The sequence below is a fragment of the Roseibium aggregatum genome, assembly GCF_014692675.1.
GTDB lineage: Bacteria > Pseudomonadota > Alphaproteobacteria > Rhizobiales > Stappiaceae > Roseibium > Roseibium aggregatum_C.
The window spans coordinates 55,639-110,558 of the sequence record NZ_JABFCZ010000020.1; the positions used below are offsets into that span (position 1 = coordinate 55,639).

Annotated in this window: 64 protein-coding genes and 1 tRNA gene (1 of these 65 running past the window's edge); 45 read left to right on the forward strand and 20 right to left on the reverse strand. The window is 61.4% G+C overall.

Annotation, left to right across the window (positions count from 1 at the left end; all coding sequences use genetic code 11):
- Positions 1-2: 2 nt before the first annotated feature.
- Positions 3-230 (reverse strand): hypothetical protein, encoded by a 228-nt coding sequence (locus tag HK439_RS17850; RefSeq protein ID WP_190292875.1) that lies wholly within the window; start codon positions 228-230, stop codon positions 3-5.
- Positions 231-249: 19 nt separating this feature from the next.
- The gene (locus HK439_RS17855; protein WP_190292876.1) at positions 250-708 is read right to left on the reverse strand and encodes an iron-sulfur cluster assembly scaffold protein; all 459 of its coding nucleotides are present in this window, start codon (positions 706-708) and stop codon (positions 250-252) included.
- Positions 709-1,011: 303 nt separating this feature from the next.
- On the opposite strand from HK439_RS17855, the gene folE reads away from it, so the two are divergent.
- Both folE and hisI read left to right on the forward strand, forming a co-directional pair.
- Entirely contained in the window at positions 1,012-1,647 is a 636-nt protein-coding gene (gene folE / locus HK439_RS17860) for a GTP cyclohydrolase I FolE (protein ID WP_190292877.1), read from the forward strand.
- 35 nt (positions 1,648-1,682) lie between these two features.
- Positions 1,683-2,135 (forward strand): phosphoribosyl-AMP cyclohydrolase, encoded by a 453-nt coding sequence (hisI, locus tag HK439_RS17865; protein WP_190292878.1) that lies wholly within the window; start codon positions 1,683-1,685, stop codon positions 2,133-2,135.
- A gap of 86 nt (positions 2,136-2,221) precedes the next feature.
- Here the strand turns inward: hisI and HK439_RS17870 are convergent, their stop codons facing one another.
- Together HK439_RS17870 and HK439_RS17875 are read right to left on the reverse strand one after the other, a co-directional pair.
- Complete coding sequence (locus tag HK439_RS17870) at positions 2,222-2,653, reverse strand: CBS domain-containing protein (RefSeq protein WP_190292879.1); 432 nt, start codon at positions 2,651-2,653, stop codon at positions 2,222-2,224.
- A gap of 149 nt (positions 2,654-2,802) precedes the next feature.
- On the reverse strand, positions 2,803-3,570 hold the full coding sequence (locus tag HK439_RS17875) for a rhomboid family intramembrane serine protease (RefSeq protein ID WP_190292880.1): 768 nt from the start codon (positions 3,568-3,570) through the stop codon (positions 2,803-2,805).
- Between the two features lie 478 nt (positions 3,571-4,048).
- On the opposite strand from HK439_RS17875, the gene HK439_RS17880 reads away from it, so the two are divergent.
- The 3 genes from HK439_RS17880 (at position 4,049) to HK439_RS17890 (ending at position 6,555) form a co-directional block, all read left to right on the forward strand.
- Complete coding sequence (locus HK439_RS17880) at positions 4,049-4,693, forward strand: PAS domain-containing protein (protein WP_190292881.1); 645 nt, start codon at positions 4,049-4,051, stop codon at positions 4,691-4,693.
- Between the two features lie 127 nt (positions 4,694-4,820).
- Entirely contained in the window at positions 4,821-5,450 is a 630-nt protein-coding gene (locus HK439_RS17885) for a PilZ domain-containing protein (protein ID WP_190292882.1), read from the forward strand.
- Positions 5,451-5,997: 547 nt separating this feature from the next.
- Entirely contained in the window at positions 5,998-6,555 is a 558-nt protein-coding gene (locus HK439_RS17890; RefSeq protein WP_209011914.1) for a transglutaminase-like cysteine peptidase, read from the forward strand.
- Positions 6,556-6,762: 207 nt separating this feature from the next.
- On the opposite strand, the gene HK439_RS17895 is transcribed toward HK439_RS17890, so the two are convergent.
- Both HK439_RS17895 and HK439_RS17900 read right to left on the reverse strand, forming a co-directional pair.
- The gene (locus tag HK439_RS17895; RefSeq protein ID WP_190292883.1) at positions 6,763-7,290 is read right to left on the reverse strand and encodes a gamma carbonic anhydrase family protein; all 528 of its coding nucleotides are present in this window, start codon (positions 7,288-7,290) and stop codon (positions 6,763-6,765) included.
- Positions 7,291-7,323: 33 nt separating this feature from the next.
- Complete coding sequence (locus HK439_RS17900) at positions 7,324-7,650, reverse strand: DUF6949 family protein (RefSeq protein WP_190292884.1); 327 nt, start codon at positions 7,648-7,650, stop codon at positions 7,324-7,326.
- Between the two features lie 235 nt (positions 7,651-7,885).
- Here HK439_RS17900 and HK439_RS17905 point away from each other — a divergent pair, with 235 nt between their 5' ends.
- Positions 7,886-8,608, forward strand: coding sequence for a hypothetical protein (locus HK439_RS17905; RefSeq protein ID WP_190292885.1), 723 nt, complete (start codon positions 7,886-7,888; stop codon positions 8,606-8,608).
- A 35-nt stretch (positions 8,609-8,643) separates the two neighbouring features.
- Here HK439_RS17905 and HK439_RS17910 read toward each other — a convergent pair whose 3' ends face one another.
- Positions 8,644-8,859 carry a DUF3126 family protein gene (locus HK439_RS17910; protein WP_190292886.1) on the reverse strand — a complete coding sequence of 72 codons (216 nt, stop codon included), beginning with the start codon at positions 8,857-8,859 and terminating at the stop codon, positions 8,644-8,646.
- Between the two features lie 78 nt (positions 8,860-8,937).
- Positions 8,938-9,798, reverse strand: a complete 861-nt coding sequence (gene cysE, locus HK439_RS17915; RefSeq protein WP_190292887.1) for a serine O-acetyltransferase — start codon at positions 9,796-9,798, stop codon at positions 8,938-8,940.
- Between the two features lie 144 nt (positions 9,799-9,942).
- Here cysE and HK439_RS17920 point away from each other — a divergent pair, with 144 nt between their 5' ends.
- A complete protein-coding gene (locus HK439_RS17920) occupies positions 9,943-10,755 on the forward strand; it encodes an enoyl-CoA hydratase (RefSeq protein ID WP_209011922.1) in 813 nt (270 codons plus the stop codon).
- A gap of 270 nt (positions 10,756-11,025) precedes the next feature.
- Here the strand turns inward: HK439_RS17920 and HK439_RS17925 are convergent, their stop codons facing one another.
- Positions 11,026-11,910, reverse strand: coding sequence for an alpha/beta fold hydrolase (locus HK439_RS17925; protein WP_190292889.1), 885 nt, complete (start codon positions 11,908-11,910; stop codon positions 11,026-11,028).
- Positions 11,907-12,662: an alpha/beta fold hydrolase gene (locus tag HK439_RS17930; protein ID WP_190292890.1), complete on the reverse strand. Its 756-nt coding sequence runs from the start codon at positions 12,660-12,662 to the stop codon at positions 11,907-11,909. Before HK439_RS17930 ends, HK439_RS17925 begins: the two co-directional genes overlap by 4 nt.
- 234 nt (positions 12,663-12,896) lie before the next feature.
- Here HK439_RS17930 and HK439_RS17935 point away from each other — a divergent pair, with 234 nt between their 5' ends.
- From HK439_RS17935 to HK439_RS17960, 6 genes are all read left to right on the forward strand, one after another.
- Positions 12,897-13,142: a zinc-finger domain-containing protein gene (locus HK439_RS17935; protein ID WP_190292891.1), complete on the forward strand. Its 246-nt coding sequence runs from the start codon at positions 12,897-12,899 to the stop codon at positions 13,140-13,142.
- Positions 13,143-13,163: 21 nt separating this feature from the next.
- Entirely contained in the window at positions 13,164-14,348 is a 1,185-nt protein-coding gene (locus tag HK439_RS17940; RefSeq protein WP_190292892.1) for an FAD-dependent monooxygenase, read from the forward strand.
- Between the two features lie 163 nt (positions 14,349-14,511).
- On the forward strand, positions 14,512-15,258 hold the full coding sequence (locus HK439_RS17945; RefSeq protein WP_190292893.1) for a competence/damage-inducible protein A: 747 nt from the start codon (positions 14,512-14,514) through the stop codon (positions 15,256-15,258).
- A 14-nt stretch (positions 15,259-15,272) separates the two neighbouring features.
- Entirely contained in the window at positions 15,273-15,782 is a 510-nt protein-coding gene (gene gpt, locus HK439_RS17950) for a xanthine phosphoribosyltransferase (protein WP_190292894.1), read from the forward strand.
- Between the two features lie 65 nt (positions 15,783-15,847).
- On the forward strand, positions 15,848-16,231 hold the full coding sequence (locus HK439_RS17955) for a hypothetical protein (protein WP_190292895.1): 384 nt from the start codon (positions 15,848-15,850) through the stop codon (positions 16,229-16,231).
- 105 nt (positions 16,232-16,336) lie between these two features.
- Entirely contained in the window at positions 16,337-17,083 is a 747-nt protein-coding gene (locus HK439_RS17960) for a L,D-transpeptidase (RefSeq protein ID WP_209011916.1), read from the forward strand.
- 289 nt (positions 17,084-17,372) lie between these two features.
- Here HK439_RS17960 and sfsA read toward each other — a convergent pair whose 3' ends face one another.
- Together sfsA and HK439_RS17970 are read right to left on the reverse strand one after the other, a co-directional pair.
- On the reverse strand, positions 17,373-18,077 hold the full coding sequence (sfsA, locus tag HK439_RS17965; protein ID WP_190292896.1) for a DNA/RNA nuclease SfsA: 705 nt from the start codon (positions 18,075-18,077) through the stop codon (positions 17,373-17,375).
- Positions 18,078-18,123: 46 nt separating this feature from the next.
- Entirely contained in the window at positions 18,124-19,569 is a 1,446-nt protein-coding gene (locus HK439_RS17970; RefSeq protein ID WP_235987992.1) for a TrkH family potassium uptake protein, read from the reverse strand.
- 234 nt (positions 19,570-19,803) lie between these two features.
- Here HK439_RS17970 and HK439_RS17975 point away from each other — a divergent pair, with 234 nt between their 5' ends.
- Positions 19,804-20,043, forward strand: coding sequence for a ribbon-helix-helix domain-containing protein (locus HK439_RS17975; protein ID WP_190292897.1), 240 nt, complete (start codon positions 19,804-19,806; stop codon positions 20,041-20,043).
- A complete protein-coding gene (locus HK439_RS17980) occupies positions 20,027-20,311 on the forward strand; it encodes a type II toxin-antitoxin system RelE/ParE family toxin (protein WP_190292898.1) in 285 nt (94 codons plus the stop codon). Before HK439_RS17975 ends, HK439_RS17980 begins: the two co-directional genes overlap by 17 nt.
- 269 nt (positions 20,312-20,580) lie before the next feature.
- Here the strand turns inward: HK439_RS17980 and HK439_RS17985 are convergent.
- Positions 20,581-20,666, reverse strand: a tRNA-Leu gene (locus HK439_RS17985).
- A gap of 209 nt (positions 20,667-20,875) precedes the next feature.
- Here HK439_RS17985 and HK439_RS17990 point away from each other — a divergent pair.
- The 4 genes from HK439_RS17990 (at position 20,876) to HK439_RS18005 (ending at position 25,215) form a co-directional block, all read left to right on the forward strand.
- On the forward strand, positions 20,876-22,027 hold the full coding sequence (locus HK439_RS17990) for a YaaC family protein (protein ID WP_190292899.1): 1,152 nt from the start codon (positions 20,876-20,878) through the stop codon (positions 22,025-22,027).
- A 344-nt stretch (positions 22,028-22,371) separates the two neighbouring features.
- Positions 22,372-23,202: a type I methionyl aminopeptidase gene (gene map, locus HK439_RS17995; protein WP_190292900.1), complete on the forward strand. Its 831-nt coding sequence runs from the start codon at positions 22,372-22,374 to the stop codon at positions 23,200-23,202.
- A gap of 10 nt (positions 23,203-23,212) precedes the next feature.
- Positions 23,213-23,857 (forward strand): JAB domain-containing protein, encoded by a 645-nt coding sequence (locus HK439_RS18000; RefSeq protein ID WP_190292901.1) that lies wholly within the window; start codon positions 23,213-23,215, stop codon positions 23,855-23,857.
- Positions 23,858-23,973: 116 nt separating this feature from the next.
- Positions 23,974-25,215 (forward strand): tyrosine-type recombinase/integrase, encoded by a 1,242-nt coding sequence (locus HK439_RS18005; protein ID WP_038146412.1) that lies wholly within the window; start codon positions 23,974-23,976, stop codon positions 25,213-25,215.
- A gap of 134 nt (positions 25,216-25,349) precedes the next feature.
- On the opposite strand, the gene HK439_RS18010 is transcribed toward HK439_RS18005, so the two are convergent.
- From HK439_RS18010 to HK439_RS18025, 4 genes are read right to left on the reverse strand one after another with little or no spacing between them, the layout of a single operon-like run.
- Entirely contained in the window at positions 25,350-28,169 is a 2,820-nt protein-coding gene (locus tag HK439_RS18010) for a UvrD-helicase domain-containing protein (RefSeq protein ID WP_235842196.1), read from the reverse strand.
- The gene (locus tag HK439_RS18015) at positions 28,166-28,324 is read right to left on the reverse strand and encodes a hypothetical protein (protein ID WP_156102950.1); all 159 of its coding nucleotides are present in this window, start codon (positions 28,322-28,324) and stop codon (positions 28,166-28,168) included. Before HK439_RS18015 ends, HK439_RS18010 begins: the two co-directional genes overlap by 4 nt.
- Positions 28,325-28,343: 19 nt before the next feature.
- A complete protein-coding gene (locus HK439_RS18020) occupies positions 28,344-29,360 on the reverse strand; it encodes a nucleotidyl transferase AbiEii/AbiGii toxin family protein (RefSeq protein ID WP_190292902.1) in 1,017 nt (338 codons plus the stop codon).
- Positions 29,353-29,946, reverse strand: coding sequence for a DUF6088 family protein (locus tag HK439_RS18025; protein WP_038146409.1), 594 nt, complete (start codon positions 29,944-29,946; stop codon positions 29,353-29,355). The genes HK439_RS18020 and HK439_RS18025 overlap by 8 nt, the downstream gene beginning before the upstream one ends.
- 220 nt (positions 29,947-30,166) lie before the next feature.
- Here HK439_RS18025 and HK439_RS18030 point away from each other — a divergent pair, with 220 nt between their 5' ends.
- The 11 genes from HK439_RS18030 (at position 30,167) to HK439_RS18080 (ending at position 43,386) form a co-directional block, all read left to right on the forward strand.
- Positions 30,167-31,129 (forward strand): ArdC family protein, encoded by a 963-nt coding sequence (locus tag HK439_RS18030; RefSeq protein ID WP_038146408.1) that lies wholly within the window; start codon positions 30,167-30,169, stop codon positions 31,127-31,129.
- Entirely contained in the window at positions 31,126-31,521 is a 396-nt protein-coding gene (locus HK439_RS18035) for a DUF2958 domain-containing protein (protein ID WP_038146406.1), read from the forward strand. The genes HK439_RS18030 and HK439_RS18035 overlap by 4 nt, the downstream gene beginning before the upstream one ends.
- 124 nt (positions 31,522-31,645) lie before the next feature.
- The gene (locus HK439_RS18040; RefSeq protein ID WP_038146404.1) at positions 31,646-33,784 is read left to right on the forward strand and encodes a Spo0J and enkurin domain-containing protein; all 2,139 of its coding nucleotides are present in this window, start codon (positions 31,646-31,648) and stop codon (positions 33,782-33,784) included.
- A 96-nt stretch (positions 33,785-33,880) separates the two neighbouring features.
- Entirely contained in the window at positions 33,881-34,186 is a 306-nt protein-coding gene (locus HK439_RS18045; RefSeq protein ID WP_038146403.1) for a hypothetical protein, read from the forward strand.
- A gap of 417 nt (positions 34,187-34,603) precedes the next feature.
- Positions 34,604-34,768 (forward strand): hypothetical protein, encoded by a 165-nt coding sequence (locus HK439_RS18050; protein WP_009450567.1) that lies wholly within the window; start codon positions 34,604-34,606, stop codon positions 34,766-34,768.
- Between the two features lie 200 nt (positions 34,769-34,968).
- Complete coding sequence (locus HK439_RS18055) at positions 34,969-35,517, forward strand: hypothetical protein (RefSeq protein ID WP_038146716.1); 549 nt, start codon at positions 34,969-34,971, stop codon at positions 35,515-35,517.
- Positions 35,518-35,582: 65 nt separating this feature from the next.
- Positions 35,583-35,999: a hypothetical protein gene (locus HK439_RS18060; protein ID WP_038146402.1), complete on the forward strand. Its 417-nt coding sequence runs from the start codon at positions 35,583-35,585 to the stop codon at positions 35,997-35,999.
- Positions 35,992-36,636, forward strand: coding sequence for an antitoxin of toxin-antitoxin stability system (locus tag HK439_RS18065; protein WP_100237026.1), 645 nt, complete (start codon positions 35,992-35,994; stop codon positions 36,634-36,636). Before HK439_RS18060 ends, HK439_RS18065 begins: the two co-directional genes overlap by 8 nt.
- A gap of 158 nt (positions 36,637-36,794) precedes the next feature.
- Positions 36,795-41,117 (forward strand): strawberry notch-like NTP hydrolase domain-containing protein, encoded by a 4,323-nt coding sequence (locus tag HK439_RS18070; protein WP_038146400.1) that lies wholly within the window; start codon positions 36,795-36,797, stop codon positions 41,115-41,117.
- The gene (locus tag HK439_RS18075) at positions 41,117-42,154 is read left to right on the forward strand and encodes a DUF7146 domain-containing protein (RefSeq protein WP_106754604.1); all 1,038 of its coding nucleotides are present in this window, start codon (positions 41,117-41,119) and stop codon (positions 42,152-42,154) included. Before HK439_RS18070 ends, HK439_RS18075 begins: the two co-directional genes overlap by 1 nt.
- Before the next feature lie 305 nt (positions 42,155-42,459).
- Positions 42,460-43,386 (forward strand): DUF2493 domain-containing protein, encoded by a 927-nt coding sequence (locus HK439_RS18080; RefSeq protein WP_038146396.1) that lies wholly within the window; start codon positions 42,460-42,462, stop codon positions 43,384-43,386.
- Between the two features lie 23 nt (positions 43,387-43,409).
- Here the strand turns inward: HK439_RS18080 and HK439_RS18085 are convergent, their stop codons facing one another.
- Positions 43,410-43,910: a hypothetical protein gene (locus HK439_RS18085; RefSeq protein ID WP_038146393.1), complete on the reverse strand. Its 501-nt coding sequence runs from the start codon at positions 43,908-43,910 to the stop codon at positions 43,410-43,412.
- A gap of 228 nt (positions 43,911-44,138) precedes the next feature.
- Between HK439_RS18085 and HK439_RS18090 the strand changes: the two genes are divergently transcribed.
- Together HK439_RS18090 and HK439_RS18095 are read left to right on the forward strand one after the other, a co-directional pair.
- Positions 44,139-44,579: a hypothetical protein gene (locus tag HK439_RS18090; protein WP_038146389.1), complete on the forward strand. Its 441-nt coding sequence runs from the start codon at positions 44,139-44,141 to the stop codon at positions 44,577-44,579.
- Positions 44,580-45,148: 569 nt separating this feature from the next.
- On the forward strand, positions 45,149-45,475 hold the full coding sequence (locus HK439_RS18095; RefSeq protein WP_038146388.1) for a DUF736 domain-containing protein: 327 nt from the start codon (positions 45,149-45,151) through the stop codon (positions 45,473-45,475).
- Between the two features lie 95 nt (positions 45,476-45,570).
- Here HK439_RS18095 and HK439_RS18100 read toward each other — a convergent pair whose 3' ends face one another.
- Both HK439_RS18100 and HK439_RS18105 read right to left on the reverse strand, forming a co-directional pair.
- Positions 45,571-46,812 (reverse strand): type II toxin-antitoxin system HipA family toxin, encoded by a 1,242-nt coding sequence (locus HK439_RS18100; RefSeq protein ID WP_024899153.1) that lies wholly within the window; start codon positions 46,810-46,812, stop codon positions 45,571-45,573.
- Complete coding sequence (locus HK439_RS18105; RefSeq protein WP_009450556.1) at positions 46,790-47,110, reverse strand: helix-turn-helix domain-containing protein; 321 nt, start codon at positions 47,108-47,110, stop codon at positions 46,790-46,792. The genes HK439_RS18100 and HK439_RS18105 overlap by 23 nt, the downstream gene beginning before the upstream one ends.
- Before the next feature lie 319 nt (positions 47,111-47,429).
- On the opposite strand from HK439_RS18105, the gene HK439_RS18110 reads away from it, so the two are divergent.
- The 13 genes from HK439_RS18110 to HK439_RS26965 form a co-directional block, all read left to right on the forward strand.
- Positions 47,430-47,696, forward strand: a complete 267-nt coding sequence (locus tag HK439_RS18110; RefSeq protein WP_020818551.1) for a helix-turn-helix domain-containing protein — start codon at positions 47,430-47,432, stop codon at positions 47,694-47,696.
- 60 nt (positions 47,697-47,756) lie between these two features.
- Positions 47,757-48,032, forward strand: a complete 276-nt coding sequence (locus HK439_RS18115; RefSeq protein ID WP_020818552.1) for a DNA -binding domain-containing protein — start codon at positions 47,757-47,759, stop codon at positions 48,030-48,032.
- A gap of 128 nt (positions 48,033-48,160) precedes the next feature.
- Positions 48,161-48,493: a transcriptional regulator domain-containing protein gene (locus tag HK439_RS26960; protein ID WP_231958351.1), complete on the forward strand. Its 333-nt coding sequence runs from the start codon at positions 48,161-48,163 to the stop codon at positions 48,491-48,493.
- Entirely contained in the window at positions 48,429-48,926 is a 498-nt protein-coding gene (locus HK439_RS18120) for a DUF2285 domain-containing protein (RefSeq protein ID WP_235987994.1), read from the forward strand. The genes HK439_RS26960 and HK439_RS18120 overlap by 65 nt, the downstream gene beginning before the upstream one ends.
- A 136-nt stretch (positions 48,927-49,062) precedes the next feature.
- Entirely contained in the window at positions 49,063-49,344 is a 282-nt protein-coding gene (locus HK439_RS18125; RefSeq protein ID WP_010336149.1) for a helix-turn-helix transcriptional regulator, read from the forward strand.
- Between the two features lie 19 nt (positions 49,345-49,363).
- Positions 49,364-50,509, forward strand: a complete 1,146-nt coding sequence (locus HK439_RS18130) for a replication initiator protein A (protein WP_081874955.1) — start codon at positions 49,364-49,366, stop codon at positions 50,507-50,509.
- Entirely contained in the window at positions 50,506-51,159 is a 654-nt protein-coding gene (gene parA / locus HK439_RS18135) for a ParA family partition ATPase (RefSeq protein WP_100237033.1), read from the forward strand. The genes HK439_RS18130 and parA overlap by 4 nt, the downstream gene beginning before the upstream one ends.
- Entirely contained in the window at positions 51,156-51,410 is a 255-nt protein-coding gene (locus tag HK439_RS18140) for a hypothetical protein (RefSeq protein WP_190292903.1), read from the forward strand. The genes parA and HK439_RS18140 overlap by 4 nt, the downstream gene beginning before the upstream one ends.
- Complete coding sequence (locus HK439_RS18145; RefSeq protein WP_038146355.1) at positions 51,407-51,925, forward strand: DUF2840 domain-containing protein; 519 nt, start codon at positions 51,407-51,409, stop codon at positions 51,923-51,925. The genes HK439_RS18140 and HK439_RS18145 overlap by 4 nt, the downstream gene beginning before the upstream one ends.
- A complete protein-coding gene (locus HK439_RS18150) occupies positions 51,922-52,467 on the forward strand; it encodes a S26 family signal peptidase (protein ID WP_038146346.1) in 546 nt (181 codons plus the stop codon). The genes HK439_RS18145 and HK439_RS18150 overlap by 4 nt, the downstream gene beginning before the upstream one ends.
- 35 nt (positions 52,468-52,502) lie before the next feature.
- Positions 52,503-52,838 carry a DUF736 domain-containing protein gene (locus tag HK439_RS18155; RefSeq protein ID WP_038146343.1) on the forward strand — a complete coding sequence of 112 codons (336 nt, stop codon included), beginning with the start codon at positions 52,503-52,505 and terminating at the stop codon, positions 52,836-52,838.
- A 4-nt stretch (positions 52,839-52,842) separates the two neighbouring features.
- On the forward strand, positions 52,843-53,553 hold the full coding sequence (locus tag HK439_RS18160; RefSeq protein WP_038146338.1) for a lytic transglycosylase domain-containing protein: 711 nt from the start codon (positions 52,843-52,845) through the stop codon (positions 53,551-53,553).
- Between the two features lie 1,153 nt (positions 53,554-54,706).
- Positions 54,707-54,920 carry the beginning of a DUF3363 domain-containing protein gene (locus HK439_RS26965; protein ID WP_268877523.1) on the forward strand. Its footprint extends 1,019 nt past the window's final position, so 214 of the gene's 1,233 nt are visible here — the first part of the coding sequence; its start codon is at positions 54,707-54,709; the stop codon falls past the right edge of the window.

The window sequence follows — 54,920 nt, forward strand, 5'->3', positions numbered from 1 at the left end:
GATCAGTTGTCCGACGGGCTCCAGCTGCAATTGCGATAGCCGGAAGACGAGCAGCGCGCGATACATTCCTGGCTGCTGTCGACGAAACGCTCCCGGACGCGCTCCCACTGCCCGGACGCGCTGTCGTAGCGTTCGTAATAACAGGTGCCGGCAAAGGCCGCACCGGCGGCAAGCGGCAGCAATGAAAGACCGGCGGCGGCAATCAGGCAGGTTTTGCGTAACTTGTGCATGGAGTGCAGCCTTTCCGGGTCACGCCACCGTCTTCTCGCCGGACGCGGCCTGCCCTGCCTCGATCTGGTCGAGCGCGTCGACGATGGCATCGAAGACCAGCATGGTGGAGGCGTGCCGCGCCTTGTATTCGCGCACCGGCTCCAGGAATTTCAGGTCCTCGAACCGGCCCGTGGGCGGCTCGCCGCCTTCTTTCAGCATGGCGCGCATGGTCTTGCGGACCTCGCGCAGTTCCTCAGGCGTGGCGCCGATGACATGCCGGGCGACAATCGACGAGGACGCCTGGCCCAGCGCGCAGGCTTTCACGTCATGGGCATAGTCGGACACGACACCGTCTTCCAGGCAAAGATCCACGATCACCGTGGAGCCGCACAGCTTGGAATGGGCTTTCGCCGTCGCCTGAGGATGCTCCAGACGCCCGATCCGCGGAATGTTTCCCGCAAATTCCAGGATCCTGGCATTGTAGATATCGTCAAGCATTCTCGCCTCTTCGTGAAACCGGGTGATCACTGTCTGCATTGCAGCCCGCACGTCTTTCCCTATATAGATCAGTCGTTGTCGGTTTTCTGCAAGAGCCTGAGTTAATCGCCCTGTAAGCCAGATAGGCGTATCATCCGCTTCGGAACACCGCGACACAAGCCGGATGAGTTCAATTTTATCCGTGGATCCGCCCCCGGGCGCCTCCACAACCGGACCATCGGCAAATAACAGGTACGGCGGAGTGATCTGCTTCGTCGGGAAGAGCGTATGACGGGTAACCAGGGCAAATTAGCGGGGATCGAAATGGACGCAGTCCTCAAGCAAGTCGGCAAGAAATTCGAGCGCAAGGCTCCCGATCAGCTCAAGCGCCCGAGCCGTGAGGAAGCGGAAGCCGCTGTGCGTACCCTCATCGCATGGACCGGCGACGATCCGGAACGCGAGGGCCTGCAGGACACGCCGCGGCGCGTCGTGAAGGCTTATGAGCAGCTTTACGCCGGCTATTTCGAAGACCCGTTCTCGCATCTGGAACGGATTTTCGAGGATGTGGGCGGCTACCAGGACATTGTCATGGTCCGCAACATCCCCTTCAACTCCTTCTGCGAACACCACATGCTGCCGTTCATCGGCGAAGCTCATATCGCCTATTATCCGGCGGAGGGCGTCGTCGGCCTGTCCAAGCTGGCGCGCGTGGTCGACATCTTCGCCAAGCGGCTGCAGACCCAGGAACACTTGACCTCGCAAATCGCTTCCGCCATTGACGACGCGATCGCGCCGCGCGGGATTGCCGTCATGCTCGAGGCCGAGCATCAGTGCATGACCATGCGCGGGGTGCAGAAACAGGGTGTGTCCACCATCACCACCCAGTTCACCGGAGTTTTCCAGGACGAGCCGGCCGAGCAGGCCAAGTTCATGAGCCTGGTCCGCGGCGGGAGCCGGTAACAGCCCCCGCCTCCTCAAAGGCCAAGGGGTTGCAAGTGACCACGTCCATTTTCGCCGAGCGCGGCGACAAGACCGAAATCGAGACCGGCGCGGTTTTCCAGCCGAAATTCGACAGCGACGGCCTGATTGCGGCCGTCGTGACCGACCACGCCTCGGGCGAGGTGCTGATGGTCGGCTACATGAACGCCGAAGCCCTGCGCCGGACCATCGAGACCGGCGAGGCCTGGTACTGGAGCCGCTCCCGCCAGGCCTACTGGAAGAAGGGCGAAACCTCGGGCCAGATCCAGCACGTGAAGGAAATCCGCACCGACTGCGACCAGGACGCCATCTGGCTCAAGGTCGAGGTCGCCGGTAACGGCGCCACCTGCCACACCGGATTCAATTCCTGCTTCTTCCGCAAGATCGTTACCGACGCCGACGGCGGTTTCCGTCTCGAGCGCGTGGAAAAGGAACGGGTCTACGACCCGAAGGGCGTCTACGGGTCCTGACCCTGATCCATAAAAAAACACGGCCGCAATGACGGCCGTGCTGCCTGCACCTCAATTGACACTGCCCGGAAAGGCCCGTCCTGGCCCTACGCCATGGTGATGTAGGTCCGCATCTGCTCGGCTTCCATTTCCACCTGTGCGATCCTGTACTTGACCGCATCGCCGATGGATATGAGCCCGATGACCTTGTTGTCCCGAAGAACTGGCACATGGCGGAACCGGCCCGAGGTCATCTTGGACATGACATCCATGATCGCGTCCTCCTCCGCGCAGGTTACGACTGCGGTGGTCATCACGCTGGAAACCGGCAGGTCCAGGGCATCCGTTCCCTTCGCCGCAAGCGTCTTGACGATATCGCGTTCCGAAATAATGCCTTCGATGTGCTTGGCCGCATCGGTCACCAGGATGGCGCCGATCCCCTTTTCCGCCAGGGTCGAGCAAATTTCGCGCAGAGGCGTCGCTCCGCGTGCGGTAATCACATCATGTCCTTTTCCATTCAAGACAGCGCCAACGGTCATTTGCCAACTCCTCCTGTTTCCGTGCCAATTCAAACTCAACTATGTGTCCGATATGAGTCCTTGGCCTAGAGGGAACACCGACGCGCGGCGTCCGGTCGGGTATCATGACAAATTATTCGACCGAGGCAAAGTGTCGCAGAGCTTGATTGTTAATATCGCCGCCGCGGCACGGGATCGATCAGGGGAAACAGGGCCAGTCCGGTCAGGAAACCGCCGACATGCGCCTCCCATGCGATTGTGCCCCCGGCACCGGTCAAGGGCGTGCTGTAAAGGCCGAAGACGAGATTGAGCCCGAACCAGGCGACCAGGAAGGTGATTACCTGCCGGTCGGCCAGGGAATGCAGCAGGGGTGCCGCCGGCACCCGGTAGGCTGCTTCATCGGTCCGCCGGATCACACCCAACGGTCCGCCCAACTCGAAGACGAAGCGCACCGCTGCCGCCATATGCCCGGAAATCGCGGCCGAAGCGCCGATCATCGGAGCTTCGGCGCCGAAATGGGTCGCCAGATGCATGAGCGCACCGCCGGCGGCACAGACCGCCGAGAAGACCAGGAACCGCAAGGTTCCGAACCGGCGCGCGACCGCGCTGCCGAACACGATCATCCACAGCATGTTGAAGGCGATGTGGGTGACGCCGCCGTGCAGGAATGCGTAGGTGACGAAAGTCCAGATATCGGCCGCAATCCCGCCGGGCGCGATCCCGCTTGCCAGCACCCCGGGCAGGTAGCGTTCCGGCCAGAAGGCGAAATAGACGATGATCTGGTTGTTCAGCCTGGTCGGAAGCACGTAGGCCTGCAGCACGAACAGCGCGATCATGATCCCGGCAAGCCAAATCACCACCTTGGGCAGATTAAAGACCGGCTCCGGCCCTTCCTGATCGGGCTCTCCCCGCTCGGGTTCGAAAACGTGATGGTTCATCTGAATCCTTCTCGGCGTTGCTCCCAACATGTACGCCAAATGAAGGCGCTGGCAAGGCATGCAGAGACAGACGGTCCGACGGGACACCCGCGTCCCAAAAGAAAACGCCCGCCACCGGTTCCGGTGACAGGCGTTTGTGCCAACATGACGATGGCTGGTCGCGTCCCCCACGCTCCCCCGGAGCAACCTGTTTGGAAACTCCACCGGTCAGGCTCTCTATAGGGGCCAGCCCCCTTTGCGGCCCCTATTGCCTAACGCAGCATTAAGGTGCCGGACTCCCCGGCGCTTGGCAACGACAAGAAACCGTTAACCTTAATTAAGCGTAACGCACCCCGCGGCGACCGTTTTCAGCCATTTGGCACGCCCCCTGCTTATCAGGACCCAAACACGGAGACAGAAGATAAGGTGTCCCGAATTCGGACAGGCGGCAACCGCCCCGCCGGTTTCGGCACCGCTCTTAAGACAGGGGCATAGTCAGATGAAGAACGGCGTATCCAAAACACTCTACAAGTACTGGGATGATCTGCGCGGCGGGCGCCCTGCCCCCAACCGCAGCGAAATCGATCCCGGCCGGATCCGTTCTCTGCTGGGCGATACGTTCATATTGGAAGTGAATTCCGCCCATGACGTGCGCTACCGGCTCGCCGGAACCCGCCTTTGCTCGGCCCACTGCCGCGAATTGAAAGGCCGGAATTTCCTGCGCGGCTGGAACGAGAAGGACCGGGAGGCTCTCGCCAGCCTGATTGCCGCCATTACCGAGGATGCGGCTGCAGCCGTCATCGGAGTGGCCGGCCACACCGAACGCGAGCAGCATCTGCCTATGGAAATGCTGCTTCTGCCGCTGAATGTCCCGGGCGAAGGCCGGATCCGGATCCTGGGCTCGTCCACCCCGATGGAACGTCCCTACTGGCTCGGCCTGCATCCCATTTTGAACCAGTCGATCACCAGCCTGCGCCTTGTCTGGCCGGACGAGCGGCCTTACTTTCTCAAGCCCGGCGAAGGGGTCAATCCGATCCTGCCGCGCTTTACCGCTGAAGGCATGAATCTGCCGCCTTCGGGCCTGCCGCAAGGCGCCGAACGCCAGGTCGGGCACCTGACGGTTTATTCGGGTGGAAAATCGTAAGCAGAAGTGGCCGAGGCCTTACATATCGTTAACCCCGGACCCGTAAACTGCGAGTCCTTGGGACGTGTGCGATGACACCCGTTCCCGGAATACGTGTCAGGCGTAGGGGCAAACGGGTATTACACGCATGGGCGCCGGATTGGCTACAGCAACCGATGGAAGCAGAACGCTTCAAGCAACGGACCGGCGTCGTCATCAGCGTGTATCCGTAAATATTCTCGGCCGTTTCATGCTCGAAGACCGGCGCGAATATCCGTGCCAGGTCATCGACATGTCGCCGGGCGGCATGGCCATGATAACGCCCGTTTCCGGCCGTGTCGGCGAACGGGTCGTTGCCTATCTCGATCACCTGAGCCGCGTGGAAGGACGGATCGCCCGCCTCTTCGACGGCGGCTTCGCCGTCGAACTGCGCAACACGCCGCGCAAGCGCGACAAGATCGCCAACGTCCTGACCTGGCTCGCCAACCGCGACGAGCTCAATCTGCCCGAAGATCGCCGGCACGACCGTTTCGTTCCGAAGAACCCGATCACCAAGATCGTGCTGCCGGACGGTTCGGAACACATGTGCCGCATCATCGACGTGTCCCTGTCCGGTGCGGCCCTTGCCACCGACGTCCAGCCGGAACCCGGCGACAGCATTGCACTCGGCAAGATGCGCGCCCGTGTCGTCCGCCGCATCGAAGGCGGCATCGCCGTGGAATTCGCCGCCATCCAGAACCGGGAACTGCTGGAACACCATATTTCCAGCGACGACTGACCGGTCCAGCCGATTCCTTTGACTTGCGCGGGCGGTTCGGCTGCTCGATATCCGGCCGGAGCGCTCCGGTTTCCGGCACATTTGCGCCTGCAAATCTGCCGCTAAGGAAACCGGCCCGGTCTTTCTTTCGGGAATTGGTAACCCTGCGCACTGGCAGCAGCGAATTTTCTCTCTGAAAAGCTATCCGCAAAAATACCATGTTTCGTCGGATCAGGACCTGCAGACGCTGGTGTTTAATACGTCGCGCCGACGGTCGCGAGCAGGTCTCCAGTCCGCATTGAATATGAATTTCATTCTATTTTTCAGATATTTGCGAAGAACAGGAACAATTTTATTCAATAAAGAGGCAAATACGATTCATAATTGAATCGACTTTTCTTAAAGTAATGATCAAATCTATATAAAGATCTATTCTTGTTTGATATTTTAAATTCTCAAGAAATAAAATCGCATCTGTCATCGTTACGTCAGCCTTGGGGAGGGCGTTACGATGAAATTACATCAGAAATACACTCATCTACCTGCTCTTTTTCTTCTGAGTGCAGTCATGTCCTGGACGGCAGAGGCTTCGCCGAGCCGTTACATGGCCATGGAAACCGTCGTCAAGCCGCCGATCGGCCATGTGCAGTTCTGTAGGGAGAACCGCAGTGAATGCCAGGGCGGAACCAATGCGCCGGTTGTCGTCAAGCTGACGGAAGAAAGATGGAACGAACTGATTGCGCTGAACCACAAGGTCAACAGCCAGATCAGGCCGGTTACCGACGAAGAGAATTTCGGCAAGCCGGAATACTGGACCTACCCGGTGAACGGTTCGGGCGATTGCGAGGAATACGTCCTTGAAAAGCAGCGCGAACTCATTGCCGCGGGCTGGCCGAGAAGCGCGCTTCTGATCACAGTCGCCAAGGATATCCAGAACGCCGGCCACGCGGTCCTGACCGTGCGCACCGATCAGGGAGACATGATCCTCGACAATCAGATCGAAGCGGTCCTGCCCTGGTACTCGACGCCGTACAGGTACATCAAGCGCCAGTCCACGCGCGCTCCGGCGAAGTGGACAGGTATCGCGGATACCAGGGTCACGACTGTGAGCAGTCTGGGCCAATAGGCCTGACGCGGACCAGCGGCCCACCGGCCCGGCTCGGCGTCAGTCATGAAATTGGAGGATTGCCCTTCGGGGCAACGGGAAGATCCGGTCGCGTCCCCACCCTCCCCATCCCTACCACGACCGGATCCAGGGAGTCGGCTAGCCCCCGCAAGCCGGCTCCCGTCCTTTTTTCGGTCGCGTTAAGGCCAAAAACCAATCAGCTGCCGGTCAGACCGGCGACAGTCCTGCCTTGAATCGCTGCCAGTTGCGCACATAGCCCTCGGCGGATCTGGTAATGCCCTCAGCGGCGGCGGCGTCGAGCTGGCGGATCACCTTGCCCGGCATGCCGACGACCAGGGAATTGTCCGGAATAACCTTGCCCTCGGCAATCAGGGCATTCGCCCCGACAATGCAGTTCTCGCCGATCACCGCCCCGTTCAGGATCGTTGCCCCCATGCCCACCAGCGTGTTCCGCTTGATGGTGCAGCCGTGCAGGATTGTCTTGTGGCCGATGGTGCAGTCCGGACCGATGGTCAGCGGGTATCCCATGTCCGTGTGAAACACGCTGCCGTCCTGGACATTGGAGCGTTCACCGATGTGGATCAGCTCGTTGTCGCCGCGCAGCACCGCACCGAACCAGACGCTTGCATCCCGGTCGAGCCGGACGCGCCCGATCACGCTGGCATCAGGCGCGACCCAGTAGCGGTCGTCTTCGGGAAACTCCGGCTGAACGCCGTCGAGATAATAGACCGGCATGCCTTGCCCTCCCCTTTTTATCCGGAATGCCCGTTAGAAGCTTGCGGCGATCGCCAGGGCGCATTGCATGACCAGCAGACCGGAGCAGATGCTCCACATGCCCGCGATGGTCGACGAGGCGACCAGCCAGCCGATCGGCCTGCCTTCGATTCGGCGACCGCGAATGGCGTTCCGCATGATGATGAAGGGGCCGGCGAGCACGCACACGCCAACGGAGGCGATCGTGCCGATCGCGCTATCCACGGCAAAATTGAACCGCGGCGGCTGATCGGTCACCAACTGGTAAAAGCTGCCAATTACGCCTGCCGCGACAAACCCCGCACAACCGATGTACAGCGCGATCATAAGCTGGAACAACATAACATTAACCCTTTGTTAACTTTTGCAAGCTGAAGCTGCTTTAGAATTTGTTAAGGGTCAAATGCAAGCGCCGTGCCGTTTTGAGTCCCGGCCAGCCCGCCTGCGAATCCGGACAGAAATCCCGGCCCATGCTGGAAATGATTAGCAGAACCCCATCCCGTTTCGGGACAGCCGTCTCCGATAGAGACGGATCAGGCACGCGGTCCGGCCAATATGAAACGCCGGGAGCCGGTCGTTGACCTTGCTTGTCCTCCCCGCCTCGAGCGGCGTCAGCCCGAGGTATTTCACCTATCTGACCGCGTCCATGGCGGCTTTGGCCCTGATTTACGTGGCTTATCTGGGGGCGCGCTGGACGGGGTACTGGAATGCGGACATGGAATGGGCCGACGAGCCCGGACGTCGGACCGTTTTCGTCGGCGACCGGGCCTTCGAAGTCCCCGTAAACATGATCCGGGCACCCTCCCAGCGCCTCGGCCTCAACCGGACCGGCGAACGCCTTTCGACCCTGCACCTGGGCGTGATGTGGCCCTCCATGTCCGGTTTCGACAAGGACAATGCGGACCAGTTCGCGTCCTTCGGCAAGGGCTCCAACGTGGTGCTTCTGGATATCGGGCGGAATGCGCGCGGCGAAACCATGCGCGACCGGCTCGAACCGGTCTACAAGCGCCTGGCCAGGGGCGTCGAGGGCCCCGGCCCGGCCGGCCTCAGGATCCTGACGCTTTCAAGCCCGATCGGCGCCCGCGACCAGATCGTCTACGAGCCGGGCAGCGAGACAGGCTTTATCGCCCGTTGCCGGCAGGCCCTGAGCGATCCTGTCGCCATCTGCACGGCCCAGAAGGCCCTGCCCGGCAGCCTTCTCCTGACCTATCGCTTCGAAGAGCCGCATCTGGCCAACTGGGGACGATTGGAGCGGCGGGCCGTGGAACTGGTCCGCACGCTTGAAAGCGGGAAGAAATAATCCAGGGTCAGGCCCCTGGAGGAACCGAAAACGCCTCAGACCTCGTCCAGGTCGATCTCCAGGATCGCCATCTGGAAATTCCAGCTCAGATCCTCGTCCTCGTCGTCGCGGAAGATGACGCCGACGAATTCGTCGCCGATATAGACCTCTGCGGAGTCGTCCTTGCGCGGACGGGCTTTGACCTGAATCCGGTCCAGCTCGAATTTCTGTTTCAGGTAGGCTTCGAGCTTTCGGATTTCATCGGGTTTCACGTCGCTTCTCCTGCGCAATCAATGGGTGGGGTCTGACGCGGACCCTACAGAACTTTCGCCTCAAGCCAACCTACTTCGTCAGCTTTCCCCGTCTTCCTTGACGGCAGACCTGGTGGCGGCCTCATTCTCGATGAGCTGATCCATCGAGCGCGACGGCTCCGCGCAACCGGCCTTGCCGACGATCTTCGCCGGCACGCCGGCGACCGTTGTGTTGGGCGGAACCGGGCTCAGCACCACGGACCCGGCGGCAATGCGCGAGCAATGGCCGATCTCCAGATTGCCGAGAACCTTGGCCCCGGCGCCGATCAGGACGCCGTTGCGGATCTTCGGATGGCGGTCGCCGCCCTCCTTGCCCGTTCCGCCGAGGGTGACACCCTGCAGGATCGACACATCGTCACCGATGGAGGCCGTCCCGCCGACGACAACGCCGGTGCCGTGGTCGATGAAGATCCCGCGGCCGACGGGGACCGCCGGATGGATATCGACCTGGAAGACTTCCGAAGACCGGCTCTGCAGGTAGAGCGCGAAATCCTCGCGGCCCTGCCGCCACAGCCAGTTGGCCAGCCGGTGGGTCTGAAGCGCATGAAAGCCCTTGAAATAGAGCACCGGTTCCAGGAGCCGGTGGCATGCCGGATCGCGGTCATAGACGGAGACGATGTCGACCCGGAAGATTTCCGCAAGCTCCGGTTCGGAAGCCAGCGCTTCCAGATAGGTCTGCCGGATCAGGGACGCGGACACGATATCGCGCCCGAGACGGTCACCGAGACGGTGGACGACCGCCTCTTCCAGCGTTTCGTGGTTCAGCACGGTCTCGTAGACGAACGAAGACAAGGCCGGCTCGCAGGCGACCATGGCCTGAGCCTCTTCCCGAAGCTGACGCCAGACCGGATCGTGAAGCGCCAGATTGGCCGCATTCTGCCGGGGGGACGGGTTCGACATGGCTTGTCTCCTTTTCAAGCCGCAATAAGTGGTTGCCCTAAGATAGGACGCCTGCGGCTAATTCCAAAGTCAAACTTGCCGGAGCATGATCAGGCTGGTTTCTTTGATCTTAACTCGCACCATCTGAAAGTTCTCTCAATGACCATGCCGACCTTGGAAAACGCCCCGAAATCATCCGGAACGTTACGGACCGAAGTGACCGGAGCCACAGGCTGGCTGGTGATCGACAACGCGCCGAGGCGCAACGCCATGAGCCTTGCCATGTGGCAGGACCTGCCGGCGGCAGTCGATGATCTGGTGCGCAACGAACAGGTCCGCGTGATCGTGGTACGCGGCGCCGGCGATACCAGCTTTTGCGCGGGAGCGGACATCTCCGAATTTGCCGAAACCCGGTCCGACGGCGCCAGGGCACGAAGCTACGACGCCATCAACATCGCCGCCTTCAAGGCGCTCAAGCACGCGGAGAAACCGGTCGTGGCGATGATCCGCGGCCATTGCCTGGGCGGCGGCCTCGGGATCGCGCTTGCCTGCGATCTGCGCATTGCCGCCGAAGGCGCCCTGTTCGGCATACCCGCCGCCCGCCTCGGTATTGCCTATCCGCTGGAGGCTATTTCCGACATCATCGAGCCGATCGGTCCCGCCGCCGCCAAGCGGCTCGTTTTCACCGCGGAGCGGATCGATACGGCAACCGCCTACCGCATCGGCCTGGTGGACGAGGCCGTTGCCGAAAATGCCCTGGAGGGCCGCATCGAACACCTTGCCCGAACCCTTGCCGACAATGCACCGCTGACGATCCGCGCCGCCAAACGCGCCATCAACGCTTTCGCCGCCGGGCGCGACAGCGGCGCTCTCGCCCGGGCCGAAGAAGCCGCGCTGGACTGCTTCGAGAGCGCCGACGTGGTCGAAGGCCGCGACGCCTTTCTGGAGAAACGAGCACCGAGATTTACCGGAAGTTGAATCCATTTCTCAACGGCACTTGAATCGCCATTTGAGATACACGAATCAAGACCTCAGCCTGCGCAGATAAATTGCTGAAAAAACTTGCGTTTTTCATCGCCACCCCGAGGAGGCGCAACTTCGTCCTGCTTGAATCAATTTCTGAAGTTACTGTCAAAAATACGGATAATAAAGACAGCCGGGGAAAACCGCCCCTCCTCTCGGCCGACCGGCGCCAGATCATCGCCCCGACGTCCAAAACTCGTCACAAGCCACTGATTTCAGGGACTTTTACGACGCCTCGGCATTCCTGAAGAGCTTGTCCAGGAACGACTGGACGGCTTCCGCGAAAATGTCGTTCCGGTCACCCGCAACCATGTGTCCCGCATTCTTGATATCGGTGAAATGCGCATGGGGCACCAGCTCGATGAATTCCTTTACATGCTCTTGCGAGACAAGCTCGGAATTCTGTCCGCGCACCAGCAGCACCGGCAGTTTCAGGTTTGCCGCCGCCTTCAGCATGATCTGCTGGGTCTCGATTGCGTGACCGTTGTCATTGCCATGCTTTGAAGCAATGAACTTCGGATCCCAATGCCAGCGGTAGCGGCCGTCATCATGCAGGCGCAGGTTCTTCGACAGGCCCGAAAGGTCCTTCGGACGCTTGCGGTTGGGCAGATAGAGCTCGATCGCGTCGGCCGCCTCTTCCACCGTCGCGAAGCCCTCCTCGACCCGCTCGGCCATGAAGCCCAGGATCCGGCTGACCCCGCCGAGATCCATGCGCGGGGTGACGTCCACCAGCACGAGTGCCGCCAGCGCGCCGGGCTTGAGTTCGCCTTCGGCCATCATGCCGGCCAGCCCGCCGAGAGAGGCGCCGACCAGGACGGGCCGCGCCCCGTGGAGCGCCGCCACCCGGTCCGCCACCGCGATCAGGTCCATGGCGTAATCGTGGAATTCGTAGTTGCCGGACGGCACCCAGTCGCTTTCGCCATGCCCGCGCTGGTCCAGGCAGTAAACCACGTGGCCCTGGCGGGCGATGCTTTCTGCCGCTGCATCCCAGGAATAGCGGGTCTGGCCGCCGCCGTGAAGCAGGATAACCGGCTGGCCGGTCTCCCCGTGCCGGTCCGCGACCAGGCGGTTACCTTCATTTCCGGTGAATTCGATCCGCGTGCCGGTCATGCCTCACTCCCATCCAGAAATTCCAGAACGCCCTGCTTGTAGACCTTGTCGCCGACTGCGACCATGTGATCCCGGTTCGGGATTTCCAGGATCCGTGCATCCTGCATCAAATCGGCCAGCCGTTGCGGCGAGCCGGCGATATCGTCCTTGGTTCCCACCGCGATCAGCGCCGGCCGCGTAATGCCCGCGACATCCGCCTCGGAGATTTTCTGGCGCGAGGAGCGGATACAGGCGGCCAGCGCCAGCCGGTCGGACCGGGTCTGGTCGGCAAAGGCCCGGAAGGCGCGCCCGGTGCGGTCCGTCACGTCCTGCAGCCGTTCGGCCTCCAAAGCGGTAGCAATCGGCTCCGGATCGCCGACGCCGGACACCATGCCGTAGCCCAGCCCGCCGAAAATCACACGATTGACCCGGTCGGGATGATTGAGGGTCAGGAAGGCCGCGATGCGCGCGCCCATGGAATAGCCCATCACATCCGTGCGCCCGATGCCGAGATGATCCAGCAGCTTGCGCGCATCCTCCGCCATGATCGGCGCGCCATAGGCTGCCGGATCGTAGAATTTGCTGCTTTCGCCGTGACCGCGATTATCGACGGCGATCACCCGGCGTCCCGATTTCACCAGAAGATCGACCCATCCCGGATAGACCCAGTTGATATTCTTGTTGGACGCAAAGCCGTGAATGAGCAGGATCGGCTCGCCCGCGCCCTCGTCGAGATAGGCGATGTCGACTCCGTCCAGGTGAAATTGCGGCATGGTTGAGACTTACTCTTACGTAAAGGGAACCTTTTGTCCCGTTAGCTTATGTCCATTGACGCCGTCTGGTAAAGTCTTCTTCGCGTCTCCGGTTCAGGCGCCGCATCAACGGCGGTCGAAATGCCGGGGCACGGGACAATCGACAATTCACTTTTCTGCCCCCCTACCCTTTTGCCGAACAAACCAGTATGGTCCGCAGCGAATTGCCCACTTCTAACGGAATGGATTGAACCCATGGCGGATCAGATCGTCCCGCACTTCCAGAACTCCAGCGGCCACGATTCAATTGCAATCGGCGCACGTGAATTCATGTGCATCGGCGCAAATCCCCCCTTCGACCATCCGCATGTCTTTCTGGACATGGGTGACGAGAATGAAGTCGTCTGCCCGTATTGCTCCACGCTCTACAAGTACGACGCGACCCTGAAACCCACCGAATCCTCCCCGAACGACTGCATCTGGACCCCGGAAGCAGCCTGACCGGAACCTCCGGTACCATTCATGGACCTTCCAGTCGTCATCGCCGGCGCAGGGATCGGCGGATTAAGCGCGGCACTGGCGCTCGGCGCCGGGGGACATGATGTGCTTGTGGTCGAGAAGGCCGACGAACTGGCCGAGGTCGGCGCCGGACTGCAATTGTCGCCCAATGCCTGCCGCGTCCTGGACGATCTCGGTGTTCTGGACAGCCTGATGCCGCATGCGGTCGCCCCCGGCGGGATCCGTATCGGCTCCGGCCGCACGGGTAGGGAAATCGTGAAGATCGAACTGGGAGAGCGGATCGCGGCCCGTCATGGCGCGCCCTATCTCGTCGTTCACCGCGCCGATCTGCAAAAGGCCCTGTTCGACCGCGCCCTGCACCAGGGACGGATCGATATCCGGCTGGGCAGCGAGATCCTGGAGGTCGGCGACACCCCCGACGGCACACTGCAGTGCCATGTCCGGTCAGGCGGCGTGATTGCTCAGATAACCGCCAGGGCCCTGATCGGCGCCGACGGCGTCTGGTCCAGGGTCCGCGAACGGGTTTCCGGTCACGCACAGGCGAAATACACCGGCCTGACGGCCTACCGGGCGACCCTGCCGGCGGAAAAGGTCAATGGCGATCTGCTTGCCGACACCGGCCTCTGGCTTGGTCCTGACGCCCATCTCGTACACTATCCCATTCGCGCAGGACGGGAATTCAACCTCGTCGCGCTGGTACCGGAAAAATGGACCGAGGAAGGCTGGTCGGCGACAGCGGATCGGGAAACCCTGTTGGGCCATTTCCGCGCCTGGGCGCCGAACGTGAGATCCCTGCTGGAAAAGCCGGACACATGGCTCAAATGGGCATTGTGCGGTGTCGACGCGGAAGGCCCCTGGAGCGACGGCAGGATCGCGCTCCTCGGCGATGCCGCCCACGCCATGCTGCCCTTTGCGGCCCAGGGCGCGGCCATGGCGATCGAGGACGCTGCCGTCCTTGCGCATCTCTTCCCGCGGTCCGCAACCGACATCCGCGCCGTTTTCAGGGCCTACGAGGCCGCCCGCAAGCGGCGGGTGAAGAAGGTGCAGAAAACGGCAGCCGAAAACGGCCGCATCTATCACCTGGGCGGCCCGCTGGCGGTCGGCCGCGATACGGTGATGAAACTGATGCGCCCGGACCGCCTGTCCGCGCGCCAGGACTGGATCTACGGCTGGACGCCGCCACGCTAGGGCCAATCGACATTCAGGATGCGATGGATGGTTTCCCTCAGCGAAACCTTGAGCCGCGCCTGAGTCTGGGCTAAAGGCTTCCCCCAACCAATTTCCAGCCAACACTGTCTGGCGACAATGGTTGGGCCGAAAATGTCTGGCCAAAATATTTGGGAGCTCTGCCATGACGGCGGATAAGGAAGAGGACGCGGTCACCGCCGGGTTCCTCGTCATCGGCGACGAAATTTTATCCGGTCGGACCAAGGACAAGAACATCGGTTTTCTGGCCGATTACCTGACCGCGATCGGGATCGACCTGTGCGAAGTGCGCATCGTGCCGGACGTGACTGCCCGGATCGTCGAGGCGGTCAACGCGCTGCGCAGCCGGTATACCTATGTCTTCACCTCCGGCGGAATCGGTCCCACCCATGACGACATCACCGCCGATAGCATCGCCGAAGCCTTCGGCGTCGGCATCGATGTCGACCCCAGGGCCAGGGCAATTCTCGAGGCCCACTTCCCCGCCGGTCAGCTCACGCCGGCACGGCTGCGCATGGCGCGGATCCCCGACGGCGCGGACCTGATTCAGAACTCCGTTTCCAAGGCCCCGGGCTTCCGGATCGAGAACGTCCACGTGATGGCAGGCGTTCCCTCCATCATGCAGGCCATGCTCGATGCGATCGCGCCGACCCTGAAGACCGGCCGGAAGATGCTGTCGCGGACCGTCGATGCGGACCTTCCGGAAAGCCGGATCGCCGAAGCCCTGCGCGACATTCAGGACGCATTTCCCGAAACGCTGATCGGTTCCTATCCGCGCACGACCGACGGACGTTTCACCACCCAGATCGTCGTCCGCTCGCGGGACGAAGCCATTATGAACCGGGCAGCCGATGCCGTGGCGGACGCAGTCCGCGAGGCTGTCGGACAATAGTTGAAGGAAAACCCATGGAATCCAGCCAACAGAACAAAGCCTTCCCGGTCTCCTGGGACATGTTCCACCGGGACGCCCGGGCGCTGGCGTGGCGCCTGTCCGGACAAGGCGAGTGGAAGGCCATTGTCTGCATCACCCGCGGCGGCCTAGTGCCCGCGGCCATTGTCGCCCGCGAACTCGGCATCCGCACCATCGAAACCGTGTGCATCGCCTCCTATCACGACTACGAAAACCAGGGCGAACTCAAGGTGATCAAGCCGATCGACCCCAAGGTGGTCGATCTGGAAGAGGGTCAGGGCAGCGGCGTTCTGGTGATCGACGATCTGGTCGATACCGGAAAGACGGCCAAGGTCGTCCGCGAGATGCTGCCCAAGGCCCATTTCGCCACCGTCTACGCCAAGCCGATCGGCTGTCCGATGGTCGACACCTTCGTGACCGAGGTCTCCCAGGACACCTGGATCTATTTCCCCTGGGACATGGGCTGGCAGTTCCAGCCGCCGTTGGCAAAGGACAGCGCAGGCTGAACCTCACGCGGATTTGATATCAGCCTGTACACAGACTGGCCACAATTTGAAGCCATTCAGGCAGCATGAAACGTTCGGGATTTTTCAGTATTGGCAGAATGATAGCGCGGGCACTGACGCTGACCGCGCTCGTTGTCATGGCCTGCAGCCCTGCCCTGACCGGAACGCAATCCATCAAGAACATCGGAAACGCCGCTCAGATCCGGGACGTGCAATCGCCCGGCCTATTCCGTCAGGCCGCCGCCGGCGCCGAACAGCAGCGGCCTGCCAAGACGGCCGCGAGCCGATGCAAGGGGCGTCTCTGCCTTCAACCGGCGCTTCAACTGGCAATCTTGCCGGACGTAAAAAACCGCACCGAACAGGCACCTGCGAGGGAGCGTGACGGCCAGGCGGCCAGCGGCGTGATCGTTCGGGTCACTCCACCTCCTCCAAAATCTGCCGTCTCCTGAACCAGATCGCGCTTCATGCGTTGAATCTCCTGGCAAAGCTACGGGAAAGTTTCACGAGCGAAACTTATCCAACGCCCCATGACTTGTTTGGAAGCAGGCACACATATGCAATTTACCCGACGTTCGTTCCTGATCGGAGCCGGAAGTTCCATCCTCGCCGGATGCTCCACCGCCAACCGGGAACGCATCCCCTACCCCACGCCCGAGCAAATGGCCCGGTATCCGTCCGAAAACGGCACCTACCCGGCGCAAGGCTCTTACCCGGTAAACCCGCGCACGGCGCCAGGCACGGTCCGGCGGTATCCGCCGGATGTCCTGCGCATGTACCGCGCCATGCCGGAAGAACGGTTCCCGATCCCGGCCGTCGATCTCAGCAAGATCGATCCGCGCTACTACCGGCAGATCGTCGACTACACCAGCCCGGAAACGGTGGGGACGATCATCGTCGACACCCCGAACCGCTTTCTCTACCTGACCATGGAAAACGGCAAGGCGCTGCGTTACGGCGTCGGCATCGGACGGGACGGCTTCAGATGGGGCGGACGGGCCCGGATCGGACGGAAGCAGGAATGGCCGAAATGGACGCCGCCAGCGGAAATGATCGCCCGCGAACCGGACCTGGAGAAATACCGCAACGGCATGCCGCCCGGCCTGGGCAACCCGCTCGGCGCCCGGGCGCTCTACATTTTCGAGGGCAATCGCGACACCCTTTACCGCCTGCACGGGACAGCGGAAGCCTGGTCCATCGGCAATGCGGTGTCATCGGGCTGCGTCCGGCTGCTCAACCAGGACATCATCGACCTCTACGGCCGCGTGCCCGTCGGCACGAAGATCGTCGTCCGCCAGAAATAATCTGAAAGGACAGCCGTCCGGCGTTAGAGCGAGTCGCCTTTAAATTGAGCCATTTGACCGAGGTGCTTTTGTCTGATGACAAGACGGATTGCGCGCCGTGGTGTAGTTCCACCACAAGCTCGAGCCAACGCAGTCAGCGGGCAAAAGCACCCGGCCCTTCGGGTGGTGAAAAGCGGCGCATCGGCAGCGTTGCGCCGCTTGCCCGATGCGCCGCATCGCGCTTCACGACGCGCCTTGCCGAATGAACCGCTTTTCACCATCAAATGGATCAATTTAAAGGCGACTCGCTCTAGTCCAGAATGCGGACGGGCTTGTCGACCTCGATACCCTCGACAGTCACCGAACATCCGACCGCATAGGCCTCCACACCGGCCTTGCGGGCGGCGTCGAACGCCTTGCCGTAATTCGGATCGATGTCGCGCGCCAGCGCCATCCGCTCGCAATCGGGCCGCTGCACCAGGAACACCATGGCCGCCCGGTGACCGTCTGCGACCATGTCCGACATTTCAACGAGATGCTTGGCGCCGCGTGCCGTCACGGAATCGGGGAATTCGGCAAGACCCGGTTCGCGCATCAGGTGGACGTTCTTCACCTCCACATAGGTCAGCCCGCCGTCCCCGCCTTCCAGCAGGATGTCAATCCGCGAGTTCTTGCCGTATTTCACTTCCCTGCGCAGGCTCGCAAAGCCGTCGAGTTCCGGCACCAGGCCGCCCCTCAGCGCGTCTTCCACCAGTCCGTTCGGATGGGCCGTGTTGATGCCGACGAGCGCGCCGTCCGCCTCGATCACCTCCCAGGAATACTTGAGCTTGCGGTTGGGATTGTCCGATTTCGACAGCCACACCCGCGATCCGGGCTCCTTCAGGCCGAGCATGGACCCGGGATTGGCGCAATGGGCGGTGATTTCCGTGCCGTCCTCGTCGAGGAGGACATCGGCCAGAAAGCGCTTGTATCGTTTGACCAGACGGCCGCTGACAAGGGGGGCTGAAAACTTCATGGCACCTGAATAGCGCGAGAACAAAAGGTAAACAAGTCTGTATGTATCAACGTGACCAGAAATCCGGATCGAAGAGCACCAGAACCGTGAACAGCTCCAGGCGGCCGAACAGCATGGCCGCGCATAAAAGCCACTTCGCATCGTCGGGCAGCGGCGCGAAATTGCCGGACGGACCGATGACGGAGCCAAGCCCCGGACCGACGTTCCCGATCGACGTGGCCGCAGCCGACAGGGCCGTGATCAGGTCGAGACCGAAGACGGACAGGCCCAGGGTGACGGCGCCGACCGCCCCCATGTAGACGACAAGGAAGGCCAGCACGGAGAAGGAAAGCTCCGTCGTCAGCCGGATCCTGCCATATTCTTCCGACATCACCCGGTTCGGCCGGACCATGCGGCGGAAATGGGCCCGGACCGTTCCGAAAAACACGAGGAAGCGGAACATCTTGATGCCGCCGGTGGTGGATCCGGTACAACCGCCGACGAAACTGAGCAGGAGCACGATCCCGACGACCGGCCCGCCCCATTCGGTGTAGTCCCCGAGCGCATAACCGGTCCCGGTCACGATCGAGACCACATTGAAGGTCGCCCTGAGCAACGCCTCGTCGAAGGGAAAGCGCATGGTGATGCCGAGGTAAACCGTCATCACAAGGGAGACGACCCCGAGGAACCCGACCAGGGCGCGGACCTGCGGATCGCGCCACAACAACAGCGGCTGGCCGCGCAGGGCCTGGACGATCAGCACGAACGGCAGGGCGCCGACGACCATGAAGAAGATGCTGACCCAGCCGGAGACGGGATTGGTGTAATAGCCGAAAGACGCGTCATGGGTGGAAAAGCCGCCGGTGGAGATCGTCGTCAGCGCGTGGTTGAAGGCGTCGAACAGTTCAAATCCGGTCGCCAGATAGGCGATGATGCACAGGGCCGTCAAAAGCACGTAAGCCAGTCCGAGCAAGCGGATCAGTTCTATGGACCGGCTGACGATCTTTTCCGACCGGTCCGAGGCCTCGGTCTGGAACAGCTGCATGCCGCCGATCCGCAGGAACGGCAGGAGCACGATCGCCATGACGATAATGCCGATGCCGCCGATCCACTGCAGGAGCGAGCGCCAGACGAGCAGGCCCGGCGGCAGCCCGTCCAGGCCCGACAGCACCGTCGAACCGGTCGTGGTCACGCCGGACACGGCCTCGAACACCGCATCTGCATAGCCGATGCCGAGCCACATGAACGGCAGCGCGCCAAGGGCGGGCAGCGTCGCCCAGGCAAGCGCCGTCAGAAGGAAGGTCTGGCGGATATTGAGCCCCTCTTTCAGCGATCCGCCGACCGCGATCGACAGCAGCATGCCCACGAGGCCGGTAAACAGGGCTGAAAACACGAACGCGCGCCAGTCGGCATTCCTGGCCGCCACATCGACGATGGCAGGCACCAGCATGGCGGTCGCCAGACCGACATAGAGGAACCCGAGCACATTGAGGACTGGGCGCAGCGAGATCAAGAAACGTTCCTACCTGTCCAGCGCACGGCCCAAGATACCGGCCGTCAATGCGCATTCCGAATTCTGAAACTTCCTAGACTGTTTCTGAGGCAATGCCAATGGCACTGCACCTGCGCCGATGGAGACACAAACCGGAGGCACAATTATCTCCGTCCAGGGTTGTTAATTGCAATTTTGCGCAAACCTGGTGCACAATTACACCAAACATACAACATCGAAAGCGGAGTCGCTGGAATGTCGAGGCAAAGTATTTCCCTGACCCGACCGAACGACGAATGGCTCAAGGCGCAGGTCGAAAGCGAAGAATATTCAAGCAAGAGCGAGGTGATAAACGACCTCATCCGCAAGGCGCGGGAGATGCAGGAAATCCGCAAAAAGCTGATCGCAGCGGAAGCAAGCGGGTTTTCCAACCGCACGCCGGAACAAATCCGAGCCGACGCCAGGGCAAAGCTCAGGAATGCCGCGGACTTATAAACTCAAAATCAGCGCATCGGCGGAGCGTGATCTGGCAACCCTCTATGAATACGGATTTGTTCAGTGGGGAGAGGAACGCGCCGACCTTTATTACGATGCGCTGATCGATCATTTTCAGCACCTTTGCGACAATCCATTCTTATATGCCACCGTCGATGAAATTCGCCCCGGCTATCGCCGCAGCATCTGCGGCGTTCACAGCATCTATTACAAGGTGACGGAAACCGCCGTGGAGGTCATGGCCGTGATCGGACGGCAGAATTTCTAGGAAATATCGAGCTCAAGCAGCCGGAAAGCCGGTGGCACATTGAAGCTTGAGTACAACAACCGGAGCTCAAGTAGCCCGAGGGGCGATAGCTCAATTAAGTTTGAGAGCAGTCCTCCTGCGCCAAGGCTTCGGAGGACACGCCTTCGTCTAACGACCTTCAGGTGGCAAGCCACCCGAAGCTCGAAGAGCGAAGGATGGTGCAGGTGAAAGGAGCAACCTGGAACCAAGCCAGCGCTCAAGTAGGCCAACGGCCGATAGCGCGACAAATATGGTGCGGGCGACGGGACTCGAACCCGTACAGCCTAGGGCCGAGGGATTTTAAGTCCCTTGTGTCTACCAGTTCCACCACGCCCGCAACCCTAACCGGTTTAGTGGCTCCTGCGGATTTTGCAACTCAACCAGTCCTAATTTCTCCTTCGATCCCAAGCTTTGGACTTAAAAATATATGTGCCAACAGCGTCGGATGAACTCGTCAAATTTAGGAAGAAACCTTAAACTCCGGTACACTTAATATCCCTCGGCCTAGGCTGTACGGCTTTCGAGTCCCATGGCCCCGGATCAGATTTGGAGGATATTCCGATCCGCCTATTGCTGACACACGATCTCGACCCTCGATACGCTTGGCAGCGTCTTAGGAGCTTTCATGATACCGGCTTGACATCAAGCCAAATCATGGCAAGTAGAGAAATTCCCACTGATCAAAAAGATAATGTGGAAAAACAGGCCGATCAGATCCGTTTTTGCCTAATCCAAGCTGAGGAATACTACAAAGCAGCCTCAGTATCCAACAGCACCACAAAATCGTTGCAGCTATACTACTGTGCGATGTCTCTAGCTCTAGCAGAATCACTTTGGTTAGGCGACGGGACTATTAGCCTAGACAAGAGAGCACGCTTTCACCACAATCATGGACTCGATTTCATTTTCGACGAAGGGTCCAATGATCGTTTGGAAGGTCTCGCAGCCAAACCAAAGTACCACCGAGGCGAGCCCTCTGGAACCTTCGGGCTCTGGTGGAGACACTCGCGGAACTTACCCTTCGCGCTGGATCGAAAAATCATTTACACTGGAGACCGCTACCATAACAATCAAGTGGATTTAGGTGCAATTTCAAACAATATATTTGAAAAAGACAGCCCATTATTCAAGTTAAATTTATTGGAATGCTTTCAAAATATAAGAGAAATGAAATACATATTAAATAAGTACAACCACGAAATACGATTAGTAAGATGCTCAGCGAGCGCAAAAACACAAATAAACCATGAAAAAAGAGAATTTAGAAATGAATATAAGTATATCCTCCATCCGGGGGACGTTAATTATATAAATAAAGCAGTTGAACATTTCTCATTTCCACCGACCCTAGTTCCATATGTGGACGCAGCAGAAATTAAACCCTCAGGAATAGCGATCGAAGTTTCACCCCCTGCAAATTTTAACGTCCAGTATAAAGTCCCCTCAGGTTTCTCAACATCGCAAAATGATACGTTCTTCTATTCTGACGACCATTGCTTGAATGAGTTTGGATACCTCTATATTGGACTTTTCATCTGCAGTAATTTGGTCAGGTATTACCCTCACAAATGGATGGAAGAAATCCATAAATCTTCAAAGACTTATGTCATGGTTGATGATTTCATGTCAGCCTGTGTCAGTCGATTACCCTGGCTGACATTATCCGCCCTGGAAGACACAGTCTTCCTCGAAAAATAATAGCCTTGATTTGGCTTAATTCTCCTACAGCATCTTGAACCGGAAAGGCGACGCGCAAAGTTATAACCCGGTTTTGGCCATTATGGGCATCGTCGAGCTACTAAGAATATTGCTACGATCGTCCCCTAGTCCCTTGTGTCTACCAGTTCCACCACGCCCGCGTGTTCCCAAATGCCTATCCGCTGGCGGAAAGCTGCGCAAGCCGGTTTAGCCCTCTTGTTAAGCAGTTTTGCCCCCGGTCTGGAAAAATTCGGCCGACAAGGTTATGTGAAGCGCAAGACATGAAACGAAAGCCGCGCTAACCTGTGCGCGACAACATAAATTCTAGAGCACAAGCACCGCCCATGGTCACCTATATCGACGCCGCAGACGCCCCCTTGAAAAACACCGGACAGGTCCGCCTTTACGGACCGGAGGATTTCGAGGGCATGCGCAAGGCGGGACAGCTGACCGCCCGGTGTCTCGACGAACTGGCGGCCATCGTCAAACCCGGCGTAACCACCCAGGAAATCGACGATTTCGTCTTCGAATTCGGCGAGGCCAACGGCGCCCTGCCGGCAACGCTCAACTACCGCGGCTACACCAAGTCCACCTGCACCTCGGTCAACCATGTGGTCTGCCACGGCATCCCGAACGAAAAGCCTCTGCGCGACGGCGACATCGTCAACATCGACGTCACCTACATCCTGGACGGCTGGCACGGCGATTCCAGCCGCATGTATCCGGTCGGCAAGATCAAGCGCGCCGCCGAGCGGCTGATCGAGGTGACCTATGAATCGCTCCTGCTCGGCATTGCCGCCGCCAAGCCCGGCAACACCACCGGCGATATCGGCCACGCCATCCAGACCTATGTGGAAGGCGAGCGCTGCTCGGTGGTGCGCGATTTCTGCGGCCACGGCGTCGGCCGGCTGTTCCACGACACGCCGAACATCCTGCACTACGGCCGCCCGGGCGAAGGCATCGAACTGAAGCCCGGCATGATTTTCACCATCGAGCCGATGGTGAACCTGGGCCGCCCCCATGTGAAGGTCCTGAGCGACGGCTGGACGGCGGTGACCCGGGACCGGTCTCTGTCTGCCCAGTTCGAGCATGCCATCGGCATCACGCCGGACGGCTGCGAGATCTTCACCACCTCGCCGGGGGGCCTGGACAAGCCCGGCATGACCCCGGCTTAAGATCGGACTCATGGGAGCGGACCGGAAAAAGCCCGAGGACAAGACGCCGTCCCCGGACCATTCCGAACACCGCAAACGTGTGAGAAACCGGTTCCAAAAGACCGGCGAAGCCGGGTTCGAAGACTACGAACTGCTCGAGCTCCTGCTGTTTTCCGCCATACCGCGCCAGGACACCAAGCCGATCGCCAAGGCCCTGCTCCGCCGTTTCGGTTCTTTTGCCGGCGTGCTTGCCGCACCCCGTAATCTTCTGGTGGAAATTCCCGGTGTCGGCGAGAAGGTCGCCGAGCACCTGAAGGTCGTCCAGGCAAGCGCGGTCCGCTACACCAAGGGCCAGGTCAACGAGCGGGCTGTGCTGTCGTCGTGGTCTGAGGTGGTCGATTACGTGAAATCGGCGATGGCCCACTCCGATATCGAAGAATTCCGCATTCTGTTTCTCGACAGGAAAAACGGGCTGATTGCAGACGAGGTGCAACAACGGGGAACGGTCGACCACACCCCGGTCTACCCGCGGGAGGTGATCCGCCGCGCGCTGGAGCTGTCCGCGACCGCGCTCGTCCTGGTCCACAATCACCCCACTCATTCATTTAGATCCCGCAGGATCACGCTCAAACACATTGAAACACTAGAAAATCCCTCAATTTTTAGCATTGCGTAGTGGGGACGGTTTTGGCAAATTGGGGGTGGTTGAAGGGATAGAAAACGGCTTTCCGCTCCCAGTAAACGATCCCCGTTTCTCCTCGACCGATCCCAGTTTCAGGCAAGGAGGAACGCATGCCAGCCCTGACCGACACCGCGATCCGACACGCGCTGAAGCGCGTTGAGATCAGCCGCAAGCAAGAGAACCTCGCCGATGGCGACGGGCGAGGCACCGGCCGACTCGTCCTCGTTCTCAAGCCCATGCCGAAGCGCGTCACGGCCGACTGGATGGCGCAACAATGGCGTGACGGCAAACGTACCAAGAAGAAGATCGGCGCTTACCCCTCGATGTCGCTCGCCCAGGCCCGCGAGGTTTTCAAGCGCGACTATGCCGACGTGATCCAGAAAGGTCGCAGCATCAAGATCGCAAGCGACACCCGCCCCGGCACTGTAGCGGACCTCTTCGAGGGGTACGTCGCTTCACTAAAGGCCGCCAGCAAGCCCTCCTGGAAGGAGACGGAGAAGGGCCTTAACAAGATCGCCGACACTCTTGGGCGGAACCGCCTAGCCCGCGAGATCGAGGCCGAGGAAATCGTCGAACTGATCCGCCCGATCTATGAGCGCGGCGCCAAGTCGATGGCAGACCATGTGCGTTCCTACATGCACGCGGCTTTCGGCTGGGGCATGAAGTCCGACAACGACTATCGGCAACAATCGGCTCGCCGCTTTCGCATCCCCTTCAATCCAGCGACAGGTATTCCGACCGAACCGAAGGTCAAAGGCACCCGCTGGCTCGACGAGGACGAATTCGTACAGCTTTATCGTTGGCTGGAATGTCCCGACACGCCGGTTCATCCGCCCTATACCCGTGCCGTCAGGATCATCATGCTGACCGGCCAGCGCGTCCAGGAGATCGCCAGCCTTCACATCGACCAGTGGGACGCCAAGGAAAAGATCATCGACTGGTCGAAGACCAAGAACGACCAGCCCCATGCTGTTCCGGTGCCGGAACTGGCCGCAGAGCTACTCGCGTCCATCAACGTCAACGAATACGGCTGGTTCTTCCCGTCTGCCACGGACCCGTCCAAGCCTGTCAGCCACGGCACGCTTTACTCGTTCATGTGGCGCCAGAGGGACCGCGGCGTGATCCCCTATGTGACGAACCGCGACCTGCGCCGGACCTTCAAGACGCTTACCGGCAAGGCGGGGATCTCGAAGGAGATCCGCGACCGCCTCCAGAACCATGCGTTGCAGGACGTCAGTTCCAAGCACTACGACCGCTGGCACTACATGGTGGAAAAGCGTGCCGGCATGGCGAAATGGGACAAGTTCGTCCGCGCCATGCTCGCAAAAAAGCGACTGAAAGCGGCAGCATGAGCCTCGGGTGCCCCATAAGGCGGAAGTGAGAACAAAACGATGCGTATCGTAATCAGCTTGGCGGACGCTCCATCGGAGATATTCTAAGAACAGCCGGAAATGTCGGGGCGACGGATACGATCAAACAAGTAGCATTATACGGCTTTTACCCGTTTTACGGTTTCAACGACAACGCCCTCGCCCGTTCGCTCACGATGAAGCACCGCTGGAGCTGACTGCTGGGTGTGGCGGCACTCAGGAAATTGATTGCAGCCGAAAAAGCTGGTGTCGTTCCGCCCTTTGCGCTCAACCAGCTCCCCCACCAAGCAACTGGGGCATTGATCGAGTTCCCTCCCATCGATGGTTTCAAACCGGACTTCGTTGCCGGCGATCTCGCAAAGCTCGCGAATGTAGCGTGAAGGCTTGCGTCTATTACAGAGGATAAACGTCCCTCTGCTGGCGCGGGTCATTGCGACATAGAAAAGTCGGCGCTCCTCCGCATAGGCAAACCTCTCCGGACGCGGGATAACGAGATTTAGCAGCTCGTCATCTTCGATCCGGCTGGGGACGCCATAGTCGCCCTCGCTGACATCGAGCAGGATCGTGTAGTCGGCCTCCAGGCCCTTCGACCGATGAAACGACATGCCGGCGACCTCGATCGCCGAAAATTCGGGGTGGCGACCGTGAAATGGATCTAACAAGTTGTAACGCCACAAGACCAGTACCTTCAGCTTTTGCCCCGCCTCACGGCGCCACTGTCCTGAAATTCCTTCAAGAAAGGTGTTCAGGCGATCGAGTAGTTGGAAGCAGGCTTTCGGGAAGCTTGGCTTGCGCCACTCCACGCTGACCGGAATGATCCGGATTGATCGCGGTATGGCGGCGCGCGTCGATCGCACCGTCTTCGTGATCTGCTCGGGATTGCGCTGGACAAAGCGTGCCGCGGTGTCAGCGAGAAGCTGGTTACAGCGGTACGTCTGTTCCAGCCGACCTTGCCAGCAGGCACCAAAGTTCGCTTCGAACTGGGTGAAGATCGTAATGTCCGACCCGGCAAAGCGGTAGATCGACTGCCAATCGTCTCCGACAGCAAAGACTTTTGTGAAAGCCTTCTGGTGTTTTAGCGCCTTGATCAGATTGGCCCTCGGGTCCGAAATATCCTGAAATTCATCCACCAAGATCAGCGAATAAGGGCTCTGATAGCGCCCCGTCTCAACGAGGCGCACTGCGTCGCCGATCATTGAATCGAAGTCGATACGCTTTGCCTCGTCGAGCTTGCGCGAATAGGCTTCGGTGATCAGCCAGACAGCACGCGCGAAATACTGCGCGCGCGGTTTGTCATGCAGGGACTTTGCACGTTCCAGCAGCATCTCCAGCGTAAGCTGGCTCGCTCGAATGTGTTTGATGCACACGCCGATCAGCTTCTGGTAATGCGTGATCACCACTGGTTCGACCGCTTTGAGGATCTCGTCGACACTTTTCTCAGTCAGGGGAATTTTGCGTTTGATCAGCTCAGCCTCGAGATGTGGCAACAACGTTCCCTCGTGCGCCTGTGCGGAGGTTGTCTCGAAGAAATCCAACTCTTTGCGCTTGTACCCAGCGCGTTTACCCTTGGTATGCTCAGCATAGTTCGCAAAGGGCGAGGAGCCATCCGCGTTGATCGCGAAATGCTCGTGGAACGTGTCGGTGAGAGGGTAATGAAAGTCCGGCTGGACAAAACGTTCGCTCCCGTCCTCCTCTTCGAATGAGATCTGCTTTTCATATTCGAACTCGACAGAGTGGACCCACAACCAGTTCGCGATCCGCTGCTCCTGAAGGGATTTCACATACACGTTTGCAAGCGTACCGATGGTGCTGCCGCCCTTATCGTTGCGATCGGCGATGTAGCGATTGTAGTCTGCCTCCGAGTCAAAGACCTCTGCGGGGATGTCGGCCTTCGGCAAAATCGAGAGGAGGTCGATCCACAGACGGCGAAACTCTTCATTTACCTCCATCAACTCGCGTATGATCTTGTCGATCACACGGGCTTCGCCGGCGGGATGCTCGACCCAGTTTGCGAGTTGAGGTGGGCGACCTTCCGTCTCTTCGATGATCCCCCGACCGAGTGCATGAAACGTCGTCACCCGGCTCTCCAGAGCATCTTCATCGACGTTCAGCTGCCTGGCGATCCGTTCCTTTAATTCGTCGGCTGCACTCTTGTTAAATGCCAGGACGAGGATCTCGCTCGGATGGTAAAGTCCCTTCTCGAGGACATAGGCAACTTTCCCGACCATGGTCGCGGACTTGCCCGATCCAGCGGATGCGACGAGCAGGTTGTTGTCTTCGAGGCGGATGCAAGCCTCGCGCTGCTCCTGGGAAAGCGAAAATCCCCCAAGGTCGGCGAAGAATTCCTCGAACTTCTGCATCTCGTGAAAAACGAAATTTTCATTGTAGCGACTGCGGACGCCGGGGTCAGTGAGCATCGCAAAAGAGGTTGGCAGATAGCCTCTTAGGGTGTCGGGGATCAGAGAGGCATCAAACAACGGGTGCGCCAATGCCAGTGACGCATTTCCCGGGACACTCGCGATCGCCCGGCCGACGTCGGCATGAGCAAGATATTGCCTGTTGCTGTCGGTCATCGCGCGAATCTTGCTATCGACCTCGCGCAAGCGTTCCTTGTCGGAATCGATGAGATTCGCGAGATGCTGGTTCACGAAAGCCAGCAAATCGTCGCGTAAAGTCTGAGACGCCTTGGCGGTCAGGCCGGAAAGAGCATCGATACGGCCCTTCGACCGGATCTCGACCGTGTGCCAAAGCAGGGCCTTGGTTGACGAAACCGACGAGATATCAAGGCACTGAATTTCATCCTCGCCTGTCGATGTCAGGCTAACTCGGTCCTGCGAAGATGGGCTGAGAGCCAGTTTCCACTTCTCCGACAAGAAAATGCGCGCCCAAAGGCTGGGCCGGTATATGCGGGATCGTCCAAGCATTGGCAGTTTCATCGAGCCGCCCGGTCTGCGCCTGCGACGTTCTTGTTCATGATCTCGCAAATCGTCTGGTGGGCGCTCTCGATCTCCTTGTTCCAGTCGGGTTCCGATGAATCGGCATCGTCACTCCCTACAAACCGAGATTTTCGCACCTCTTCGACGTCGCGCATATTCCCCCGCCCCCGTTTCTTATTTGACTGCGCCGTTCGCGCGCGCGACTATATCGGCGCACTGCGCCATAAGCGCCTCGAACGGCTCAGCGTCATCGAAGAGCAGCCCATCCTCAACCATGCGGGCATAGTCGTCCTCCAACGCCTTCGCGCCATCGCCGACCGGCACGAGTTGCAAGCCGCCGCTGACAGCCGCTGCATAGTCGATCGGCGTGCGGTCGGCGGCTTTCTCCGCGAAGAACATCGACTTGTGCCGGGCGACAGCGTTGGCCAGCTCGCGATCGGCGAAAGCAGCTTCCGCAAAGCCGGCTTCATCCAGCCGGACAACATCGTGCCAGTGTCGTGCGAAGCGGTCGCCGCGAAGCCGCTCCTGAAGGCAAAAGACGTGGATGGCGGTCGCCTTCTCCCAGAAGGTCCGCTCCGCGTGCATGACGCGCGGACGCGCCGTCGGGAATACCAGCCCGTCGATCAGGCCGGCGGCGTCGCAGGAGACATCGCGCAGGCTCGCCGGTTCGCCCGTCGAGCGCGCGCCGAACTCCAGCATGACGCTGGGCGCGACATAGCCGGACCCGGCCGCGGTCGCCTCGTAGTCGATGAAGAGCTTGTCATCCTCGACGCGGATGGCCGCAGCCAGACCTTCGGCGGCGAGTGCGTTCGCGATCACGGGCTGCACGGTTTCCGCGACCCATGCCGGCAACCGCCGACGGACCTCGCTGGACCAGCGCTTTTCCTCGCTTCGCGTTTTCGGCAAGCCCTCGCCATTGTCCCCGACCAGATCGGGCGCGATCGCCCGAATGTCATAGGTCAGATCCACATCCTCCGAAAACCGGCGAATGACGTGATAAGCTTTCGACAGCGACGTGCCGCCCTTGAACACTAGATGTTCGCCGAGCGGCGCAGCGTAGAGGGTCGCCAGCGCCCACACCACCCACACATCCTTTTCGAGAAGATGGGTGGGACGACCCGAACGGTCGGCCGCGACACCCAGCGCGTCGCGCCGGTCCTCGGCCGAAAGCTGGAGAAAGACATCAGCCATACGCCGCCTTTCCGACGCTCTGCGCGAGCCATGTCGGAAGCTGCGGCGCGGCGGCGACCAGTTCGCCGAACACGCCGGGCGGCATCTTCCGCTTCAATGTCGTGAGCGCGGCCTCTGCCTTTTCCGGGCCGAGCCAGGCCAGCGCCCGCACGGCCTCCCCCGCCGGCCGGTTGGCCAGGGCCAGTTGCCAGCGCGGTGCATGCCGCAATTCCACGATCTGCTTGCCGAGGTGCACCTTTCGGCTGCGCCCGGAGGTCAGATAGACCGAGCGGACGGGCACCTGCGTCGTCAAGCCAAGGGCGTTCGCCGCGGCAGCGCCGTTCGAGACGATGACCTCCCCCTTTTGGGTTGCAAGAGCCTCGACAGCCTGCTCGACCGAAGGCGTGCGCGTGCCGAACCGGCTGGCGATGGGACGCAGATAGACGCCACGACCGGCGCGGATGAGTTGCCCGCGCTCCGTCAGGCGCGACAACGCCTGATCCACGGCGGCCCGGTTTCCGAGGTGCAGCAGGCTCTTGGCGGACACAGGAGCGCCTTCGGGCAGGCCCGTCGCATGCGACAAAATCTGTTCGGTCAGCCGTGTCATCGTCTTTCTCCTGTCGGAAATATATGCGAGTTTCTGACAGTTTTCAAGGAAGTCCGGATAGGGGAAAGCCTTCCCCTGAGGCCGAGCCTTGGTCTCGGCCTACCCCTTCTGCGGGGAATCCCCGCAACGCCCCCTTCAGAGTGAGAGTGCGGACGGGTTTTCCGTGACGGGTTGAGGGCTGGAAGAGAGGCTTCCGGCGCCCGTCGCGGAGATCATCCCGATGGCCAGACACGATCGCAGCCCCGCAGAAGGTGGCGCGCGCAGCAACCTTTACGACGACATCACCAACAAGATCATCGCCGAGTTGGAGCAAGGGCGGCTGCCCTGGGTCCAGCCCTGGGGCGCGTCACCCAATACCGCCCCTCTGGGCCTGCCGAGAAATGCTTCAACCGGCCGTAGCTATTCCGGCATCAATATTCTGATCCTTTGGGGCGCTGTCATCCAGCACGGCTTCCCCGGTCAGGCGTGGCTGACTTTCCGCCAAGCCCTTTCGCTTGGCGGCAATGTCAGAAAGGGCGAGCGTGGCACCACTGTTGTCTATGCCGACCGTTTCACTCCCGAGGACGAGAAACGCCGTGCCCGCGAGACTGGCGAGGATGCGCATGCCATACCGTTCCTGAAGCGGTTCACGGTCTTCAATGCCGCACAATGCGATGGCTTGCCCGATGACATCACGGCAGTCACGCCGCAACCGCCGCCGGGCCTGATCGAACCTCAGGTCGAGGCGCTGATCCGGGCCACCGGCATCGACTTCCGAATTGGCGGCGATCGCGCCTTCTACATGCCCTCGCTCGACTATGTGCAGGTGCCGCCTCCGCAAGCCTATTTCGAGCCTATCAACTGGCACCGGACGGCCCTGCACGAGCTGGGTCACGCCAGCGGCCATCACAGCCGCCTCAGCCGCGATCTGACCGGCTCGTTCGGCTCGAAGAAATACGCTTTCGAGGAGATGATTGCCGAACAGGCCGCAGCTTTCAGTTGCGCTGCGCTCGGGATCGTGCCGACCGTCCGCCATGCCGATTACATCGGGTCGTGGCTGGAGGTCATGCGCGAGGATTCCCGCGCCATTGTCCGCGCAGCCTCGCAGGCCAGCAAGGCGGCGGACTGGCTGCTGTCGCATCTGCCTGTCGAGGAGATCGAGGAGCCGGATGCGAGCGTAACCGACCGGAGGGCCGCGGCATGATCCTCCTCACCGGCACACAGCGCGACCGCCTGCTGGCAAATGGCCGCCAGCGCGATCAGGATCACATCCCGGTCGTGAAGTTCTTCAACCCCCTTGGCGAGGGCGTCTGGCTCGCCACCGAACTGGACGAGGACGGCGACATCATGTTCGGCCTGGCTGATCTCGGCTATCCCGAACTGGGGTCGTGGAGCCTTACCGAAATGCAGTCAGTCCGGCTGCCCTTCGGAATGGGCATCGAGCGCGATCTGCTGTTCACCGGGGATTTCCCGATCTCGGTCTGGGCCGAGGCCGCCCGTGAGAGCGGCAGTATCCGCGCCGCTGAGCGCCTGCTCTACCGCGTCGGGGCGAGCTATTCCCGTACATCCGCCGATACAGAAAGCCGGAGTGCCTGATTTCCGGGTTTCAGGTTCTACGGCTCGCGTCGCTCTCTTCAGAGGAAGAGGGCGGCGCTTCGCTTCGTGACGGGCTGATAGCCGGAGAGAGAGGCTCACCGGCGTCCGTCATGGAGCAACTGACATGGCCACTGCCGTTCAGAAGATCACCCTGTCGTCCTCGCGCGACATTCCCTTCAACAAGCTGGTGCTCAGCCAGTCCAACGTCCGGCGCGTCAAGGCCGGGATCTCGGTCGAGGAACTGGCCGAGTCTATCGCCCGTCGCGGCCTGATCCAGTCCCTGCATGTCCGCCCGGTCGTGGATGCCGAGGGCAAGGAAACCGGCATGTTCGAAGTGCCCGCCGGCGGTCGCCGCTTCAGCGCGCTGGAACTGCTGGTCAAGCAGAAGCGCCTCGCCAAGGTCGCGCCGGTCCCGTGTGTTGTTTCGGAGGCCAGCGCCGATGTGCTGATCGACGAGGTATCGCTCGCCGAGAATATCGAGCGCGCACCGCTGCATCCGCTCGATCAGTTCCGCGCCTTCCAGACCATGCGCGAAAAGGGCATGACCGAGGAAGCCATCGCCGCCGCCTTCTTCGTGGATGCGAAGGTGGTGAAACAGCGCCTGCGTCTGGTTTCCGTCTCACCGACATTGCTCGACGTCTATGCCGAGGATGGCATGACGCTGGAACAGCTCATGGCCTTCAGCGTCAGTTCTGACCATGCCCGTCAGGAGCAGGTCTGGGAAGCGATCAAGGACGGCTGGCAGAAGGAACCTTACCTCATCCGACGCCTGCTGACCGAAACCACGGTCCGCGCCGCCGACAAGCGGGCAGTGTTTGTCGGCATTACCGCCTATGAGGAGGCTGGCGGCTGCGTGCTGCGCGATCTCTTCCAGCAGGACGATGGTGGCTGGTTGCAAGACCCGGTGCTGCTCGACCGGTTGGTGGGCGAAAAACTCAAGGCCGAGGCCGAGGCCATCGCCGCCGAGGGCTGGAAGTGGATCGAGGTCGCCATCACCTTTCCCTATGGTCACGATCATGGCCTTCGCCAGATTGTCGGCACCACAGTCGATCTGACCGAAGAGGAACGCGCCACCCGCGAGGCATTGCGCGACGAATATGACCGGCTTGAAGCCGAATATGGCGAGGCTGATGAACTGCCAGACGAGATCGACGCCCGGCTGGGTGAAATCGAACAGGCGCTGGAAACCTTCGAGCGCCGCCCGATGACCTTCGACCCCGTCCAGATCGGCACGGCAGGCGTCTTCATCAGCATCGACGCCGATGGCGCATTGCTGGTCGAGCGCGGCTATGTTCGCGCCGAGGATGAAACGCCTGCGGAACCGGAGGCTGAGATCGTTGACCCGGAAACCGGCGAGGTGATCCAGCGGGCAGAACCGGAGGTGAGCCGCATGCGTGCGGTTATCACGCTGGGCGGTCAGCCGGTCGAACCGGAGGAGGATGACGAGACCGAGACCATCAAGCCGCTGCCTGATCGTCTGGTCAGCGAGTTGACTGCACATCGCACCCTGGCGCTGCGGGATGCGGTGGCGGTGAACCCGCATGTCGCCATGACGGCACTGTTGCACCGGCTGGTCATGGATTGCTTCATGCCGCGTTCCAGCCGCGGATGCCTGGAAGCACAGGTCCGGGAGGTTCATCTGCCCGCACAGGCCGAGGATCTGCGCGATAGCGCGTCAGCCAAGGCCATCGCTGACCGCCACGAACGCTGGGGCGATCATGTCCCGGCAGACGATGCCGCCCTCTGGGATTGGCTGACCGATCTGGACGATGGATCGCGCATGGATCTGCTCGCCCATTGCGTCAGCTTCGGTGTCAACGCGCTCTATGAGAAGCCGAATCCTTACAGCGGAACGGGCGTCAGCCAGCACGGGCTGGACGTTCGCCTGTCGCAGGCTGATCGGCTGGCGCGTTCAACCGGCCTCGACATGGTGGCCGTGGGCTGGCGGCCGACGGTTGGCAATTATCTCGGCCGCGTGACCAAGCCGCGCATCCTTGAAGCTGTACGTGAAGGCGCTGGAGATCGAGCCGCTGAACTGATCGGGCACCTCAAGAAGGGAGACATGGCCAAGGAAGCCGAACGCCTCCTGGCGGAATCCGGCTGGCTGCCTGAGCCGCTGCGCATGGTGGATGATGGTGTCGAAGTCGATCCGGCATCGGGCGCTGCGGCAGAAGCCGACGATCTGCCCGATTTCCTCTCCGGCGATGGCGAGGACGACCCGGCTGACGACGAGGAAGAACAGCACATGGTCGCTGCTGAATAGTTCTCAGGCGGGGTGGCTTCGGCTGTCCCGTTTGCACCCTCCGTTTCCGCAACTCGCCCGGTCCTTGTGATCGGGCTTTTTCATTGGAGCGCTTCCATGCCCGCCATCATCGACGTCGATCAAATCTTTCTTGAGGATCGCGAACATTCCCTATCGGAGCGCACCCTGCCCTGGGAGGAAAGCCGCGACGGCATGACCGTTGTTGTGGAGCCAAAGCCCCATTGGGCCGAAGACATGCGCGTCTTCCGGCTCGATGCCCGTGAATATTGCCGCTACGCCGAATGGACAGCTCATGGCGCTCGTGCCCGTTTCTTCGGTCATATCGACACCTCAGGCGATGATCTGATGATGAAGGCGCGCGCGATGATTGCCCGCGAGATTGCCGATGGGCTTTGGAGCTGAAGACCCGATCGCAGGGTGTTGGGCCGTGAAGGTGGGAGGTCTGCACCGGACGGGTCCAATCCGGCTTCACCATACAATCCGCCGTCCCCATCAGGGCAAGCGGCAGCCATCTCTGGCCTGAACGGAACACGATCCTGATGCCAGCATGGTGGCAAGGCTGGCGCGGCAGAGCATCTGCGACGGGTATCCGGCATCCTGTCAGATGCGAAAAACCACCCCCGCTTCCATTCGCAAACCTTGGTCCGATCCGTCTCTTTGACATTCAACCCCGAAGGGGTCGGCTTACGCGCGCGTGCCGCCCTCGGGGATTCGGAAAAAGTCCGAACGCCCGAGGGTGATTGCAGATCCGGTCAGACACTTCGGGCGCCTGTCGCGCGGGGGATGGTCCCCCGCCTCCAAAGACAGGAGCCGGAACCCATGTCCTATGCAGATGCCACCGCCTTCGCCGCCAGCCTTGCCGCCACGCTGATGGTTTCGATTGTCGTGTTTCAGGCCGGAGACGGCACCCACGCCGCTTGCCCCGCCGCCGAGTTCGACGGCGACGACGACATGGTGAAGCTGGAGCTGGACCCGTGGGAGTAAGGCGCGAAAGCGCCTCATCCCCGACGGCCCGAGCGCGGAGACCCGCGCTTCGGGCCTTCATTGCCTCAAGATGGCCCCCCATCGTCGGCAGCGGAACCGGGAACAAGCCCGGTCAGAGAGGAAGAGTGCGGGCCGTTCGGCCGTGACGGGTTGATGGCTGGAGAGAGAGGCTTTTCGGCGCCCGTCATGGAGTGATGCCGATGACCTTTGCCCGTTCCGAAACCTTCCGTTCCATCGGTCAGATTCTGGCTGCCGATGTTCTGCCCGCGCTTTATCGGTCGCAAAAGCTGCCGTTGCGCATCTCATGCCTCGGCGCGGCCAGCTATGACGCCAGTGACGCGGCGAACAGCTTTGACCGCGTGATCCCGCTTGGGGAATGCCCATCACTGGACGAGGCCATACAGACCGCAGCCTTGCGCGTGGCGCGCGGTAATATTTGCACGGGGCCGGACAGCTTCCCGTTTTTTCAGCCGCGCATCATGCTCATTCAGGACCGAGATCAGCGCCTGGTCCTCGCCGGCGAAATCCGCGCCGGCATTATCCTCTGGCAACAGCCAGTCGCGTCCGATGCCGAGGCACGCAGGATCGTGACCGAGGCCAGCCGCCTGCGCGGTATGGCGTTCCGGGCTTCGGACCCCGGCGATGCGAGACGGCTGCGTTACCGCGCCGCTGCGCTGGAGGCCCGATTGGTCGATCCCTTCTGGCGCGAAACCTCGGCCGATCTGCTCCGCCTGCCGCAGGCCGCCTGAGCTTCACCCATTCCATCCCATTCGGCTCGGCCATACGCCGGGCCATGTCATGTCCGGAGACCGTCATGGCCGATTATTACACGCACTTTTCCTGCCTGCTTGACGTGGGCACCCCCGAAAACGCCGCCCGCGCGCTTGATCTCTACAACGCTCTGGCGGATGACAATGCCGTTGAGGATCCGCCTTCAGATGGCTTCCTGCTTTCCATCCAGCCAGAACATGGCAGCACGCAACTCTGGATGCGCGATGATGTCACCGGCGATCCCGAGCATGTCGTTCAGTTTGTCAAACGCTGCGCTGCCGAATTTGGCCTCAGCGGATTATGGGGTTTCCAGTACGCAAACAGCTGCTCGAAACCGCGTATCGACGGATTTGGTGGCGGGGCGCATGTCCTCGATCTTGCCACCGGCGAAACGGTGGACTGGATCTATACCGACGGCTGGCTTTCCACCGTGCTGGAGGGAGGCGATCCCTATGCCTGAGATCATCGAAACCACCGTCTATCGTCTCGATGAGCTGTCCGATGCAGCGAAGGACAAGGCCCGCGCCTGGTATCGCGAAGGCGGCTTCGATTATGACTGGTACGATGCCGTCTACGAGGATTTCCAGCGCATCACGGAAATCCTCGGATTGAAGCTCAAGACCCGTGCCGTCCGGTTGATGGGCGGCGGCACACGGCAGGAACCCTGCATCTGGTTCCGCGGCTTCTGTTCACAAGGTGACGGTGCCTGCTTTGAATCCTGGTACTCCTACCAGAAACATGGGCCGCGCCGGATCAGAGAATACGCCCCGCAGGACACCGAACTGCACCGCATCGCCGATGCCCTTCAGGCGATCCAGCGCCGCAATTTCTATCAGCTTCGCGCCGATGCCAGCCATCGCGGCCATTATTATCACGAATACTGCATGTCGATCACGGTCGAGCGCGACAGCCCGACCTGGCAGGACATGACCGCTGATGCCGAGGAGGCGGTCATCGAGGCGCTGCGCGATCTGGCCCGCTGGCTCTACCGCCAGCTTGAGCGCGAGTATGATTATCTGTCCTCGGACGAGGCTGTCGATGAAACCATTGCCGCCAATGAATACACCTTCACCGCAGCTGGTCGCCGCTTCGGATGATCCCGAGAAGACACTGACAAGCGCCCCACCGTCCGGTCGGGGCGCTTTTTTTTAGCTGCGCTTTGAGAGTCAGAGGCGGGCCGGAAGGGGTTAAGTCCGGGCGGTCGAGAGAGAGCGCTGTTCGGACCTGTCCTTTTCGCTCTCCTGAGGTTCCAGACATGAACATGGTGTTCCCCGTGACCGATCCGGTCACGCCAATGGCGGCTGCGCCCGCCATTCTGGCTGCGGCCAATCATCTGCTCCCCCATCTCGAACGCGGTCAGCGCGTCGATGCTGCCATCCTGCGCGGTGTGATGGAAACGGCCTTCGGCGCATCTGACGCTACCGGCGTCTGGGACTGGAAGCTTGCCTATGAGGCCTGCGAGGTCGCCACGGTCCTCTTCCTGCGCAAATACGGAAAGGCGCTTTTCCGTAAAGCCGCGTCTCCGGCTGCACGGATTTCCGTGCTGGCAAAGGTCGCGGGGCTGCTGCCCACGCAGACCCGACGTTCCGAGGAAAGCCAGAACTTCCAGCAATTTTCGACGCCGATCCCGCTCGGCCTTACCGCTCTGACGGCTGCCGCGATTACGCCCGATGACAGGGTGCTGGAACCATCGGCGGGCACCGGCCTTCTGGCGATCTTGGCGCAGACCATCGGCGGCTCGCTGATCCTCAACGAACTGGCCGAGACCCGGGCCGATCTGCTTGCCCAGATCTTTCCGGCTTTTGCCGTCACCCGCTTCGACGCCGCCCAGATCGATGATCATCTGGCTCCGGATGCTGTCCCCTCCGTGGTGCTGATGAACCCGCCATTCTCGGTCATGGCCAATGTCAGCGGGCGTGTCGCGGATGCGGCCTATCGCCATGTTGCCGCGGCACTGGCCCGTCTTGCTCCCGGCGGTCGGTTGGTGACGATCACCGGCGCTGGCTTTGGCCCCGAAGCTCCGGCATGGCGGGACGCCTTCATCCGCTTGCAGGCCCGTGGCCGCGTGGTGTTCAGCGCTGCCGTCGATGGTGCGGTCTATGCAAAGCACGGCACCACGATCGACACGCGGCTGACCGTTATCGACAAACTGCCCGCCGACGATCCCGCCAGTTTGCCGGCTTCGCCGGGGATCGCGCCTGATGTTGCCACGCTGATCGGATGGATCGAGGAACAGGTTCCGCCGCGCCTGCCAGTGTCATTGCCGAAGATCGTGGTTTCCGCTTCGGCCACCGCGCCGAAGACCGTGCGGGGCTATCTCGCTCGCTCGGCGGCTACGCGATCTGTCGCTGCTTCGGCCAATGATCCTGATGGCGTCGAACTCGCCTATGAGACCGTGGACTGGACGCCACCGGAAGGCGCTCGCCTGTCCGACGCGATCTATGAGGAATATGCGCTGCAATCGCTGCGTATCGCTGGTGCACAGCCGCATCCGACCAAGCTGGTGCAATCCGCCGCCATGGCCTCGGTCGCACCGCCCAAGCCTTCCTACCAGCCCATGCTGCCGCCCGACATCTGCGCGCGTCTGTCGGACGCCCAGCTTGAAACGGTGATCTATGCCGGTGAAGCCCACGCCGATCATCTCGCCGGCGCCTGGACCGTGGACGAGCATTTCGACAATGTGAGCGCCGCGCCCGAGGATGCTGCCGGATCGATCCGCTTTCGCCGGGGCTTCATGCTCGGTGATGGAACCGGCGCTGGCAAGGGTCGCCAGTCCGCCGCCATCATTCTCGACAACTGGCTGCGAGGGCGCCGCAAGGCGATCTGGATCTCCAAATCCGACAAGCTGATCGAGGACGCGCAACGCGACTGGTCGGCGCTCGGCATGGAGCGGCTGCTTGTCACACCTCTGTCACGCTTCCCGCAGGGCAAGCCGATCACGCTATCGGAAGGCATCCTGTTTACCACCTATGCCACGCTGCGCTCCGATGACCGGGGCGAGAAGGTTTCCCGCGTCAAGCAGATCGTCGAATGGTTGGGGTCCGATTTCGATGGAGCCATTATCTTCGACGAGAGCCATTCCATGCAGAATGCCGGTGGCGGAAAAGGTGAACGCGGTGATGTCGCCGCCTCGCAGCAGGGACGTGCGGGCCTGCGGCTTCAGCACGCGCTGCCCGACGCCCGCGTCGTCTATGTCTCGGCGACTGGCGCCACCACCGTCCACAATCTCGCCTATGCTCAGCGCCTCGGCCTCTGGGGCGGTGAGGACTTTCCGTTCCAGACCCGCGCCGAGTTCGTCGAGGCGATCGAATCCGGTGGCGTTGCGGCCATGGAGGTCCTGGCCCGCGACCTGCGATCTCTCGGCCTCTATACCGCCCGCTCACTCTCCTATGATGGCGTCGAATATGAACTGATCGAGCATCAGCTCACGGACGAACAGCGGCACATCTACGACTCATATGCTGCCGCCTTCGCTGTCATTCATGGGAACCTGGACGCGGCGATGGAAGCCGCCAACATCACCGGCAGCGAGGGGACGCTGAACCGGCAGGCCAAATCCGCCGCCCGTTCGGCCTTTGAAAGCACCAAGCAGCGCTTCTTTGGCCATCTGCTGACCTCCATGAAAACCCCGACCCTGATCCGGTCCATTGATGCCGATCTTGAAGCGGGCCATGCGGCCGTCATCCAGATCGTCTCGACCGGCGAAGCGCTGATGGAACGGCGGCTATCCGAGATCCCCACCGAGGAATGGAATGATATTTCCGTCGATGTCACTCCGAGGGAATATGTCGGCTCGTATTTGCAGCATTCCTTTCCGGTGCAGCTCTATGAACCTTTCAGCGATGGCGAGGGCAACCTGTCGTCACGCCCCGTCTTCCGCGATGGTCAGCCGGTGGAATGCCGCGAAGCGGTGGCGCGGCGCGACGAGATGCTGGAGCAGCTGGGTTCGCTTCCGCCTGTCCCCGGTGCGCTCGACCAGATCGTGCAGCGCTTCGGCACGGATATTGTGGCGGAGGTCACGGGCCGCTCACGCCGGATCGTGCGCAAGGGTATTGGAGCAGCGGCCCACCTAGCCGTCGAGAACCGTGCGCCTTCTGCCAATCTTGCCGAGACTTCGGCCTTCATGGATGATCAGAAGCGCATTCTGGTCTTCTCGGATGCCGGTGGCACGGGGCGCAGCTATCACGCCGAACTCTCGGCGCGAAACCAGCGGCTGCGCGTGCATTACCTGCTGGAGCCAGGCTGGAAGGCAGATGCCGCCATTCAGGGGCTGGGCCGCACCAACCGGACCAATCAGGCGCAGCCGCCGCTCTTCCGCCCCATCGCTACGGATGTCAAAGCCGAGAAGCGCTTCCTCTCGACCATCGCCCGCCGTCTCGACACGCTGGGCGCGATCACGCGCGGCCAGCGCCAGACCGGCGGTCAGGGGCTGTTCCGTCCGGAGGATAATCTGGAATCCGCCTATGCCCGCGACGCGCTGCGCCAGCTCTATCTGCTGATCGTGCGCGGCAAGGTCGAGGGCTGCTCGCTCGAACGGTTTGAATCCGCCACCGGCCTGAAGCTGATGGACAGCACCGGTGTGAAGGACGAACTGCCGCCGATCACCACCTTCCTCAACCGCCTGCTGGCGCTGACCATCGAATTGCAGGGCATCCTGTTCTCGGCCTTCGAGCAGCTTCTGCAGGCACGGATCGACGGAGCAATCGCATCCGGCACCTATGACATGGGGCTGGAGACGCTGAAGGCCGAAAGCTTCATCGTCACAGACCGGCAGGTCATCCACACCCATCCGGGCACCGGCGCGGAAACCCGGCTCCTGACGCTCACCGAGCGCAAACGCAATCAGCCGGTTACGCTCAATGCCGCCCTGGCGGAACTGGATGATCCCCGCGCAAGATTGCTCATCAACGAGCGATCCGGTCGCGCTGCCGTTCAGGTCCCGACCACCAGCGTCATGCTGGATGATGGTGAGATCGAAAGGCGCGTGCGGCTGATCCGGCCGATGGAAGCGATGAACATTCCGGTGCGGGCGATGGGCGAGACCCATTGGATCGAGGCTGACCGTGCCGCCTTCACCACAGCCTGGAAGGCGGAACTGGCCCAGGTGCCGGAGTTCACCGACAGCATCCTGCATATGGTGTCAGGGCTGCTTCTGCCGATCTGGAAACGCCTGCCGCAGGACTCCGCCCGCGTCTATCGGCTCCAGACCGACGAGGGCGAACGCATCATCGGTCGCCGGGTATCGCCGGCCTGGGCCGCCAATGCTTCGACCAGTGGCGTCACCAACAACCTGACACCGGATGCCGCCTATGCCGCGCTGATCGAAGGTCGCACGATCCTTGATCTCGCCGAAGGGCTGAAACTGCGCCGCGTCCGCGTCATGGGCGCCAACCGGATCGAACTGACCGGCTTTACTGATGCGATGCGTGACCGGCTGCGAGCCTATGGCCTCTTCAGTGAGATCATCTCGTGGAAACTGCGCTTCTTCGTGCCCGTCGATGCAACGGGGCCGGAGATCATCGGCAAACTGCTTGACCGCTTCCCGGTTGAGCGCATCGGTGAGCGGGAGGCCGCATAATGGCGCGTCTCAACGCTTCCGAACTGGCGCAGCGTCTCGGCCGACAGGCCGAGGCGGTGTGCCGCCACTATCTCTCCAATGGCCGCAAACAGGGCAATTACTGGCAGGTTGGCGATGTCCGAAACACGGCTGGCCGCTCCATGTTCGTCCGGTTGCACGACAGCGTGAAAGGCATTGCCGGTAAATGGCAGGACTCGGCCACGGGGGAATATGGCGATCTGCTGGACGTGATCCGGGACTCGCTCGGTCTGATCGATTTCACAGACGTTGCCGAAGAAGCCCGGCGCTTCCTCAGCCTGCCGCATCCTGAACCGCAGCCGCCATCCCGTCAGTCCCGCCCGCCAGCACCATCGGGATCATCGGAGGCCGCACGCCGACTCTGGCGCATGACACAGCCGCTGATCGGCAGTACCGCAGAAGCGTATTTACGCGGACGCGGGATGACGGATATACGCCAAACCGCAAATCTGCGTTTCCATCCCAACTGCTACTGGCGGCCCGAGGACGATGCCCCGACGCAAGCCTGGCCCGCCATGATCGCCGCCGTCACCGACTTCGATGGCAGGATCACCGGCGCGCACCGCACCTGGCTGGCCCCGGACGGTTCCGGCAAGGCACCTGTCGATCCGCCAAGGAAGGCAATGGGCGACCTGCTCGGACATGCGGTTCGTTTCGGTGATGCGCACGATGTCATGGCAGCAGGGGAAGGTATCGAAACCATCCTGTCACTGCGTCAGGCTCTGCCCACCATGCCGATGGTTTCCGCACTCTCGGCCGGACATCTCGCCGCTATTCTGTTCCCGCCACAACTGCGCAGGCTCTATATCGTCCGTGATAACGATCCGGCAGGGAACAGCGCCCGCGATAGCCTGGTGGACCGGGCGCACGAGGTCGGAATCGAGACCATCACGCTCTCGCCCATGATGGGGGACTTCAACGAAGATCTCGTAACTCATGGGCTGGATGCCGTTCGAGCAGAGATCCGGGTGCAAATCGCCCCCGAGGACGTCAGCCGCTTCATGGCTTCAATAGCATAGCCGGTATGGGGCCGTGATCGGGGGCGTTCCGATCCGGTCATGCGCGCAGGCTGCCTGTCATCAGAAGAGGACCGCGCCTTGGCCTTCCGAGAGGGCGATCGGCCCACAAACGCTCCGGTCAGGCAATGGCGGCGCCCGACTGATTTCCGTCGGCGGGCAAGCCCGCCTTTACAGCGCGAAACAAATCAGTCGGGCTTTGCCATCAAGGCCCTCGCCAGAGGCTCGTGCTGCCAGACCGGAGTGCCCGTGGGCGTGTCTCGCCATGAAGGCCGCGACGGTCGCGGTCCAACTGACGGAAGCATCCCATGTACGCACACGACGATTTCGAACCCGATCACAGCACGTCCCCGACCGGCCATGCCATCGAAGAACTCGAACTCTACGGCTACCGCCCCTCCGAAGACGAGGCCGATCCCCGGATCACACCCGAAGATCACGTCATCCAGGGGGCAGTCTCCGACATCTTCGACGCCCTGATTTCCACCATGGCCGACACCAGCCTCGATTTCGACCTCGACGAAATCCTCTGGTCCACCGTCAACACCTTCCACCGCGCTGTCGAACGGATCGAGCGCAAGCTTGACGATAACGAGCAGACGCAGAAACGCCTTCAACGCGAACAGGACGGCAGCGAGGTTAAATCCGTCCAGTTGGAAACCCTGATCGGCGCGGGACAAAGCCTGATCGAGCGCCGTGACAGCATGGAAATCTTCCGCGAGACTGCCGCGGACATCTATCTGCGCACCACCGGAACGCCCTGGTCGCAACGCTCCGGTTCACGGGTCAACCATCGCCAGATGACCTCGGCCATGATCGACAGCCGCGACTTCATCGCCGCCAAACGCCGGGCCGACAACGAGGTGCTGTTGCCCGCCGGGCCAAAGATCGCCTTCTCGGGCGGAGACACGACTGATCACCGGACGATCTGGGCCAAGCTCGATCAGGTCCATGCCAAGCACCCGGACATGGTTCTGATGCACGGTGGATCGCCCAAGGGCGCGGAATGCATCGCGGCCACCTGGGCCAGCAATCGCAAAGTCGCGCAGGTCGCCTTCAAACCTGACTGGGCTAAACATGCCAAGGCGGCGCCGTTCAAGCGCAACGACCAGATGCTCGGCATCATGCCGATCGGGGTCATCATCTTCCCCGGCACGGGCATTCAGGACAATCTGGCCGACAAGGCTCGCAAGATGGGTATCCCGGTTTATCGCTTCGGGACCGGCAGCGCGTGAGCGCTGCCTGTTCAGCATAAGCACTACTGCAATAGCGCCAGGTCGTCCCAACGAATTCGGACATAACGGCCTGAGCGCTTTGGCAATTGCTTGCGGCTGACCATTCGCCCGGAGACCTGGAATTCCGCATTAATTTTGACCACGAGCAGCTTGCTGAAATGCCTTGATGTATCCACCATCACCACGTCTTTGCTCTTGAAAGGAGTGATGGTTTTGATCTCGACATGATCATTTTCGAGCTTGCCGTCCGAACCTTGCGCGTAGGTCTTGTTCAACTTGATGCCGTAGGTGATGGCACCGAACAGCTCACCGATGTCGCCATACACCGATAAATGCAGGCCCGTCTCCAGATGGTAGCTCTCGGCGAGTGAGATCAGGTCCTCAAAATACGGGATCATTGATCGGATGGCGTTTGGATACTTCGCTCCCCATTCCTTGTGACGAAGCTGTTCGTCAATGTCTGACCATGTCACCCATTCGCCGTCATCATAAAATGCCCGATCTGACCAATCGACTTCTGCCATAGCTTTAACCCGCATCCTTCCGCCCAACGATATGGTCATCGTAGAGGTGCAGCAGATACTGGTCCACCAGACGCATAAGCTTTCTCATTCAAACTGCGAGTTTTCGGACAGGCCTGGCCTCGAAAGCCATCGCTTCTCGCGCGGTGAGAGGAATGCTGCTATGCTGTGATTGCGCCATGGTGGTGGTGGAAGGCGCAACCGTCCAACCTTTTGCACGGAGACACCACCATGATCGTTCTCGGAATCCTCGTTTCCATCGCAGCCATCGGCACCATGTGCTGGCTGCTGTTCAATCTCGCCGTATTCGCTTTGCCGTTCTTTATTGGCCTGAATGCAGGCGCCTTGGCCTATGATACTGGGGCTGGCTGGCTCGGCGGCATCGTCGTTGGTCTTCTCGCCGCCGGTCTGACGCTGGCTGTTGGTCAGGGCCTGCTCATGCTGATCCGCCCGATGTGGGCGCGTCTGCTGATTGCTCTGGCCTTCGTCGCTCCGGCGGGAATGGCCGGATTTTACGCCACGCTCGGTATTGTCAAGCACATGATGCCCTCGGAGATATGGCAACTCATCTTCTCGGTGATCGGAGCGGTTGCGGTGGGCGTGACGGCGTTCCTGCGCGTTGCGGGCATGGCGGCAACCGACCACGCGGACGGCGGCTTTGCACGAACCTGAACCGCAATGATCCGTTGATGGCGACCAGAAGCGGATGCTGATCGTCTTCCGTCTTCGTCAGGAAAATGGTGACAGACAGCGGCCAATCACCGGATCAACCTGGGGCACAGACGCGGCCCATAGGAGCGCAGGACGGTCGGCACCAGCGCGTGCAGACTGACGGGAACCCGCGGGTGGTGGCATGCCGGTGGAACAGGCCGGAAGCAGAGATGCGCATGATCTGAGACGCAGGGTGACAGGAAAGGCCGGTGTTGCCGGTCAGGTCATCCTGATGGAGCCTCAAGGTTGCCACATCTCCGTTCAGCCCCCGTGTCTCGACCACTCCAAACGGCCTCTTCAATGGCCTGATCTGGCCGAAGAGCAGCGCGATGCGCTTCGACCGCTTTAGCGCAACGGCGTCGTCACAACTTTCTTCCCCTGACGGCAGAGCCGCCATTCCGCGCGGAACAAGAAAGTTCCTCCTGTGCTGTCCAGCCCCCGAGGGGGTGCGCCAGCGTTCGTCTCCGGCCGGTCGATCGCCATAGAGGCCGCAATGGTGCGGGCTCGGAAACGGAAAACGGAGACTTAAAATGGCAACCATCGGCACCTTCAAGAAGACCGGCTCGAACGAATTCACCGGCGACATCGTCACCCTCAGCGTCCAGGCCAAGGGCGTGCGCATCATCCCCGACCTGCGCGCTACCGGCGAAAACGCCCCCAGCCACCGGGTTCTGGTCGGCCGCGCCGAGATCGGCGCCGCCTGGTCCAAGCGCTCCAACGAGGGCCGCGACTATCTCGGCCTCAAGCTGGACGATCCGAGCTTCAACGCTCCGATCTACGCCAACCTCTTCGATGACGAAGAAGGCGAAACCTTCTCCCTCATCTGGTCCCGCCCCAACGGTCGCCGCGGCGACTAAGGCGCGGCACAAAGGCCCCGACCGCAAGGTCGGGGCCTTTCTCATGTCCGCGGGAAAGTCGTCACGCCACCGCGCCCTGTCGTGTCTGGCACGGATCAGGCGCTTAGGATCGGGATGATGGTTTTGACATGGGCGTCGATGCGCTCCAGCACGGGCGGCGGGACCACTTCGCGCTCCGGCAGTGTCCACCATTTCGTATCAATGCGTTTCACCGTCTCGACAACGGCCTTGAGCACGGCTGGCTCGGGAAGCCTTGCCCGATTGGCAAACGTCTTCCAGCGGGCCGGGGCCAAGCCCTTGAAGGCCCGCTCGCCGCCCAGAGACAGCGCCAGCCCATCTGCCGGAATATAGGGCACGGTCGAAAGCATGTCGTAGATCGGTGCTAGAGCGGGCGTGTCGCCGTCGCCCGGGTAGATCAGCGACCAGTTCTTGAGGTGCATGTCGCCATTGCCCATGACCACCGAGAAGGTCAGCCGCCGGACAAACTCCAGCGCGGCGAACGGCGAGATCGCAACATTCAGCACAGAGGCGATGTCGTGGGAGGCGGCGCCATCATATTTGCGCGCCGGGTACAGGCCGAAAACCTGCGCGAAATCCTCGATATGGATGCGCTGCCCGTCTGCCCCGCGATCAAAACGCCGCACGAGCAGGACAAGCCCCTCGGCAAGTGTTTCAAACTCTTCGGGAATGCCCTCGAACTGGTCTCGGCTGACCAGTTCCCGCTCGGGCACATTCATGCCGATGGCTTCGGCAAGCGCGAGGTTCGCGAACTCGTTCTCCGACACGCCCGGAAAGGCGGTCGAGGGGAATTTCGCAATATATTGGCCCTCGTCATCCCCGAGCGGCAAGGTCAGCCCGCCGCCCTTGCCGGTGTTCTTCATCACCGAGAGCTTCATCTGCACGCCTGCCAGCGAGAAGCGGGCCTTGGGCCGTCCTTGGGTTGGCGCCGCCCCGATGCCGGGTTGACCGTCACTGGGCAGCACCCGAACGGCCCCCGGCAAATCCGCACCAAGGGTGGCCAGGAGATCGAAATCATTCCCCGACCGCACATTACCCGCATGGTGCTTTTCCATCGCCTCGCGCAGCCGGTCTTCGGGCAGCAGGTTGGCAAAGAAGGGCGGCAGGCTGCCTGCGACGGGTCGCGGATCCTTGCGCAAGCCCCCTGATGCCGCGCGAAGGGATAGGCTCAGAACCGGATGGCCTCCAGTCGCGCGATAGGCCGGATCAAGGCTGAAGGCGTTGAAATCACCCGGCGTCCTGACGATCGTGCCAACCTTCGCACTGTTCAGGAACACGTCCAGCGCGGTGATGGTCTCAGCGGTACGGACGGCTGTCATCGTCGCTCTCCGGTTGCGGGCTGAAGGCCGGATGATCATCCTCGGCCTCGGGGCGCAAAAGCGCCTCGATGGCGGGCACCATTGCCTGCGGGACCAGCATCATTTCCAGCCCAAGCGCCCTGGCAATGTTGATCAATGTCGTGGTGCGCGCAGCCGCCGCCCCCGTCTCGATGTCGCGGTAGCGCGGGCGCGAAATGCCCGCAAGATCGGCCACCTGCTCCTGCGTCAACCCCGCTGCAAGACGCGCGCGGCGAAAATGGTCGCCGATCAGCCTCAGTGTTTCTTCTTCCGCCTTCATGCGATGCCTTTACGGATCATTTTTGCTGCACTGATCTGGATGGGTACCATATCCAGCGCAAAACGCAAAGAAAATGATCTCCAAACATATCGCTATCATTTCCCATGGAGCGTTTAGGGATCATTCTGCGCTGGTCGGCGTTACGGCCAGCACAAGTGCTGCAATTGCGGCATACAGGCGAATCAGTCGGGCTGCATGCTCAGCCGTGCAGATAACGCCCTGACCAGATTCGACGATTTCGTATGGCGTATCGGGCGAAGACGACTAAAATAGCCGTAGTTCTGGAATGCGCGCCGGTCGCGATGGGAGGTGATCATGCATGATCACCGCTCGACAGTCGCGGGCCGCACGCGCGTTGCTGGGTTGGACGCAGGAGACGCTCGCTGACAAGGCCCGAATATCGCTGACTGCCCTGAAACGCCTTGAGTCCGAGAACCGGCTCGAGGTGTATGAGACAACGCGGGATCAGGTGCGCCGGGCGCTTGAAGCAGCAGGGATTGTTCTCCTGTCCACGGATCGCGGGCAAGGAGTGTTGCTGGTACATGGCCAAGACGAGAAGAGACACCGACAGATCCATGACGCCTGACGGGCGCGGGCGGAATCATCGATCCGCTGCGGCGGCCTGTGCTCTGTGGCGACCCGCGACATGACATCTCCGCTTCCCCCCTTCGACGATATTGCACCTGTTAGCGACGAGCTGACCGAATATGACCGCGCGCATATCAAGCTCTATATGCGGCTGCTCGATGCCGCCGATGATGGGGCGGAATGGGCCGAAGCCGTCAATGTGCTGTTCGGAATTGATCCTGTTCGGGAACCGGAACGCGCCCGGCAGGTCCATGACAGCCATCTGGGACGGGCGCGCTGGATGACACAGAGCGGCTATCGTCAGCTGCTGCGTCATCCGACAGATCGGACCTGACCTCGCCGCCGTCGCACCAGTGATGCCTTCAGAGCATCACCCCATGTCTTTGTTCTGGCTTCCATCTCGGTAGAGGCACCGCAATTCTTTCACGCTCCACCTGTGCAGTTTCAACCAGGAGCGGAGCAATGAAGCCGGATACATCCCGCTGGCGAGACCAGGACCAGTATGAATTCTACGATGCGCTGCCCGTTGAGGGCGTCGCCTGGGAATGCCTGCGCCGTAACGCGTCCTATCAGGCCTGTTTCGATGACCTTGTAGCGCAAGGCGCCGGGCATCTTCCCCTTGCGGATCACGTCCAACATCGCTGGGGGTTGCGATTTCCCGGCAGACCCCGGCTTTTCCGCGCTCGACCAACCGGTCATCTGGTCGCCTGTTGCCAATCCGGACATGCTGATGCTCGGGGCAGCGCCCGATTTTCTTCCGCCTTCTCCGTCCGCCTTATCGGTCGATCTTGCTGATGCCATCTGCGGACCAGAGGGGACATATGGTGTCTGTGATGCCAGAGACGGCGTTCAATATCTGACCCTCACCGGCACCGATGCCAATTCGCAGCCGGCGATCATCCTGCCACTTGACGAAAATCTGCCGGATCGGCTCGAAGCCATTCTCAGGCTCTGGCACATGCTGGCCGGGAAACCCGCGCGCCGCGACCCCAGGATGACGCCGTATCAGCGCCGGCGGTTTCGCCTGATGATGCAAGCTGCCGACGGAAACGCCAACCACGCGACCTATCGTGAGATTGCCATCGCCATCTACGGAGAGGCGCGCGTTCGCGCTGAGCCGTGGAAGACATCGGCTTTGCGCGCCTCTGTCATCGCCCTTGTCCGATCTGCCGCCGCGCTGATCGACGGCGGTTATCAGGACCTTTTGCGCCATCGTCGCAAACCCTGACACTGACGTCTGATCGAGGGTGAGGATTCTACCCCTTCGATCTTCCTCATCCCCCATGCCGCCGCGCCTTCGCCACCGTGCGCATGTCATGCCGTTGATCGTCAGCGGCATCCTGCACAACCACGGAGGCCACCCCATGCGACCTGATCTCGCCGCCTTGCCGCCACGCTACCTGCGCACCAAGGAAGCCGCCGATTTCCTCAGTCTGTCCGCGCGCACGCTGGAAAAGCACAGAACCTACGGAACGGGACCTGCCTATCACAAGCTCGGCGGCCGCGTTGTCTATTCGGTCGAGGATCTCGCAGCCTGGGTTGCGCGCGGATCGGTTACCTCCACGTCGGACCCACGCGGACAGGTTCTCCCGGCGAAACCTCTACCGCCGACCGCATTCACCTCGCCCAAGCGCATTACGCGCTGAACACGGCGGTCAGCCCTCTATGGCAGCGCAGCACCCATCCGCCTCGGAACGCGGGCAACTCGATCTGTTTCGGGCGCTTCCCGGTGAACTCGCGCCACGAGACGCGCAGGATCTCATGGCCTATCCTTTCTTTTCCCTTTCCAAATCGCACCGTATCCGCCCGATTGACTTTGCCTTGGGCAACGTCTCGATCCGTGTCGAAGCTGTTCCCGATCACGGTATGGCGACGATCTGGGACGCCGATATACTGATCTGGGCGGCCAGCCAGATCGTGGAAGCGCGGGACGCCGGTCTGCGCACGTCGCGCCTGATGGCGGCAACGCCTTATGAAATCCTGACATTCACAGGGCGCGGAACCTCCCTGAGGGACTATCAGCGTCTGAAGGCGGCGCTGGACCGGCTGCAATCGACCACGGTTGCAACCTCGATCCGCCAGCGCGCGAATGGACGGCGACATCGTTTTTCGTGGATCAACGAATGGCACGAGCTGACCGATGCCAATGGCCGCCCGGACGGCATCGAGATGATCGTGCCTGACTGGTTCTACAGTGCGGTTCTGGATGACGCCCTGATCCTCACCATCGACCGGGCCTATTTCAATCTGACCGGCGGGTTGGATCGCTGGCTCTATCGCCTGGTGCGCAAGCATGGTGGGCGGCAGAAAAACGGTTGGCGGTTCGACTTCCGTCACCTGCACCAGAAATCGGGCAGTCTGTCGCCGTTCAAGCGCTTCGCCTTCGAGCTGCGCGACATTATCCGCCGCCAGCCACTGCCCGGCTACACCCTGTTCGCCGAGGTCGAAACCGGCGGCCGGATGCTGCTCGCTTTCGAGCCTGTCCCGGCCTGTGGAAAACCTGTGGATAGTCTCGTGCTATCGGGAACCCGGACTATCGTGCCATCAGGAACCGGAGGCTCGTGCTATCGGGAACCCAAACACCTCCTATCCTTCGGTAACAAAAGCGAAAATCGCGCCCTTAACTTAGAGTCTAACACAGAATCTAACTTTGAAGAGCGGCGGCGCGATGTGGAAAAGCTCATCGCGAAGGCTGGTGCGGCCCTCAGATCGGGTGCCCATAAAGGCAAGCTGACACCCCCAAAGCAAGGATCGCCCGCGTCAACAAGCACGCCTGAACTTCCTCTCGGCAAACCGGGAGGACGGCGATGATTGTCGCGCTCCTCAATCAGAAAGGCGGCGTGGGCAAGACGACGCTGGCGCTGCATCTCGCCGGAGCTTGGGCCGCGGAAGGCAAGCGCGTCATCCTGATCGATGCCGACCCGCAAGGCTCCGCACTCGACTGGTCGGAGCGGCGCAGCCATGAAGGGCTGCCAAGGCTGTTCACCGTCATCGGACTTGCCCGCGATACCCTGCACAGGGAGGCGCCGGAACTGGCGCGTGACGCGGATCATGTCGTCATTGATGGTCCGCCCCGTGTCGCTGGTCTGATGCGCTCTGCGCTGCTTGCAGCTGATCTGGTGCTGATCCCGGTGCAGCCATCCCCCTTTGACGGCTGGGCATCAGCCGAAATGCTGGCGCTTCTGAGCGAAGCACGCATCTATCGTCCCGAGCTTGCCGCCCGCTTTCTGCTGAACCGATGTGGGGCGCGCACAGTCATCGCCCGCGAAACGGCCCAAACACTGGCGGACCAAGATCCGCCGTTGCTGGCCACAACGGTCGGCCAGCGTGTCGCCTTTGCAGACGCCGCACAGACCGGACGGCTGGTCTCCGAAACCGATGGCGGCGAACGGGCCGCACAGGAGGTCACAGCGCTGGTGGCCGAGATCGATGGCCTCGGTATCAGGAAGATCGTGCCATGACACGTCTGCCCGTCAAATCCGGCTTCGCATCGCGTCCGGGCAATCCCGATAGCTGGGTCAGAGCCGCCGATGCGCCGGCAACACACAAGACGGCGGCGGAGGCGTTCACCGCCCGTCTGACCATCGACATCACGCCCGAACTGCGCGGGCGCATCAAGGTTACCGCTTTCCGGCGCGGCGTCACCGTCGCCGTGATGCTGCGCGAGCTGCTGGCTCGCGAGTTTCCACCCACCGAAGGAGATAAGCCATGACCGGCAAAACCGCGCGCGCTGCGCATGAACACCCGCTGGCGAACGGGCCTGCCCCGTTCACCACAATGGTCGAACTGACCTTCCAGAAGAAGAAGGTCGAGCGCTGGATACGCTTCGGCCGCAAGAGCTTTGAGCAGATCATCGACCGCCGCCGCAGTCTGATCGGTTTTGCGCCCGAAAGCATCTTCGCCTTCGTCCGCTGGGCCTCCAACGATTACGGCACCATCGTTTCGCGGCTCGACATCCTGCGCGCCGCCGGGCGTGGCGAACCGTACCAGACCGTGCCCTTCGTTCGTCCCGGCGGCGCGATTTTGCTGCGTATCGATGGCTGGCCGAAGGTCCAGCGGGTGCTGGCCCTGATTGATGCCGTGGACGCGCTTGGCGTCGATCCGGCGGATGTTGCGCCGGACCATTGGCGGCACGTCCACAACCATTTGAGTGCCGGTCAGGAACCCAATCCCTACACCCCGGAGCGCCATGCCGCATGGGTCAGCCGCGAGAGAATCGCGCCATGAGCCGCCGTCATATACTCGCCGTGTCCATGCTGGCCGTCGGTACGCTTGTCGCCACGGCGGTTGCCGATCAGCCAACCCGGCTGATCTGGAATGCAACCGCCAGCGCGCCCATCGGCTTCTACATAGTTGCTCCCGCCGATGCGCTCGAAGTTCCCGAACTCGTCGTCATCGCGCCGCCCGAACCGCTGCAGCGGTTCATGGTCGAGCGCGGCTATATCGGGCGGGGCGTGCCGCTGCTGAAGCGCGTCCTCGGCTTGCCGGGACAGCGCGTCTGCCGCAGCGGTGCGACGATCACCGTCGATAACGTCGAGATGGGCGATGCGCTGGAGCACGACCGCATGGGCCGCGATCTGCCGGTCTGGCAGGGCTGCCGCATCATCCGCGACGGCGAACTCTTCCTCATGAATTGGGACATCCGGGACAGCCTCGACGGCCGTTACTTCGGACCTGTTCCCGCCAGTTCCGTCATCGGCCGGGCGCTCCCGCTCTGGACCGATGAGGAAGGCGATGGCCGCTACGAATGGCGGGCGGCCACGCATTGAACCCACGCCAAATCCACCAACACAGGAGACACACCATGCCACAGATCGGTCAATTCGCGCGTGACGCATCCGGCTTCGCCGGTCAGCTCGTCACGCTCACCATGAAGCGCGATCTCGTCATCGTGCCCGCTGAACATTCCGATGCGGAGAATGCGCCGGACTATCGCGTCCATTACATTGAACATGACGGGCCGGAGGTCGGCGCTGCATGGAAACGCACCGGCGAAAAGGCTGGCGAATATCTCTCGGTGCTGCTCGACGATCCCGCCTTGCCGCAGCCGATCCGCGCCAATCTGTTCCGCGATGACGACACCGGCTCGTCATGGTCACTGCACTGGAGCCGCCCGCGGCCCCGCGAAGATCGGGACTGAGATCATGCGATCCCTCGCCCTTCTTCTCTTCACGGCCCTTCTGTCGGCTGGCAGCGGCTCGATGCCGGCCATGGCGCAGGTCACGCCGCAACCCGCGCCTGTTACCGCGCATCCCCATGCTGCTTTCATTGCAGAGGCGTCACAGCGTTTCAGCATTCCAGAGCAGTGGATTCGGGCCGTGCTGCGTGTGGAAAGCGCGGGCGATGTGCGCGCCATTTCATCGGCAGGCGCGATGGGACTGATGCAGGTCATGCCCGATACCTGGGCGGGCCTGCGCAGCCGCCATGGCCTCGGGCGCGATCCTTACGATCCGCGTGACAACATCCTCGCAGGTACGGCGTATCTGCGGGAGATGTGGGACCGCTATGGCAATGTCGCGGCCATGCTTGCCGCCTACAATGCCGGTCCCGGTCGCTATGACGAGCATCTGGCGACAGGTCGCACTTTGCCCGCAGAAACACGCGCCTATGTCGCCACGCTCGCACCTGTTCTCGGCAGTGCGACTGCGCCTGATGTGCCGACGATCGTGCCGCCGCCGCCACCGGATTGGCGCGAAGCCCCGCTCTTCGTTGCGCAATCCGGCGGCATTTCAGCGGCGGTTAATCAGCCATCGAGCGACATCCACGCAACCGCTTCTCTGCGCGATCCCGCCGTTCAGGAGCCGCAGGACAGCGGCATATTCGTGGCCCTTGCGAGCGATGGCGACAAGCCATGAGCATGGCGTTTACGCGCTCGTTCGGTCCATTTCCGGTGTGCAGTCAGGCTTGGGTGCGCCTGGCAGCATTCCCGGCAGGAAGGGCAAAAAGGGAAGGAAAGGCGGAGGGCAAGATAAAGGAAACCGGCACCCTGTCGGGGCGGTTTCTGGGCAAGCCCTTGTCTGCACACTGTTTTGGGACGCGGCGCACGGCACCATGCTTTTGGGCCTCGCGTGCCGCGATATGGCGCAAAGCCATGGCGTTGCTGGGTTTTGACCGGCACTCTAACCGAATATCGGCCGATTTTCCGCCGTCACGGCTTCGGATACGATGATGAGTGGCGACGACGAGAACCGCTTTCTCCCGAAGCCTGGCCGCATCAGGTCGGACGTGCCGAAGGCGGGCAAGGCGAAGAGCTTTCTGACGCAGGCAAAGAAGCTGGCGCGTCAGCATAGCAACCGCCCCGGCAGATCATCATCATTCGCATCACGGACCTACTCGTCGCCTTCATCTGGTTCGGCTGGAAAGAGTGGGAAGGCATCGCGGGCCGGCAAAGGTCCGGGCGTCAAGCGTGGCCGTGGTGCGGCCTTTGTCCGCGTCCGAACGCTGTCGGGCGGCTGGCGGCACAGTGCGGCCGGCGTGCGCCGCGTCGTCGTCAAGACCCGTTATGCCCAGAGCGCGTGGAAGAATGGCAAAGGGGCTGCCCATCTGCGCTACATCCAGCGCGACGGCACCTCGCGCGATGGCGAACGTGGCCAGCTCTATTCGGCGACCGAGGACCGCGCTGATGGAGATGCCTTCCTTGATCGCGGCAAGGATGATCGCCACCAGTTCCGCTTCATCGTCTCGCCCGAGGATGCCGCCGATCTTTCCGATCTCACCGACCACACCCGCGATCTGATGAGCCGCATCGAGGCCGACCTTGGCACGAAACTCGATTGGGTGGCGGTCAATCACCACAATACCGGCCATCCCCATGTCCATGTCATTGTTCGGGGGAAGGACGATCTGGGCGAGAACCTGGTTATCAATGGCGACTATCTCGCCAATGGTATTCGTGAGCGGGCGAGCGAACTGACCACGCTGGAACTCGGCCCCGTGACCGAGATCGAGCAGAGCCGCAAGCTGTCTGCCGAAATCGATCAGGACCGCTTCACGCGCATCGACCGCGCCATGACCGAGGAAGCCGAAGAAAGGTTCCTCGATCTGCGCCACGAACCGGCAGATGCACGCCGCCAGTTCAACCGCACACTTCGCCTGCGCCGTCTCGCCAAGCTGGAAAAGATGGGGCTGGCTACGGAACATGCACCCGGCGTCTGGGAGCTTGGCGCGAAGATGGAACCGGCGCTGCGTGAACTCGGTGAGCGCGGTGACATCATCCGCAACA

Bases quoted from the DNA above. Each gene is read 5' to 3' on its own strand.
- HK439_RS17955 (WP_190292895.1), top strand. From the start codon at position 15,848: ATGAAACGTTCGGGATTTTTCAGTATTGGCAGAATGATAGCGCGGGCA.
- HK439_RS17855 (WP_190292876.1), bottom strand. From the start codon at position 708: ATGCTTGACGATATCTACAATGCCAGGATCCTGGAATTTGCGGGAAAC.
- HK439_RS18050 (WP_009450567.1), top strand. From the start codon at position 34,604: ATGTCCTATGCAGATGCCACCGCCTTCGCCGCCAGCCTTGCCGCCACG.
- HK439_RS17875 (WP_190292880.1), bottom strand. From the start codon at position 3,570: ATGAACCATCACGTTTTCGAACCCGAGCGGGGAGAGCCCGATCAGGAA.
- HK439_RS18105 (WP_009450556.1), bottom strand. From the start codon at position 47,110: ATGAAGGCGGAAGAAGAAACACTGAGGCTGATCGGCGACCATTTTCGC.
- HK439_RS18040 (WP_038146404.1), top strand. From the start codon at position 31,646: ATGGCCACTGCCGTTCAGAAGATCACCCTGTCGTCCTCGCGCGACATT.
- HK439_RS18115 (WP_020818552.1), top strand. From the start codon at position 47,757: ATGACATCTCCGCTTCCCCCCTTCGACGATATTGCACCTGTTAGCGAC.
- HK439_RS17980 (WP_190292898.1), top strand. From the start codon at position 20,027: ATGCCGCGGACTTATAAACTCAAAATCAGCGCATCGGCGGAGCGTGAT.
- gpt (WP_190292894.1), top strand. From the start codon at position 15,273: ATGGAATCCAGCCAACAGAACAAAGCCTTCCCGGTCTCCTGGGACATG.
- HK439_RS18010 (WP_235842196.1), bottom strand. From the start codon at position 28,169: ATGAAACTGCCAATGCTTGGACGATCCCGCATATACCGGCCCAGCCTT.
- HK439_RS17880 (WP_190292881.1), top strand. From the start codon at position 4,049: ATGAAGAACGGCGTATCCAAAACACTCTACAAGTACTGGGATGATCTG.
- HK439_RS17930 (WP_190292890.1), bottom strand. From the start codon at position 12,662: ATGCCGCAATTTCACCTGGACGGAGTCGACATCGCCTATCTCGACGAG.
- HK439_RS18155 (WP_038146343.1), top strand. From the start codon at position 52,503: ATGCCACAGATCGGTCAATTCGCGCGTGACGCATCCGGCTTCGCCGGT.
- HK439_RS18065 (WP_100237026.1), top strand. From the start codon at position 35,992: ATGCCTGAGATCATCGAAACCACCGTCTATCGTCTCGATGAGCTGTCC.
- HK439_RS18145 (WP_038146355.1), top strand. From the start codon at position 51,407: ATGACCGGCAAAACCGCGCGCGCTGCGCATGAACACCCGCTGGCGAAC.
- HK439_RS18085 (WP_038146393.1), bottom strand. From the start codon at position 43,910: ATGGCAGAAGTCGATTGGTCAGATCGGGCATTTTATGATGACGGCGAA.
- HK439_RS17935 (WP_190292891.1), top strand. From the start codon at position 12,897: ATGGCGGATCAGATCGTCCCGCACTTCCAGAACTCCAGCGGCCACGAT.
- HK439_RS18080 (WP_038146396.1), top strand. From the start codon at position 42,460: ATGTACGCACACGACGATTTCGAACCCGATCACAGCACGTCCCCGACC.
- HK439_RS18090 (WP_038146389.1), top strand. From the start codon at position 44,139: ATGATCGTTCTCGGAATCCTCGTTTCCATCGCAGCCATCGGCACCATG.
- map (WP_190292900.1), top strand. From the start codon at position 22,372: ATGGTCACCTATATCGACGCCGCAGACGCCCCCTTGAAAAACACCGGA.
- sfsA (WP_190292896.1), bottom strand. From the start codon at position 18,077: ATGAAGTTTTCAGCCCCCCTTGTCAGCGGCCGTCTGGTCAAACGATAC.
- HK439_RS18025 (WP_038146409.1), bottom strand. From the start codon at position 29,946: ATGACACGGCTGACCGAACAGATTTTGTCGCATGCGACGGGCCTGCCC.
- cysE (WP_190292887.1), bottom strand. From the start codon at position 9,798: ATGTCGAACCCGTCCCCCCGGCAGAATGCGGCCAATCTGGCGCTTCAC.
- HK439_RS18140 (WP_190292903.1), top strand. From the start codon at position 51,156: ATGACACGTCTGCCCGTCAAATCCGGCTTCGCATCGCGTCCGGGCAAT.
- HK439_RS18100 (WP_024899153.1), bottom strand. From the start codon at position 46,812: ATGACAGCCGTCCGTACCGCTGAGACCATCACCGCGCTGGACGTGTTC.
- HK439_RS17920 (WP_209011922.1), top strand. From the start codon at position 9,943: ATGCCGACCTTGGAAAACGCCCCGAAATCATCCGGAACGTTACGGACC.
- folE (WP_190292877.1), top strand. From the start codon at position 1,012: ATGGACGCAGTCCTCAAGCAAGTCGGCAAGAAATTCGAGCGCAAGGCT.
- HK439_RS17900 (WP_190292884.1), bottom strand. From the start codon at position 7,650: ATGTTGTTCCAGCTTATGATCGCGCTGTACATCGGTTGTGCGGGGTTT.
- HK439_RS18005 (WP_038146412.1), top strand. From the start codon at position 23,974: ATGCCAGCCCTGACCGACACCGCGATCCGACACGCGCTGAAGCGCGTT.
- HK439_RS17850 (WP_190292875.1), bottom strand. From the start codon at position 230: ATGCACAAGTTACGCAAAACCTGCCTGATTGCCGCCGCCGGTCTTTCA.
- HK439_RS18015 (WP_156102950.1), bottom strand. From the start codon at position 28,324: ATGCGCGACGTCGAAGAGGTGCGAAAATCTCGGTTTGTAGGGAGTGAC.
- HK439_RS18070 (WP_038146400.1), top strand. From the start codon at position 36,795: ATGAACATGGTGTTCCCCGTGACCGATCCGGTCACGCCAATGGCGGCT.
- HK439_RS17960 (WP_209011916.1), top strand. From the start codon at position 16,337: ATGCAATTTACCCGACGTTCGTTCCTGATCGGAGCCGGAAGTTCCATC.
- HK439_RS18055 (WP_038146716.1), top strand. From the start codon at position 34,969: ATGACCTTTGCCCGTTCCGAAACCTTCCGTTCCATCGGTCAGATTCTG.
- HK439_RS18110 (WP_020818551.1), top strand. From the start codon at position 47,430: ATGATCACCGCTCGACAGTCGCGGGCCGCACGCGCGTTGCTGGGTTGG.
- HK439_RS18095 (WP_038146388.1), top strand. From the start codon at position 45,149: ATGGCAACCATCGGCACCTTCAAGAAGACCGGCTCGAACGAATTCACC.
- HK439_RS17945 (WP_190292893.1), top strand. From the start codon at position 14,512: ATGACGGCGGATAAGGAAGAGGACGCGGTCACCGCCGGGTTCCTCGTC.
- parA (WP_100237033.1), top strand. From the start codon at position 50,506: ATGATTGTCGCGCTCCTCAATCAGAAAGGCGGCGTGGGCAAGACGACG.
- HK439_RS26960 (WP_231958351.1), top strand. From the start codon at position 48,161: ATGAAGCCGGATACATCCCGCTGGCGAGACCAGGACCAGTATGAATTC.
- HK439_RS17885 (WP_190292882.1), top strand. From the start codon at position 4,821: ATGGGCGCCGGATTGGCTACAGCAACCGATGGAAGCAGAACGCTTCAA.
- HK439_RS17895 (WP_190292883.1), bottom strand. From the start codon at position 7,290: ATGCCGGTCTATTATCTCGACGGCGTTCAGCCGGAGTTTCCCGAAGAC.
- HK439_RS18045 (WP_038146403.1), top strand. From the start codon at position 33,881: ATGCCCGCCATCATCGACGTCGATCAAATCTTTCTTGAGGATCGCGAA.
- HK439_RS18075 (WP_106754604.1), top strand. From the start codon at position 41,117: ATGGCGCGTCTCAACGCTTCCGAACTGGCGCAGCGTCTCGGCCGACAG.
- HK439_RS18120 (WP_235987994.1), top strand. From the start codon at position 48,429: ATGCTCGGGGCAGCGCCCGATTTTCTTCCGCCTTCTCCGTCCGCCTTA.
- HK439_RS18000 (WP_190292901.1), top strand. From the start codon at position 23,213: ATGGGAGCGGACCGGAAAAAGCCCGAGGACAAGACGCCGTCCCCGGAC.
- HK439_RS18130 (WP_081874955.1), top strand. From the start codon at position 49,364: ATGGCAGCGCAGCACCCATCCGCCTCGGAACGCGGGCAACTCGATCTG.
- HK439_RS17940 (WP_190292892.1), top strand. From the start codon at position 13,164: ATGGACCTTCCAGTCGTCATCGCCGGCGCAGGGATCGGCGGATTAAGC.
- HK439_RS18030 (WP_038146408.1), top strand. From the start codon at position 30,167: ATGGCCAGACACGATCGCAGCCCCGCAGAAGGTGGCGCGCGCAGCAAC.
- HK439_RS18150 (WP_038146346.1), top strand. From the start codon at position 51,922: ATGAGCCGCCGTCATATACTCGCCGTGTCCATGCTGGCCGTCGGTACG.
- HK439_RS18035 (WP_038146406.1), top strand. From the start codon at position 31,126: ATGATCCTCCTCACCGGCACACAGCGCGACCGCCTGCTGGCAAATGGC.
- HK439_RS17870 (WP_190292879.1), bottom strand. From the start codon at position 2,653: ATGACCGTTGGCGCTGTCTTGAATGGAAAAGGACATGATGTGATTACC.
- HK439_RS18020 (WP_190292902.1), bottom strand. From the start codon at position 29,360: ATGGCTGATGTCTTTCTCCAGCTTTCGGCCGAGGACCGGCGCGACGCG.
- HK439_RS17925 (WP_190292889.1), bottom strand. From the start codon at position 11,910: ATGACCGGCACGCGGATCGAATTCACCGGAAATGAAGGTAACCGCCTG.
- HK439_RS18160 (WP_038146338.1), top strand. From the start codon at position 52,843: ATGCGATCCCTCGCCCTTCTTCTCTTCACGGCCCTTCTGTCGGCTGGC.
- HK439_RS17975 (WP_190292897.1), top strand. From the start codon at position 19,804: ATGTCGAGGCAAAGTATTTCCCTGACCCGACCGAACGACGAATGGCTC.
- HK439_RS17890 (WP_209011914.1), top strand. From the start codon at position 5,998: ATGTCCTGGACGGCAGAGGCTTCGCCGAGCCGTTACATGGCCATGGAA.
- HK439_RS18125 (WP_010336149.1), top strand. From the start codon at position 49,063: ATGCGACCTGATCTCGCCGCCTTGCCGCCACGCTACCTGCGCACCAAG.
- HK439_RS18060 (WP_038146402.1), top strand. From the start codon at position 35,583: ATGGCCGATTATTACACGCACTTTTCCTGCCTGCTTGACGTGGGCACC.